Consider the following 57,671-nt stretch of genomic DNA (forward strand, 5'->3'; position numbering starts at 1 on the left):
AACGACGCCTCGGTCTTCAAGAAGAAGCCGGTCGTGCACGGCTCGATCTTCCGCTTCGAGGGCCAGGTGACGACGTTCATGCCGGGCGTCGGCCCCTGCTACCGGTGCCTCTACCCCGAGCCGCCGCCCGCCCACCTCGCGCCGAGCTGCCAGGAAGCGGGCGTGCTCGGGATCCTGCCGGGGACGATCGGCATGATCCAGGCGACCGAGGCGGTGAAGCTGATCCTCGGCAAGGGGGCGCCCCTCATCGGCCGGCTCCTCACCTACGACTCGCTGCGGATGAAGTTCGGCGAGCTCAAGCTGCGCCGCGACAAGAACTGCCCCGTCTGCGGCGAGTCGCCGACCATCACGAGCTACATCGACTACGAAGGCTTCTGCACGCTCGGCTGAGCGGACACGCCACGCGCGGCGCGCTCGACGACGAGCGCCCGCGCGGCGGGGCGCGCACGACGACGACCAGGACCACGTCCACGACGACGAGCGCCCGCGCCGCGCGGCCGGGCGCTCCGCTGTGTCACGAGGGGTACTGGAGCACCGTGGCCTTCTCGGGCCGCTCGATCGCCTCCACGCGGCTCGTCACGATCTGCCGCTCCATCCCGTCGTGATCCATCTGGGTGAAATAGATGGGGCTGCCGACGCGCGCGTTCTGCGGCTCCGGGATCACGACGCCGTTCGGGTTGATCCGAACCGCGCCCTGGAGCTTCAGGTGCAGCGCGAGGTGGGCTGGCCTGAACTTGCGCGCGGCCCGATCGCGGACCGCGACGCAGATGTCGTCGCGGACGTGATACTCCGTGTTGCGGGTGATGAAGACCCGGTGCTTGCGGCGCTCCGTGCCGGTGTAGTCCATGCTCGCTCCTTCGCGCCCTTCGGCGCGGCACGCATCGTGGCAAGGCGCGCCGCGCGTGGCCAAATTCGTCGCGGCCGCGCGGCCCCGACGTCCCGCACGAAATCAGGTGCCGCAGCAACTTTGTGCGAATCTCCGCGCGCTTTTGGGACGCAGCGCGCAGCGGTGCCACGATCGCGATCGCCATGTCGCGCAGCGAGCGTCTACCCGGTCCCGGTCTGGCGAAGGTCCAGCGTCCACCGCTCCTCCAGCGGAGGCACATCGAGCTCGTGACCTGCTCGACGGGGCCCCTCCACGCGCTGTTCGACAGCGCCGACGTGCTGAGCGAGGGCAGCACCCGCGACGAGGGGGGCGCGCTCGTCTACTACGGGTCGACCAGCGTGCACGTCGCGCTGCCGCCGGACGCGCCGCTGGCGGCGCTGCTCGATCGGGCGCTCGCGCTCGACCCTCACCTCAGGCTGCGGGCGCTGCGCGTGGCGCACCGAGAAGCCGCCGCGCGCGCGGGGGGCCCGCTCGGGCCGATGCAGGCCGAGATCCGCTGCGGCTTCGCGCCGCGCGCCGCGGCGGTCTCGTTCGCGCTGACCGTGGACGTCACGGCGCGCGTGCTGATAACGACGGACAGGACGGCGCGCGCGTGATGGCGATGCAAGGACCTTCCCGACGAGACCGCGACCGCGGGCCGCGCCCCCTTGACGCGCGTGTCCACGTGGAGAACGGGAGCACTCCGGCGCGAGGCGGGGTACGCTCCCCACGACGCGCTCTGCCTCCGCCGATCGTCGGCGCGGAGCCGGTGACGCTGCGATGAGCAACAAGGACCGTTCCGCCTCCGGAAATTCCGACAAGGTGATCCACGTCGTGTTCGGCCCTGGTGGGGGGCGGGTGTCGCAGCCCCCGCCCGCGCCGCAGGCGGGCGCGACGGAGGCGCCGCTCCCTGCGCCGGGCGCCCGCGAGCCGGTCACCGACATGTTCACCGGCACCGAGGTCGCGCGGCTGCTCGGCATCTCGCCCGGGCGACTGCGCTCGCTCGATCGCGCCGGCATCGCGGCGCCGAGCGGCCGGCGGCGGGGGCGGCGCGCGTACACCTTCTCGGACCTGATCGCGCTGCGCGCCGCGCGCGACCTGATCGCCCGCAAGGTGCGCCTGCGCGACGTCGCGCGGGCGATCGACAACATCCGGACCGCGCTCCCCAAGGTGACGCGCCCCCTCGCCGAGCTCCGCGTCGCCTTCGACGGCAAGGCGGTCGTGGTCCGGGGCGCGTCGGGCGCGTTCGAGCCGCTCACGGGGCAGATGGTGCTCGACTTCGAGGTGAAGGAGCTGCGCGACGACGTCGTGCGGGTGCTCCGCCCGAAGGTGGGTCGGGAGCGCGCGCGCACGGCCTACGAGCTCTACATGCAGGCCAGCCAGCTCGATGAGGATCCGGCGACGATGGACGAGGCCGAGGCGCTCTACCGTCGCGCGCTCGAGATCGACCCGTGGCTGGCCATCGCCTACACGAACCTCGGCAACATCTGCTTCCGGCGCAACGCCGAGGAGCAGGCGGAGGCGCTCTACATGAAGGCGCTCGATCTCGACGCGGCCCAGCCGGAGGCGCAGTACAACCTCGGCTACGTGATGCTCGAGCGCGGCCAGGCGGCCGACGCCATCCGCTATTTTCAGGGCGCGATCGCGAGCGATCCGCGCTTCGCGGACGCCTATTACAACCTCGCGATGGCCTACGAGCAGATCGGCGATCCGACGAAGGCGCGCCCGTGCTGGCGCAGGTACCTCGAGATCGAGCCGACCGGCACGTGGGCCGAGATCGCGCGCAGGCACCTCTGAGGCGGGCGCCGCGGGCGTCGCCGACGCGCCCGCGACGTGGCAGGTCTTGGCGGTCGGAACCAGCGAGTGAGCGCGAGAGGTTGCCAGACCGCGCTCCCATTCAGGAGAGGTGAACGAGATGAGCGACGTGGGATCGGCCCGGCGGGCCAAGGACGAGCTCAAGGCCAAGATCAGCGGCGAGCCGTGGTGTGTCGGCATCGGGGTCGAGCGGGAGGACGGGGTCGGCTTCATCGTCCGCGTCAGCATCCGGTCCGGAGGAGCCGACGCAGCGCGCGCGGTCATCCCGGAGCGCATCGGCGGCGTGCTGATCAAGGTGATCGAGAACGACCCCTGAGTACGGCCGATCCGCGGTCTTCAAATATCGCCAGGCCGCGCAAACCGTGTAAGCTGCGCGCCTCGTGAACGAGCGCAATCTCTCCCGCCGACTTTCCACGAGCATCGTTGACGCGTTGAAGGCGCACGGGCACATCCTCGTGGCCAGGGGCGGCGCGACGGCGCTCGCGCGCGAGCTGGAGGACAAGATGGCTGCGGACATCGCGGCCATCACGCCTCGGCTCGAGCCGTGGGCCCTCGTCGACGGAGAGCCCACCACGACGTTCGGCACCGACGAGATCGACGACCAGGTCGAGGAGCTCGTGGCGAGCCTCACGAGCACGTTGATGGAGTCCGAGCACGTCGAGGACATCTTCACCGAGGACAACGTGATCAAGCGGGATGTCTTCCGCGTGATGCGCGACGCGCTGCTCGGGCCGCGGCCCGAGCTCGGCCTCGAGGACGACGGCCCTGTGCACGTGCGCCTGGACACGCTCGGGTACGTCGCCTCGACGGTCGGCAAGCGCGCGCCGGCGCAGGTGCTGCACGAGTCGCTGACGCGCGCGGCCCAGAGCGCCGGCGGCAAGCTGACGGGCTACGATCCCGAGCTCCGCGAGGCGATATTCTCGCTCGAGAGCAGCGACCCCGACGCGCGGCTCGAGATCGAGGAGGCGGTGGCCGACGAGCTCTCCGATCTCGTCGAGGCGAAGGTGGTGACGCTCCCGATGATGGAGCGCCGCTTCGAGCTGCAGCGCAAGATCGAGGCCGGGGCGCGCGGCGGTCTGCGCCAGCGGATCGACTCCATCGCCTCGAGGATGCTGCGCGAGGGCGGCTGTGCCGCGTCGTGGGAGCTCGCGGGCGATCGGGTCCTCAAGCTCAAGCTCACGCCGCTGTCCGAGCAGGATGCGCTCGAGGTCGACAGCCACATGACCGACTTCAAGCGTGAGATCGCGGTGGTGCTCGGCGACCCGCTCGACGAGCTCGACGTTGCCCGGAAGCCGGCCGCCGCTCCCCTGCGCAACGACGCGCCGCCGTCACGACGCCGCGAGCCTGCTCCGGTGGCGGTGGTGGCGGACGAAGACCTCGACGAGGAGGACGAGGGCGAGGACCTCGACGAGGAGGACGAAGACCTCGACGAAGGGGAGGACGAGGACCTCGACGAAGAGGAGGACGAGGACCTCGACCAGGAGGACGAGGACGAGGACCTCGACGAGGAGGAGGACGAGGACCTCGACGAAGAGGAGGACGAGGACCTCGAGGAGGCGCCCTCCAAGAAGGCCGCTCCGCGTGAGAAGCCCCGCAAGCCGGCCGAGCCGGCGACGGAGCAGCCCGCGGCGAGCAAGCCCAGGGCCGTGGCGGTCCGAGGCGCGAAGAAGGAGCCGGCGAAGAAGCCGGCGGCCGCGACCAAGAAGGCGAGCGCGCCGGCAGAGAAGGCGGCGACCGGGAAGGCCGCGGCGCCGGCCTCCGTGAAGAAGGCGGCGAAGGCGCCCGCCAAGAAGGCGGCGAAGGCGCCCGCCAAGAAGGCGGCGAAGGCGCCCGCCAAGAAGGCGGCGGCGAAGAAGCGCTGATCGCGCTCAGCGGGCGCGGTTGCGGTAGACCAGGATCACCGGGACGCCATCGGGTCCGGCGATGTGATCCGGGCTCGTGGTCCCGAACGCGACCCACGCCTGGTACGCCTGCCCCAGCATGTGCTTCTCGTGGTGGTAGAGGGCGAAGTCCGCGCCCGCGACCGCCCCCACGCCGCGGATGTCCTCTCGCAGGCGCCCGTCGCGCAGCAACATCTCCCACGCCGGGCCAGCGGTGTCGTGGATGTACACAGTCCCTCGGGGCGGGACGTGCTCGTTGAGGTACGCGACGACCGCGCCCGTGGTGTACCCCCAGAACGTGCGGTTCAGCCCGAGGTTCGCCGCGCCGGGCGCGCCGCCGACCAGCGGCGTGTAGCTCGAGAGCGCCCACGGGTGCGCGTGCAGCGTCTCGGCGATGGGCGCCGCGACCACCGCCGCCCCGAGCAGCGCCGGGACCAGCGGGCCGCGAGGGAGCGCGGCCGCGCGCGCGGTGTTCGCGCCGGCCCGCGCGCGGGATCCGCGCGCGCGCCGGGAAAGCAGCAGCGCGCGTAGACCGGCGCGCGCGCGCCGCACGGCGCCGGAGAACGCGGAGCCGGCGAACAGGGCGATGAACGGGTAGGCCGTCATCCAGTGCTTCGTGCCGCCGAAGATCGGCGTGCTCGGGGAGAGCCAGGCGCCGTACACCGCGGCGATGGCGAGGAACCAGAGGAGCGCCGTGCCGCCAGGGTCGTCCGCGGGCGGACGCAGCCGCGCGGCGAGCGCCCGCTCCGCGGCGAGCGCGAGCCGCCCGCCTCCCGGGGCGAGCCGCGCCGCCGCGCACGCGAGCGGATAGAGGAGGCGCTCGCGCGCTGCCGCGCAGAGCCCGGCGACGAAGAGGACCAGCGTCACGACGGGCACCGTCGCCGCCGTCATCACGGGCGCGTAGGTCCTCGGCATCGGAGGCGTCCAGTAGTTCCGGCCGAGGAACTCCATGTTGTAGTACTCGTGGTTCAGGTGAAACGACGCGTACTCGCGGAGGCGCGGGAGCGTGTCGCGCCAGATCCACGGCCAGAGCGCGTAGAAGACGAGAGGGCCGATCGTCGCCATCGCGGCGAGCGCGGCCAGAGGTCGCCGGACGCCTCCGGGCCGCGCAGGCGACGCCGCGGCGACGGCCGCGGGCGCCGCCCTCGCCGCGATCGCGCGCGCGACGATCCGGTCCCTGAGCTCCATGCCGACAGCGTGCGAGACGCAGACGATCGGCAAGAACCAGGAGTTGTGCTTCGTGTCGAGCGCGAGGCCGAAGGCGACGCCGGTGAGCACGGGCCACAGCGCCCCGCCGTCCCGCAGCGAGCGCCAGTAGGCGTAGGCGCACAGCGCCCAGACGGTCACGATCGGCGCGTCGAAGCACGCGAGGTGCGCCTGGTAGAAGTACCGCGGCAGCATCGCGAAGAGCACGGCCGCGGACGCGCCGGCGAGCCGATCGCGCGCCTGTGTGCCCCAGAGGTACACGAGCGCCACCCCCACGCCCGACAGGACCATCGCGGGGAACCTGTAGCTCGTGCCCTCCATGGCGAAGAGCCCGAGCCGCTTGTGCAGGACGAGGTTGGAGAGCGCGAAGAGCGACTTGATGAGGCCGGGGTGCTCGTGGTTCACCGACCAGGCGGCGTCGACGCTCCGCGGATCGAGCGCCGCGCGCGGCGCCTCGAGGAGCGCCTGGAACCACGCGCCGTAGCGGTCCGCGGCGAAGAAGTAGAAGCCCTCGTCGCGCGCGTAGCCGAGATCGCCCGCGGTCGCGAGCAGCAGGGCGACGTACGCCGCCGCGAACGCGAGCGCGATCAGGCCGTCGGCGGGCGCGAGGGGCGCCGAGCGCTTCATCGGGTGTCCGCCTCGAAGCAGTAGTGGCGGTGCGTGTAGTCGGCGGATCTCACGGCGAACTCCACCTCGGCCCCGGCCGCGCCCGCGTGGGCGGCGAGCGGGAACTCGAACGCTGCCCACCCGTCGCCGTCGGCGTGCGTCGCCTCGCCCACGGTCTCGCCGTTCACGCGCACGGACAGCGTGACCGGCGCGCCCCGCCGCTCCCGCTCGATGATCCAGTACATGCCCGCGTGCCCTCGGATCACCGAGCCGAGCGGGACGCCGCGGAAGCGCGTGACGATCTCGCCGTCCCTCGGCGGGTGCGACCAGATGCACCGGCGAGGGCGGAACTCCTCGTCCGCGATCACCGTGACGCCCACGTTGAAGAACGGGCCGCCGGGACACTCGAAGCGCTCGGCGGGGAACGTCGGGTTCCCGCCGAGCCCGCCGGCGGCGATCCGCGCGCGCGGGTTCCAGCGGCACGCGGCCGGAGGATCCGTGACGCGCACGTCGGCCGACGCCGGCGCGACGTTGTCGACGAAGTCGTAGGCGACGCGCGCGGGCGACGGGTTCACGAGGCGCCGGAGCACGAAGGGGCCGCGCTCCTGCCGCGCCTCCTCGCGGAAGCCCGCGAGCTCCTCGGCGCGCTGGCCGAGGACGCTGATCTCGACCGCGGCCGCGTAGCGGCTCTCGTCGGGCCGGGCGGCGTCGCGCAATGGCATCAGCTCGTCCCCGAGCGCGCGGCGCGCGGCTGGATCGGCCCATCCAGGCGCGACGACCACGAGGTCCCCCGGCTGCTTCATCGCCGCGAGGGGCGCCCCCACCTCGCGCCAGGCGTCGAAATCCGGAGCGCTCTCGCCGAAGTACACGTGCGCCACGAGCTCCCCGAGGCCGAGCGCCGGCAGGCCGAGGAGGGCGAGCAGGCCGAGGGCGCGGCGCCGGCCGCGCGCGCTCGCCGCCTCGCCCGCGGGCGAGGCCGTCTCATGGAGCTGCGCCGAGGTCACGCCGTCCTCCGGGCGATCCGATCGGCGCGTGCCGCCGGCAAGAGCAGCGCGGAGACGGCGATCACCGGCTCGGGCCTGTAGCACGACGGTGCGAGCGCGGCGCGGCGGATGAGATCCATCCCGTCGGTAGCCCTACACGATGGAAATCATGGAGGAAACGCGACGGATGGCGCCTGCCCCGCGGCCGGTTTTCTGGCGGTGTGGAGCTTCAACGTCCCTGGCGCCGGCCTTATGTTGATTGCCCCACAAAACCATGTCGTACCGTTCCCGCCAGCCCGCCGAGGTCGGCCATCTCGACCCCTCCCCCCCACCGCGCGCCGCCCGTGGACCGAACTCCCGAGCCCCGACGCCGGCGGATGTCCAGGCGCGGCTGCGCACGGTGCTCACCCATGCGCCGCTCGCGCTCTTCTCCTTCGACGAGCGCGGGATCATCACCCTCTTCGAGGGGCGCGGGCTCGAAGCCCTGGGACTGAAGCCTTGCGAGCGCGTGGGCCGCTCCGTGTTCCAGGTGTTCGCCGCCTACCCGTGCGTCACCGAGAACGCGCGCCATGCCCTCGAGGGACGAGCGGTGACGACCGTCGGGCAGATGCCGGAAGGCTGGTTGGAGGCTCGCTACATCCCGCTGCGGGACCCGGCCGGCAAGGTCACTGGCGCCCTCGCCACGTGCATCGATATCACCGCACGACAGCGGGCGCTGGACGCGCTCGACCAGCAACAAGCGGTGCTGAAATACGTCATCGCCAATGTCCCGCACGCGATCTTCTGGAAAGATCGCCACGGTCGGTTTCTCGGAGGAAACCAGAACTTCCTCAACGACACCCACACAAGGGTCCTGGAGAACCTGGTGGGCAAGACCGATTTCGACGTCTGGGGCACGGGGGAGGACGCGGCCGCTTTCGTGAAGATCGACCGCGAGGTCATGGAGCGGGGCGTCCCGATGCTCGACATCGAGGAGCCCCTGCTCCGCCCTGACGGCCAGCGGCGGGTCCTGCTCACCAGCAAGGTGCCCATCCGCGACGAGAGCGGCCAGGTGACGGGGCTGCTCGGGATCTACGCCGACATCACCGAGCGCAAGGAGATGGAGCTCGACCTGCACAAGGCCAAGGAGGCCGCGGACGCCGCTGCCAGCGCCAAGGGAGAGTTCCTCACGATGATGAGCCACGAGCTGCGAACGCCGCTGTCGCTGATCCTCGGGCCGCTCGAGTCGCTGCTGTCGAGCCCGGACGAGCCGCTGTCGCCGAAGGTGCGGACGCACCTGGAGCGCATTCAGCGCAGCGGGCGGCGGCTGCACCGGCTTGTCGACGACGTGCTCGACTACCAGAAGATCGAGGCCGGCAAGATGCTGCTCGACTGGGAGGCGGTCGACGTGACGACGCTCGTCGCCGACATGGTTGAAGAAGCTCGGCCAGCGGCGGAGCGGGGCCGCCTGCAGCTCGCGCTAGAGGTCGGCCCCGCGCTGGGCAAGGTCCCCCTCGATCGGCGCAAATTCGAGAAGATCGCGCTCAACCTGCTGGGCAACGCGCTCAAGTTCACCCCGCCGGGCGGTCGGGTCACGGTCAGGTTGAGGCCGCGCGACGGCGTAGTCGAGCTCTGCGTCGAGGACACCGGTCCGGGCATCCCGTCGGACAAGATGCACCTCTTGTTCCAGAGATTTCAGCAGATCGACGCGTCGATGACGCGCAAGCACGAAGGGACCGGGATCGGGCTGTCGCTGGTCAAAGAGCTCACGGAGCTGATGGGCGGCACCCTCGGCGTGGAGAGCGAGCCCGGCGTTGGCTCTCACTTCTTCGTGCGGCTGCCGCGCGCTGCGGCCCCTCGGATCGCGCCGCCGCCCCTCGGATCGCCGGTGCGGACGAGCGCGAATGGAACGCGCGCCGGCGCGGGCGATTTCGCCCAGCCCGAGCTGCGCGCCGCGGGCGCGAGCGGCGCCGGGGTGCGGCGGACCGAGCCCGCGCCGCGCCTGCTCGTGGTGGAAGACAACCCGGACATGCGGTCCTACATCGAGGACATCTTGCTGGCCGAGTACGAGATCGCGCTGGCGACCAACGGCCGCGAGGCGCTCGAAGCGGTCAAGGCGAGCCGGCCCGACGTCATCGTATCGGACGTGATGATGCCGGAAATGGACGGCTTCGAGCTGGTCCGGCGGCTCAAGCGGGAGCCCGACCTCCGCTCTATCCCGATCATCCTCCTGACGGCCAAGGCGAGCCGCGCCGAAACGGTGGGGGGGCTGGAGGTCGGCGCCGATGACTACCTGGTCAAGCCGTTCGATCCGCTGGAGCTCAAGGCGCGGGTCCGCGCGGCCGAGCGCCTGCACCGCGCCTACCAGGAGCTCGAGGCGAAGAACATCGAGCTCGCGACGGCCCTGAAGAGGCTCTCGGAGACGCAGGAAGAGCTCGTCCAGGCCGGCAAGATGGCGGCGATCGGGACCCTGGTCGCCGGGCTGTCGCACGAGCTGAACAACCCGGTCGCCATCATCCTGATGAACGCCCAGCTCGTCCTCAAGCGGCAGCGCGACGGCCATGGGATGCCCGATGAGCGCCTGCTGCTCAAGGTCCTGCGCACCATCGAGCAGCAGGCCCACCGCTGCTCCGACCTCACGCGAGCGCTGCTCGATTACTCGCGCGGCAAGACGATCGGCCGGGAGACGTGCGACATGGGCACCGCGCTCCGCCGCGCGTACGAGCTCTCCACGCCGCGGGCGCGCGGGCGCGCCGTCCACCTCAAGGTGAACAGCTCCACCGCGGCGCCGCTGCCCACCGTGCTCGTGAATCCGGCGCAGCTGGACTCCGCCTTGCTCAACGTGATCGGCAATGCGATCGACGCGACCCCGCGCGGCGGCACCGTCGAGGTCGAGGCTCACCCCCTCCGCCACAGGGACATCGAGGGCGTGCAGATCGAGGTGCACGACACCGGCTCTGGTATCCGCCCCGAACACCTGGACCGCCTCTTCGAGCCCTTCTTCACCACCAAGCCGCCGGGAAAGGGGACCGGCCTCGGGCTCTCGCTGACGCATCGGTTCATCCAGGAAAACGGCGGCGACATCCGCGTCGAGAGCGAGCTCGGCGCGGGGACGACGATCCGCATGTGGCTGCCCGCATCTCACGTGCAAGGCCGCGACGGGGACACGCCGTGAACAACCAGCTGAGCGAGCCCCAGGGCAACAGGCCGCGGGTCCTGGTGATCGACGATGAGCCAGACATCCGAGAGACGCTGGATACGTTCCTGTCCTTCGAAGGGTACGAGGTCGCCACCGCAGCGACCGGCGAAGCGGCGGTCGAGCAGGTCCAGGGCGAGCCGTTCGATCTGGTGATCACCGACCTGCGGATGCCAGGCATGGGCGGCGATGAGACCCTGGCCGCCCTGAAGCGGCTCCACCCGAACCTGCCGGTCATCGTGGTGACGGCGCACGCTTCCGACACGGCCGCCGCGCGCTGCATGAAGGAGGGAGCGCTCTGGATCGTCCGCAAGCCCGTCGATCTCGACGATCTGCTTCGGCTGGTCAGGGCTGCGGTCCGCTGAGCGCGCGGCAGGCAGCGCGCGGCTCGGCATGGATGCCAGGGCGGAGCCCAGGGGGACGAGCCGCTACAGCTCGATCGCGTAGACGACGCTGCCGAGCGGCATGCGCTGCATGCGCTCCTCGATCACGCCGCGGAGCGCCTTCCAGGCGCCGGCCTTCTCGACGTACGTCTCGCGGAGGCGCAGCGCGCCGGCCTTGTCGCCGCGCGCCTTGATCCCGAGCACCGTCCTCGCGAGCGCCTCCGCCGCGGCGGGCATCTTGTCCGACTGGATCGAGAAGCACCCCTTGTCCGCGCCGTTCGCCGCGGTCTCGCCGCGGTAGAAGCCGATCGCTCCTGCGTCGAGCAGGCTGCCGAGCTGGATCGCGGCGAGCTGGCCGTAAGGACGCGCCTCGCCGCCCGCTGTGTACATGCCCTGCCCCGCCTGCCCGAGCGCCCAGATCACGTCCCTCACCTCGGACATGCGGGCGAGCGCCGGGTCGAGGACGCCCTTCTGCGCGAGCCAGCCGGTGAAGAAGAGCGCGCCGGTCTGGGCCTTGAGCTCCTCGAGCATCACGGCGAGCGGCCCGCCGAAGAGCTCGTCGTCGGTCTTGCCCTGCACCTTGTAGCCCTGCGCCGGGCCCAGGTTGTGGGCCGCCTCGTGCAGCACCGTCCCGAGCGCGGCCACGGGGCGCTCGAGGGAGACGCTCTCCATCGTGGTCTTGCAGAGGAGCGACGCGGCGGCCTCCCGGAGCGCGGCGCGGCTGTCGTCGTCCTGCAGGAGGTTCACCATGACCACGGTGCGGCCGCGGCCTTCGGTCGCGACAGGCCCCCAGTTCGGCAGGCTCTGCCCTGACGTCCCGCCGGTCGCGGCGCGCGACTCGCCGGCGTTCAGGAGGACGTCGATGAAGTCGGGCAGGTGGAAAGCGACCTTGCGCGCCCTGTACGGCGCGCCCGCGAGGCCCGCGAAGGCCGTCTCCATGTCGGACTTCACCGGATCGAGCTTCTTCTGCCAGGTCAGCGACTCCTGGTTGATCCGCGCGAAGCTCACGTGGAAGCCCGCCTTGCGGCTGCACGGCTCCCAGTAGGTCTCGTCCGGCCCCACGCGCAGGTACCACGCCGAGTTCTCGGCGTTCATCTTCGCCCAGGGCTCGTCCGCGGCCTCCCAGCGGTTGTCGAGGAACGCCTGCGACGCCGCGAGCAGGTAGGCCTTGAAGGCGGCCTCGCTCGGGCTCTGGATCGCCTCGGCCGCCGCCTTGAGCTCCCGGCTCACCGCCTCCATCTCGGGCTTGTAGGCCTCGCTGTAAGGCACGGCCTTGAGGGCGCCGCGCTCCTCGACCACCACGGTGAAGGGAGAGAGGAGCGCCTTCTGATCCGGGCGCGCCTCGAGCGCGGCGCAGAACTTCTTGTCCTGCTGGAGGCGCGCCGGATAGACGCCCGTGACGCGGGGCGGCCTGCTCGGCAGCGCGCTGCAGCTCGGATCGTCGCGCGTCCTGGGTTGCTGACACCAGGGCCCCTGGTTGCGCCAGAACAACGCCCGGCTGGCGGGGTCGTCGGCCGGGATCTTGTCGGCCATGCCGGCGGAGCCGAGCTGCTTCGCGTGGATCTGCTCGATGAGCTCGGCCACCTTGAGCAGGTGGCCGACGATGGCGCGATCCTCGGCCGGCGCGCCGCGGAAGTCGGACCGGAGGAGCGAGGGGCGGCCGGCCGCGAGCTCCGCGAGGACGGCATCGCGGCGGCGCACCTCGGCCTCGTCGAGGCCAGCGCGCAGGTGGCCCTCGGCCTTGACCTTGGTCATCGCGGCATACGCCGACGTGAACGCCGGGGTGAAGGTCCCTGAGGCGACCCAGGCCGGCGCCGGGGTGTGGCGCCAGAGGGCGGAGACCTCGTCGGGGTCGACGGCGCCCGAGCCGTTGCGATCGGCGATCCAGAACAGCGGGAGATCGAGCTCCACGGCGATGCGGTTGAGCTCGATCCGGGGGATCTGATCGAAGCGCGGGGCCTGGGGCGCGGCCTGGGTGGGCGTGGGCGCAGGGGGCGCGACCGGCGGCGGCTCGGGCGGCAGAGGCGGGTGCGGAGCCGAGCAGGCGGCGCCCGCGGCGAGGGCGGCGAGCCCGGCGAGGGCGGCGAGCGGGGCGCGGCGGGACGGCGGGATCGGAAGGGAGATCTTCATGGCTGGAGCTCCGAGGGGCCCTTGACCTGCGATGCGCGCGGGGCGGCCGGGAGGCCAGCGAGAGCGAGGAGGCGCGCCGCGAGAGCGCCCGGCACCCTGGTCGCGCCGCGAGAACGCCTCCCCGCGCGATCGGCCGCCGGACTGCCAGACGCGCAGGAGCGTAGATCAAGGACGCCCGGAGAGGGGGTGTTTCTACGCGCGGGCAGGAAGGAGCGTTGTCCGGCGGCCCGGGAGCGGCCTCATGAGGAGGGACGGACGCCCGCCGCCCTGGGCAGCCGCTGCCCGAAGACGCCTGCCAGGAGCTCCCCTGCCCCGTAGTAACAGAGATAGCCGGCCAGCACGAACTTGAGAGGCACCGCCGACGCGGGCAAGAGCAGCAGGACGAGGCCGGCGAGCGTCGAGCCAGCGCCCACGACGAAGAGCCACCTCGACTCCACCATTCCCTTGAGCACGATCGACGCCGCGACGCGCAGCGCGCCGGAGATGAACGCAAAGAACCCCACGAGGACCACGAACATCTCGACCACGTAACCGCGACGAAGCACGACGAGGCCCAGAAGGAGGCTCGCCACGCCGCGCACGCGGGAGAGGAGGCGTCGGATGGGCGGCTCCCGCAACGCGCCGACGAGCGACAGGGCGCCATCGACGAGCGCGTAGGCAGCGAAGGCCAGGACGAGCAGGCGCCACCCCGCGGAGGAACCCTGACCGACGGAGATCGTCAGCGCGCCGGCGCCCACCGAGAGCGCGAGGGCGCCTTGCGCGATGAGGATCCACCGGGAGCGCTCCGGGCGCGTCGGCTTCGGGAAGATCGTCCTCGCGGCGGAGAGGGCCGCGGCGACCGGGCTCTTCGTCGCCGGACGTGCGCGATCGGGCTTCGCGTCCGGGAGCACGAGGGGCATCCCGCGCTCGACGGCGCGACCGTCTTTCCACTCCAGATAGCGGACATGTCCGTCCGGAGAGATGCGAAGGAACGAGTTGAGAGGCCCGGCCCATGAACCGCTGTTGAAATACCAGTCACCGATAGCGCCTGCCTTGTGGGTGTGCCCGAGGACAGCCACGTCGTAGGCGCCCGTGTCGAGCTCCGCGCGGACCCCGACCACGTGCTCGCCGAGCCGGTCCGGGTTCTGCGCCGGCGTCAATGCCCCGGGGGGGGACGGGTCCCCCTCGGTCGCGCGCTGGCTCATCGTCGCCAGGGTGCGTTTCCAGATCGTCAGTATCGAGTCGCCGAACTGCTCGAGGACGTCCTCCACGCTCTCGCCGCCCTTGAGGAGAGGAGAGCCGTTCTCGTCCTCGGCGACGCCGGCCAGGATGGAGAACATGCGGCCGAAGCCAGGCTCGTCCCCGGCGTTGAACGGATCGGTCTCGTGCCCATGGCAGAAGCGGAACCGCTTGCCGCCGAGCGCTCGGGTGAACGGCGCGCGCATGCACGCGAAGAAGGGGTGCTTGAGGAGGTCCGTGTCGATGAAGTGCACGAGATCGACGTCATGGTTGCCGGGTACGTAGACGAGCCTCAGCGCGGCGAGCTGGTCGAGGAGCGCTCGCCGCTTCACGAACAGGAGGCTGAGGTTCATCTGCCAGAGCTCGAAGAGGTCGCCGAGGATGAAGAGCTCGCCTCCTTCGCTGCCCACGTGGTCGAGGAATGCACGCAGCTGCGACGTCTTCTTGCCTGCCTCGAAGTTGTCGCGCGCGCCGCCGTCGCCGATGTGCAGATCGCTGATGACGAAGATATCCCTGGCTGCGACATCCAGCATTGCCCTGCTCCAGGGTCGAGCGATCCCGCCATGAGAGGCGGCCGCGTCCCCCACCCCACGCGCGTCGCAAGCCGCGTGCCGTGACGGTTCGCAGGCGGGCGAGCGCCGGTCGAGCGGATGGCTCAGCCGGCAGCGACTCGCCCGCCGGCTCGCGGCCGCTCGGCGTGCGCGAGCGCCCCCGGGCGGTCACTCGCAGAGGGCGGTATCGACGAGGTCGAGGACGTCCATGTACGCCTGCTCGGCGCCCTCTTCGCCGAACACGAAGTACGGGAGAACGGTGATCGCCACGGTGACGACGCGGCCGCCCTCGGTGACGCCGCCGCGGGTGTGGTAGCCCGGGATGTCGCCGCCGTGGCCCCAGACGAGGCCGCCGCAGCTCAGCGGGGTGCTGATCACGCCGAGCCCGTACCGGGCGCCGGGCCACATGGCGGGGGCGTCGACCGTGGTGCGGAGCTCCTCGAGCTGCGCGGGCTCGAGGAGATCGCCGCCGAAGAGGGCGGTGTAGAAGCGGTTGAGATCGCTCGGGGTCGCGATCACCTGGCCGGCGGCCCATCCCCATCCCGGGTCGAGCTCGGTGATATCTTGCAGCGGCTCGCCGGGCACGTCCGTGTGGTAGCCCTTTGGATGGCACCCGCGGATGCCCTGCTCGCCGACGCCCGGGAGGTAGGTGTTGCGCAGCCCGATGCGCTCGATGATCCGGCGCGTGATCTCCTCGTTCAGAGGGCGGCCGGTGACCTTCTCGATGATCATGCCGGCAAGAACGTAGTTGGTGTTGCTGTACGCCCATTCGCTGCCGGGCGTCTTCCCCGGCTGCGCGAGCCCCATGTCGAGCAGCGCGTGGGGATCGAGGTAGGTGTGCTGGAGCTTGAAGACGCCCTCGGCCAGGAGCACATCGTCGTAGTCGGGCAGCCCGCTCGTGTGCTGCAGCAGCTGCCGCACGGTGATCTCGCGGCCGTCGATGCCGTCGCCGCGCACGAGGTCCGGCAGGTAGGTCTCGATCGGCGCGTCGAGGTCGACATCGCCCTCGCCGACGAGCTGCAGGACGACCACGGCGGTGAAGGTCTTGCTGCTGCTGCCGATGCGCAGTTGCCCGTCGACAGGCACCTTCGCCTCGGTCTCCAGATCGCCGACACCTGAGGTGTAGTGACGGGTCTGCCCGTCGCGATCTCCGACGGCGACCAGGACGGCGGGGAACTTGAGGTCGCCCACCAGATGATCGGCGCCTTGCTGCACCGGATCGTCGGGATCGGTGTTGGCGCCGCTCGTGGAACCATCGGTGCACTCGCCCGACGGATCACCTCCGCCGCCGCTGCCGGCGTCCTGGCCGCCGCTGCCGGCGTCCTCGCCGCCGCTGCCGGAATCCTCGCCGCCGCTGCCGGAATCCTCGCCGCCGCTGCCGGCGTCTTGGCCCCCGCTGCCGGCGTCTCCACCCACACCGGCACCGCCGCCCGTGTTCTCCGGCGTCCCACCGGCGTCGGAGCAGCCCGCGAGCAGGGCCGAGGACCCGAGCAGCGCCGAGACGAGGACCATCGAGAAGACGTTTCGCAAGCTCACCTCTGCTGCGCTGGCAGCCCGGGTTCTCGGAGAAGTGAAATGACGGTGCAGAGATCTCATGATCGGCTCCTGGTCGCGTGCGGGCGCCCTCGGTTCACCGCCGCGAGCCGGCGGCTTGCGCCGCCGGGCATCGCCGCGTTCATCGGACAGCGCCGCTCTTTTTCGTAACGCTGTTCCCGGACTCGTGAGGTTCGTTCATGCCTCCTGCGAGTCTGTCGCAAGAACTCATTCTCTGGATCGTGCCGACGCGGCGGTCGTGACCACCGGCGCGGGGGCGCGCCCGGGGCTCACTCGCACAGCGCGGCGTCGGCGAGCGCGAGGACGTTGGCGTACGCGGCGTAGGCCTCCTCGCGGGTGTGGACGCTCGGCACGGCCGAGGGCAGCGCCGTGACGGCGACGGTGACGGCGCGGCCGTCCTCGGTGACGCCGCCGCTGGTCTCGTAGCCGAAGATGTCGCCGCCGTGACCCCAGAGGACGCCGCCGCAGCGCAGCGGGCTGCTGCTCAGGCCGAGCCCGTACCGGTAGCCGGGCCACATGCTGGAAGCGTCGACGGTCGCGCGCATCTCCTCGAGCTGCGCCGCGTCGAGGAGCTCGCCGCCGAGCAGGGCCGAGAAGAAGCGGTTCACGTCGCTCGGCGTGGAGACGATGTTTCCGGCGGCGCCCGCCTGGGACGGGTCGAGCTCGGTGACGTCGCGCAGCGGCTCACCGAGCGCCGCGTGATAGCCCTTCGGGTGGCACCCCCGGATGCCCTGCTCGCCGACGTCGGGGATATACGTGTTGCGCAGCCCGATGCGATCGATGACCCGGCGCGAGATCTCCTCCGCCAGAGGGCGGCCGGTGACCTTCTCGACGATCAAGCCGGCGACGATGTAGTTGGTGTTGCTGTACGCCCATTCGGCGCCAGGGGTCTTCCCCGGCTGCGTCAGCGCCAGGTCGAGCAGGGCGCGGGGCTGGAAGTAGGTGTGCAGGACCTCGAAGACGTCGTCGCCCAGGGCCAGCCCGACGTAATCGGGCAGGCCGCTCGTGTGCTGCAGCAGCTGCCGCACCGTGATCTCGCGGCCGTCGATGCCATCGCCGCGGACGAGATCCGGCAGGTACGTCTCGATCGGCGCGTCGAGGTCGACCTTGCCCTCGCCGACGAGCTGCAGGACGACCACCGCGGTGAAGGGTTTGCTGTTGCTCCCGATGCGCACCTGCCCGTCGACAGGCACGCTCGCACCGGTCTCCAGGTCGCCGACACCGGCGGTGTAGTGACGAGTCTGCCCTTCGCGATCACGGACCGCGACCAGGACGGCGGGGAACTTGTCGTCGCGCACCAGGCGGTCCGCGCCCTGCTGCACGACGTCGTCGGGATCCGTGTTGGCGTGGAGGGAGGGATCGCCGGTGCACTCACCTGACGGGTTTCCTCCGCCTCCGTCTCCACCGCTGCCGGCGTCTTCGCCGCCACCGCCGCTCTCGTCTCCACCCGCACCGCCGGCGCCACTGCCGCCCGCGCCGCTCGCGGCGTCCGGCGTCGCCGGCGCCCCGCTGCCGTCGGAGCAGCCCGCGAGCAGGGCTGAAGACCCGAGCAGCGCCGAGACGAGCACCCTCGAGAGCACGCTTCGCAGGCGCATGGCTGCTGCGCGGGCGACCGGTGTTCTCGGGGAAGCGAAGCGATGGTGTGGAAAGTTCATGATCGGCTCCTGGTCGTGTGCCGGCGCCGTCGAATCACCGTCGCGGACCGGCGGCTCACGCCCCCGGGCATCGCCACGTTGCTCGAAGAGCGCCGCTCGATTTCGGAGCTCTGTTCCCGGCCTCGTGAGGTTCGTTCACGTCCGGAGACGAAATTTCTCTTCAGGATGCCGTCGATAGCGGGTGATGGACGTTGGAACGCCCTCCGCGCCATGGCGCATCACCACGGCAGGTTCCCCATCGACCTCGCCGCAGCACAAGGACTTCGGCGGCGCGGCAGGCTGCGCGGCGCGGCAGGCTGCGCGCCGCTTACGGCGACGACGCGCGAGCCCCCTCGGGGGTGAGGGTGTCGAGCAATAACTCGCTCAAGCCGCTCATCCAGCCGATGTAGCGAGACTCATCACGAATACTGGAGTCACCCCTCTGCCTTCGTCGCGACCTGGGCGAACGGGTCTCGGTAAACCTCGTCGACCGACAGAGCGCACCCGATCGCCTCGAGGTGCACGCCCTCTCCAGCGCGGGCCTCCCGGAGCGTCCACGAGTCGTCCTCGTTGCGGTGAAACACCTCGATGCGCTGCTCGTGCCGCGTTACGAGCACGTACTCCCGGAGCGAGGGGATCCGCCGGTAGTGCGCGAACTTCTGCCCACGGTCGTAGGCCTCCGAGCTCTCGGAGAGGACCTCGACCAGGACGATCGGGTTGAGCACTGCGTCGTTGTCCGCGAGATCGCGCTCGAGCCTCCCGCAGACGACGCTGACGTCAGGGTACGTGGCGAGCCCGGTCGCCTGCACGCGGACGCGCAGATCGGCGGAGTAGACCGCGCAGGGCCGCCCGCGGAGCTGCGCCCGGAGCTCCGCGATCACGTTCGCGCACAGGCGCGCGTGCTCCGGCGTCCCGCCGGCCATCGCGAAGATCTCGCCGTTCAGGAACTCGTGCTTCGTCGGGCTCGCCCGCTCCTGCTCGAGATACTCGGCGTATGTCGAGACGATCTTGCGCGCCGGCTCGTTCATGGTCCGGCAGTATGCCACGCCAGCGCGTCACGACCCTATCCTCGGCGCCATGCCCACGATCCAGAGCACCGCCGAGATCGACGCCGCCTCCGACGAGCTCTTCGCGCTGTCCCAGGACTACGATCTCCGGCTCGAGTGGGATCCGTTTCTCCGCGAGATGCGCTACAGCGACGGCGCGACCGAGCCCGCCATCGGCGTGCGGGTGTGGGTGCGGGCGAAGAACGGGCTGTCCATGGAGGCCCGTTACATCACCCTGAACCCGCCGGAGCAGGTGGCCATCACGATGGTCGATGGACCGCGGATCTTCCGCCAGTTCTCGGGCGCATGGCTCTTCAAGGCGCTGTCGCCGCGGCGGACCCGCGTCACCTTCCGCTACAACTTCACCGCGCGCCCGCAGGCCCTCGCCCCGGTGCTGGAGCCGGTGATGGCGGCCGTGCTGAAGCGCGACATCGAGCAGCGCCTCGCCGGGCTCAAGCAGAGCGCCGAGACGACGGACATCCTTCAGCGGCTGCCGAGGCGCGGCCCGGCAGCCGTCTGACGGGCTGCAGGCCGCGCCGCAGGAGCTCAGCGCGAGCCGCGCTCCGTGGAGCCGCTCACCGCGAGGCCGCGCGCGTCCGGCGACGAGCGCCCGCGAGCGCGAGCCCGAGCCCCGCGAGCGCGAAGGCGAGCCCGCCGCCCTGCCGCCCCTCGCCGCCGACCCGGCACCCGCAGCCGCCGTCGTCCTCCGCGTCTGGCCCGGACGCCGCGCCGCCGCTGCCCGCATCCGCGCCGCCACCGCCATCCCCACCCCCGCCGGTCCCGCCGGCGCCCGCGTCGGGGCCGGGCGGCACCGCGCAGGCGTGCGCCTCGAGGTCGCAGGCCTCGCCGTCATCGCAGTCCGCATCGCTCACGCACGCGACGCACGCCGGCGTCCCCTCCACGAGGGCACAGCGCGGCGCCGCCGCGCTGCACGGGCTGCAGGAAGGCCCGCAGAAGGCGTCGACGACGCACGGCGCACACAGCGCGGCGTCGTTGCAGTAGGAGCCCGGCTCGCAGCCGTTGTTTCCGCTCTGGCCGACGAACTCGCGGCCGCACTGCGCACAGGCGTCCTCGTCCGACGCGGAGGCGTCGCCCGCCACGCTCCGATGGAACGCCGCAGGCTCGAGGATCGTGAAGCCGGACCCGGCGAGGTTCGGGCTGCCGACCTGGCCGGCATTGAGCTGAAAATCCTGGAACTCGCCTACCAGGAGCGACACCTCGAGCTCTGAATGCTCGACGATCGCGGCATAGAGGATCTCGACGGGGTACAGGCCCTCCTCGGCGAACGTGACGGTATTCGTCATTCGCCAGCTGGGCGCGCCGAGCGCGGGTGGCTGCACCAGCACCGGATAGGCGGCCTGCGCCGAGTCGTAGATCACGAGGGCCACGGCGTCGTCGGCGTAAATGCCAAAGTGGACAGGCTGCTCGACGTAGTCGGACGGCACGGCCAGGTACCCGCGCAGGCGCATGCCGAACGCCACGTCGGGCTCGTTCGCGACGAAGTCGCACCCTCCTGCCGGGCAGTCGGAGACAGCGTCCAGAAAATCGCCGAAGCTCGCCCCGCTCCCGGCGTCGTACTTGTTCGAGAGATCGAGCGGTGTGCGCACCACGGAGCTCACGAGTTCTTCCTGCCCCGCGTCGAAGAACGTGCTCATCTTCTCGATGAAGTCCGCGCTGTCGCCCGTTGAAACCCAGAAGTCGACATCTGGCTCGGACGATAATCTTTGCGCGCCGCACAGGCCCGTTCCTCCCTCGGCGGGGAGCGGAGCCACAGGACCGCCTTCGATGATCACTGGCTCGGCGTTCGCGGAGACCGGTGCTCCCAGCGCCGTGGAGAGGGCGAGCACGAAAGAGATCGTCAGCTTGGGACGTCGGTGGAACATGGTTGCTCCTGGCAAGGAAAACCGCGCAACTACGCGGCCGCTCGCATGCGACCCGCGGCGCACGGCACGTCACGTCACGTCATCCCGCGCTCGTAACGCGGAGCCCGGAAATCCCCTTTGCGGGCAAGATCCCGACGGCGAGCAGCGGAGTGTCCGCCCTCGCCGTTCCACTCGCCGGCGCGCGCGCCGCGCCCGGCCCTCATCCGCCGAGGTGCGCGAGCGCCTCCCGCGACGCGCCGGCTCCGGGGTGGCGCAGGCGCGCCCGCAGCGCCGCCGCCTCGGCGAGCAGCTCCCGCCCTCGCGCGCGCTCCTCGCCGCGCGCCGCCGCCGCGCGCGCCACGCCCGCCCAGTGCAGCGCGTCCGCCCTCGCCCAGGCGTCCTCACCCGCCCACGCCACCGACGAGTCGGCGAGCGCCGTCGCGGACGCCGCCGCCCCCGCGCCGCGGGCCAGCGCGCACCGCGCGGCGACGACCGCGAGCCGGGCGCGGAACGGGCCGAACCCGCACGCCTCCGCGACATGCAGCCCCTCCAGCGCCTGCCGCGCGCCGTCGTCGAGCCGGCCAGCGGCGAGCGCGATGCGCGCCGCGAGCTCGTGGCACCGCAGCGCGACCTCCACCTCGCCCGTCGCGGCAGCCCAGCGGCGCGCCTCGACGAGGTGCGCCTCGGCCGTCGCGACGTCGCCGTCGCCGCCCTCGCCGCCGTCCAGCAGCGCGAGGCCGAGCAGCGTGTGGCCGTGCGCGACGTGCCCCTCCCATCCCCTCCGCCTGCACTCGGCGATGTTCCGCTCCGTGGCCTCGCGCGCCTCGCCGCGGCGCCCGAGCGCGAGCGCGTGCTCCGCCTCCCAGAGCGCGCGGCGCGCCACCGGCGCGTCGCCCAGCGCCCGCAGGCGCGCGAAGCGCTCGCCCGCCGCGTCGACCTCGCCGAGGTCGTGCAGCACCGCGGCGAGCAGCGCCAGCGCACGCACGGCGTGGACCTGGTCCGCGGCGCGACGGGCGCTCCCCGCGGCGCCGCCGGCGATCTCGGCCGACCGCTCGAGCAGGCGGCGCGCGCCGGTCAGGTCGCCCCGCAGCCGCTCCGTGTACGCGAGCGTGCGCAGGCCGGTCGCGATCGGGGCCGGGTCGGCGAGCGCCCCGGCGATCTCGTTGTGCGCCTCGTAGCAGGCGCAGGCGAACGCGAGATCCCCGAGCGCGCCCGCGTAGAGCCCCGCGTCGTACGCGAGCGACGCGCGCACCCGCGCGGGCAGCGAGGCCGGCATGCCGCGGGGGTCGTCGCCGCCGGCGAACGCGCGCAGGATGCGGGCGCCGCGGGCCATGTCGCCGAGCTTGAGCCCGAGGTGCGCGAAGCCGCCGAGGGCGAGCGCGTAGATCTCGTACGCCTCGCCCGCCCGCCCGGCGCCGAGCAGCTCGGTCAGGATGGCCTCGTACGCGTCGACGGCCTCGCGTTCCCGCGGCGCCCGGCGCGGCGCCTCGTCGAGGCGCGGCGGCGCGGCGCTCCCCGCGGCGTGGACGCGCTCCGGCGGCACGCCGAGCAGCGACTTGAAGTGCTGCCGCACGAAGGGGTGCGTCGAGTAGCAGCGCTCGCCCGGGCGCGCCGCGAACACGAGCCCCAGCCGCTCGAGCCGGGCGAGCCCGCGCGCGAGCTCCGCGGCGCCCCACCCCGCCATGGCGCCCGCGATCTCGCCGCCGGCCCGGATCAGCTGGAGCAGCGCCTCCTCGCCCGCGCCGCCGGGGAACACCGAGAGGCGCGCGAGCAGGTCCCGCTCGCCCGGCGGCAGCGCGCGCGCGTAGGCCGACAGCACCGAGCTCAGGCGGCGGGCGAGGACGTCGTCCTGCTCGGCCTCGGCGAGGTGCGCCGCCTGCGCCGCGGAGAGCCGCCCCGCGTCGCCGCCGAGGAACGCGCCCACGTAGGAGCCGACGACGGCGACCGAGAGCGCGTGCCCTCCCGTCGTCTCGAACAGCGCCCCGAGGGCGCCGTCGTCGCCGCGGATGCCCCAGCGGCGCAGGAGCGACGCGGCGTCGCCCTCGCAGAGCGGCTCGGGCCGGATCGTCGCGAGCCCGCCCTCGGCCCAGGCGGACAGATCCGCGAGCGCGAAGCGCGACGTGACGAGCGCCCGCGCGCCGCCGAGCCCGGACGCGATCGCGCAGAGCAGCCGCCGGAGGAGCGCGTCGTGGAGCTCGCCGTGCGCGCGCCCTGCGCCCCCCTCGGCCTGCACGGTCTCGAGCCCGTCGAGCACGAGCAGGTGCGGCGGCCCCTGCCCCAGCGCCTCCTTCAGCCGCGCGAGCTGCTCTCCGGGCGCCGCCTGAGGCCGCGGCGCCGCCAGGCCCGAGGCGCCCGCGCCCGGCGCGAAGTAGGCCGCCGCCTGGTCGAGGAACGCCTCGCTCCTGGGGTCGTCGTAGAAGCTCCAGACGAGCACCCCGCCAGGCCGCGGGGCGTCGCCGAGCCCCTGGAGGAAGCGCTCGGCGATCGCGGTCTTGCCCGCCCCGCCGACGCCGAGGAGCGCGATCACCCGGGGGCACGGCGGCGAGCCGTCGGCCCACGCGGCGAGCCGATCGACGATCTCGGCGCGCCCGACGAAGTGCCGCGCTCGCTGGAGCGTGTGCGCGTGCAGCGGGCGCCACGCCGGGGCGGCTCCCTGCGACGGCGCGGGCGCGCCGGCGGGCGCCTTCTCGCCTGCCTCCTCGTCGGACGCCCTCCCCGCCCCCGCGAGCGCCCTCTCCTCCCCCGCGAGCGCCTCCCCCGCCTCGTCGGGCGCCTCCACGGCCTGGCTCGCCGCACCCGCTTCCTCTGCGGCGCGATCCGCCGGCGCGGCATCGGCCTCGGCCTCGACGACGAGCAGCTCCGCCTCGGCGAGGCCGAGCTCGGCGCCGAGCCGCTCGATGATGCGCCGCCGGGACGGGCTCCGGACCGAGAAGCCGAGCCGCGGATCGTTGACGGCGCCCGACTCGTAGCGGCGGTAGGTCCGCACGTCGACGCCGATCGACGCGGCGACCTGCTCCTGCGTCAGGTCGAGATCGAGCCGCGCCCGCTGGAGGAGCGTGTGGTTGAAGCGGACCGCGGGCTCCGCGCTGCGGCCCGCCCTGGAGACCCGTGCCATCGGTGCGAGCGCTCGATCATCGGCGATGCGGCGCTCTCCTGTCCACCGCGCTGCCCGGTCCTGCCCGGTCCTGCCCGGGTCCCGCCCTTCCGGATCCGGTCCGCCCGGACCCACGCTTCACGCATGAGCACCCTGCACGCCGAACGGACCGCCCAGTGCACCGACTACACCGACGATCTCCGCATCTTCACGGTGACGAACGTCCTGTCGCCCGAGGAGTGCGAGGGCTTCATCGCGCTCGCCGAGGCGCGAGGCTTCGAGCAGGCGCCGATCGGGGGCGGCGAGGTGATCAACCTCGAGGTGCGCAGGAACGGCCGCGTCATGATCGACGATCCGGGCCTCGCCGCGAGCCTCTGGGAGCGGCTCGCGCCGTGGATGCCGCCGAGCTTCGGCCTCCACCGCGCCGTCGGGCTGAACGAGCGCTTCCGCTACTATCGCTACACCGAGGGCGAATATTTCAACTGGCACGGCGACGGGTCGTTCGTGCGATCCGACGGCGAGCGGAGCCTGTTCACCGCGATGGTCTACCTGAACGACGACTTCGAGGGCGGCACGACCGATTTCTGGGGCGGCCGGAGCATCGCCCCGCGGCGCGGGATGGCGCTCCTGTTCGAGCACCGCCGGCTCCACCGCGGCGCCGCCGTGACTCGGGGGAGCAAGTACGTCCTCCGCAGCGACGTGATGTACCGGCGCGGGTGATGCCAGCGCCGCGCGTGCGCCGGCGCTCGGCGCCTCAGCGCCGCGCCGCGGTCACGCCGGCGCAGAGCGCCTCGGCGAGGCGCGGCAGCACCTCGCCGGCGCGGGCCTCGATCTTCAGCGCGCCGAGCTCCTCGCCGCGCGCGGAGCCGAGGTTGATCATGGCGATCGGGATGCCTCGCTGCGCGGCGCGCAGCACGAAGCGGTAGCCCGAGAAGACCGCCAGCGACGAGCCGACGACGAGGAGCGCGTCCGCCGCGTCCACGAGCGCGAACGCCGCGTCGACGATCGGCCGGGCCACGTTCTCGCCGAAGAAGACGACGCGCGGCTTGAGCGGCCCCTCGCAGCGGAGGCACGGCGGCGCACGGAAGCCCGCCACGTGCTCGGCGGGCAGGTCGGCGTCGCCGTCGGGGGCGACGTCGGCCGCGAGGCGCAGCCAGCCGGGGTTCTGGGCGAGGAGCCGCTCCTGGAGGGCGGCGCGCCGCTCCATCGCGCCGCACGCGAGGCAGGCGACCTCGGAGAGCGTCCCGTGCAGCTCGATGACGCGGCGGCTGCCCGCGGCCTGGTGGAGGCCGTCGACGTTCTGCGTGATGAGGCCATCGAGCTGCCCGCCGTCCTCCAGCCGCGCGAGGGCGCGGTGGGCAGGGTTCGGCTCGGCCCTGGAGAAACGCTCCCAGCCGATCACGGCGCGCGCCCAGTAGCGCTGCCGGATCTCGGCCGAGCGGGAGAACTCCCGCCCCTGGATCGGGTTCCGCGCGCGGCGCCGCGTCTCGGGCCCTCGATAATCGGGGATGCCGGACTCGGTGCTGCACCCCGCGCCCGTCAGCGCCACGATCCTCTTGCCGCGCAGGAGCGCGACGAGGTCGTCGAGCGGATCGGCCGGAAGCGCTTCGCTGAGCGGCATAGGCCCGGGTTGTGGCCCGCCGCAGCGCGCACCGCCAGGCCAGCGTGTGTCGACCGCGCGACCACGCAACCGCGCATGCAACCGAGCAACGGAGCTCCCCCACAACATCTCGCTTGACCGGCTCACTGCACCACCATATGTAGTGCCCGTGTTGGTGCCTCGGGCTTCGGCTCGGGGCTCAAAAGGGAACCCGGTGTGAATCCGGGGCTGCCCCGCAGCGGTAAGCGAGAACGATCTCCACGACGAGCACTGGCCCTCGGGCTGGGAAGCGGTGGACCGTAGGAATCCGGCGAGAGCCGGAGCGCTCGTGAGCCCGAAGACCTGCCAACATCCTGCGCTGGGGAGACATCCGGCGCCGGTTTGACCTGGAAGCCTCGAGGGAGGCGGGTAGGTCCGAGCTGGCGCAGACTCTCGCGCTTGTCCCGGTTCCGACCCCCTCCCGCGCTGTCTTCCTTTCGCCCGCGGGGGCGAGCGGTCGGTCCGAGGGCTCCTCCAAAGAGCCTGGCGCACCCGTGCGCATCGGCTGGCCTCTTCGCTCTCGCGGCATCGACGCGAGCGGTCCGGGACCGCTCGGAACGAGCACGACGAGGAGGATGCCATGCTGAACGAACCGTTGGTGAAGAGCAACGGCGCGGCGCCGTTGCGCGCGCTCCACGCACTCCACGCACCCCAGGCGCCCGCCATGACGAGCGCCGGCGCGGAGGAGGCGCCCCCGCACACGACGATGCGGGTGAAGAAGAGGAACGGGTCGAGCGAGCCCGTGGACGTCAACAAGATCGTCCGGGCGGTGAGCCGCTCGTGCGCGGCCCTGTCCGACGTGGACGCGCTCCGCGTCGCGACAAAGACCATCAGCGGCCTCTACGACGGCGCGACGACGCGCGAGCTCGATCAGCTCTCCATCCAGACGGCGGCGTCGCTCATCGCGGATGAGCCCCAGTACGCGAAGCTCGCGGCGCGCCTGCTCGCCACGTACATCGACAAGGAAGTCCGCAATCAGGAGATCCATGCCTTCTCGCAGTCCATCGCCGTGGGGCGGCGGCTGGGCCTCATCAACGATCGGCTCCACGGCTTCGTGGCGCAGAACGCCCGCAAGCTGAACGACGCCATCGAGCCGAGGCGCGATCACGAGCTCGAGTACTTCGGCCTGCGGACCCTCTACGACCGCTACCTGCTGAAGCACCCCGAGACGCGCCTCGTCATCGAGACGCCGCAGCAGTTCTTCCTGCGCATCGCGTGCGCGCTCTCCGAGACGGCGGCGCAGGCGACCGAGCTCTACCGGCTCTTCTCGTCGCTCGATTACCTGCCGAGCTCACCGACGATGTTCAACTCCGGGACGAGCCACGAGCAGCTCTCGAGCTGCTTTCTGCTCGACTCGCCGGACGATCACCTCGAGACCATCTACCAGCGCTACACCGACGTCGCGATGCTCTCGAAGTTCTCGGGCGGCATCGGGCTCGCCTACCACCGGGTGCGCTCGCGCGGCTCGCTCATCGAGAGCACCAACGGGCACTCCAGCGGGATCGTGCCGTGGCTCAAGACGCTCGACGCGTCCGTCGCGGCCGTGAACCAGGGCGGCAAGCGCAAGGGCGCCTGCTGCGTCTACCTCGAGCCGTGGCACGCCGACGTCGAGGAGTTCCTCTCGCTGCGCGACAACACGGGCGACGAGGCCGCGCGCACGCACAACCTGAACCTCGCGAGCTGGGTCCCGGACCTCTTCATGAAGCGGGTCGAGGCCGACGGCGAATGGAGCCTGTTCGACCCGAAGGACGCGCGCGATCTCCCCGATCTCTACGGTGAGGAGTTCGATCGTCGGTACGTCGAGGCCGAGCGGGCGGGCCTCGCCAAGAAGACGATGAAGGCCCGCGAGCTCTACGCGCGGATGATGCGCACGCTCGCGCAGACCGGCAACGGCTGGATGACGTTCAAGGACAAGTCGAACCGCGCCTGCAACCAGACGGCGCTGCCGGGCCGGATCGTCCACCTCTCGAACCTCTGCACCGAGATCCTGGAGGTGACCTCGAACGAGGAGTCGGCCGTCTGCAACCTGGGCTCGATCAACCTCGCTCGCCACACGGTCACGCTGGCGGACGGCGCGATTGCGTTCGACTTCGAGAAGCTCGCGCGCACGGTGCGGACCGCGGTCCGCCAGCTCGACCGCGTCATCGACCTCAACTACTACCCCATCCCCTCGACGAGGCGATCGAACCTCCGCTGGCGGCCTGTCGGGCTCGGGCTCATGGGCCTTCAGGACGTGTTCTTCCAGATGCGCCTGCCCTTCGACGCCCCGGCGGCGCGGGAGCTCTCCAGGCGGATCTCGGAGGAGGTGTATTACCACGCGCTCACGACGTCCGCGGACCTCGCGGCGGAGAAGGGGCGGCACCCGGCGTTCGACGAGACGCGCGCCGCGCGCGGAGAGCTCCAGTTCGACGCGTGGAACGTCGTCCCGGAGGACGCGGCGCGCTGGGAGGCGCTCCGCGCGCGCGTCCAGGCCGAGGGGCTCAGGAACTCGCTGCTCGTCGCCATCGCGCCGACGGCCACCATCGCGTCGATCGCGGGCTGCTACGAGTGCATCGAGCCGCAGGTGTCCAACCTCTTCAAGCGCGAGACGCTCTCGGGGGACTTCCTGCAGATGAACCGCTACCTGGTCGCGGAGCTCAAGCGGCTCGGCGCCTGGAACGACGCGGTGCGCGCCCGGCTCAAGCTCGCGGAGGGCTCGGTCCAGGGCATGGACGAGCTGCCCGAGGAGCTCCGCGCCGTGTACCGGACGGCGTGGGAGATCCCGATGCGCTCGCTCATCGACATGGCCGCGGATCGCGGGGCCTTCATCGATCAGAGCCAGTCGCTGAACCTCTTCATCGAGAACCCCACCATCGGTCAGCTCTCAAGCATGTACTTCCACGCATGGAAGAAGGGGCTCAAGACGACGTACTACCTACGATCGCGCCCCGCGACGCGCATCACCAAGGCCACGGTGGAGGCGCCGCCGGAGCGGACGCCCGGGGATGACGCCGCGCCGCGCGGCGAGGGCGGCTGGGTGTCCGCGCCGCCTGCGAAGGCGGCCGCGGACGTGGCGTGCGCGCTCGAGAACCCCGAGGCCTGCGAGGCCTGCCAGTGAGCCGCGTCAGCCGTCCCGCGCGCCTCCTCGATCCGGGCCAGTGCCTCACCCTGCGCCCGATGGCCTATCCGGCCTTCTTCGAGATGTACCGCTCCGCCATCAAGAACACGTGGACCGTGGAGGAGGTCGACTTCTCCACGGACGTGGGCGACCTGCGGAAGATGACCGACGCGGAGCGGCACCTCGTGCAGCGCCTCGTCGCGTTCTTCGCCACGGGGGACTCCATCGTGGCGAACAACCTCGTGCTCAACCTGTACAGGCACATCAACGCCCCGGAGGCGCGGATGTACCTGTCACGACAGCTCTACGAAGAGGCGCTCCACGTCCAGTTCTATCTGACGCTCCTCGACACGTACATCCCCGATCCCGAGGACCGTCACCGCGCCTTCGCGGCCGTCGAGAACATCCCCTCGATCCGCCAGAAGGCCGATTTCTGCATGCGGTGGCTCGATTCCGTCGAGTCGCTCGGGCGGCTGGAGTCGCGCGCCGAGCGGCGGCGGTTCCTCCTGAACCTCATCTGCTTCGCCGCGTGCGTCGAGGGGCTCTTCTTCTTCGGCGCGTTCGCGTACGTGTACTTCCTGCGCTCGCGCGGCCTGCTCCACGGGCTCGCTGCGGGAACGAGCTGGGTCTTCCGCGACGAGAGCGCGCACATGCGCTTCGCCTTCGAGGTCGTGAGCACGGCGCGGCGCGAGGAGCCCGAGCTCTTCGACGCCGGGCTCTCGCGGTCGATCCTCGACATGATGGATGAGGCGATCGCCTGCGAGGCCCGGTTCGCCGAGGATCTCCTCGGCGCCGGCGTGGCGGGCATGTCGGCGCGCGACGTGCGCAGCTACCTGGAGTTCTGCGCCGACCAGCGGCTCGCCACGCTCGGCATGCCGAAGCGCTACGGGGCGAAGAACCCGTTCTCGTTCATGGATCTGCAAGACGTCCAGGAGGTCACGAACTTCTTCGAGCGCCGCGTCTCCGCGTACCAGGTCGGCGTCTCCGGGGAGGTCGTCCTCGACGCCGCGTTCTGACGCCGATCGACCGACGCACCGCCCGCGGGGCCGATCAGAGCCCGCCGATCCCTCGCGGCGGGAGCCCGATCTCGGTGTCGACGGTCGCGTCCTCCAGCGGCTCGAGCGCGCCGCTCGCCGCCACCTTCCAGCGGCGGAGCTTGCTCCTCTCCGCGTCGCTCAGCAGGCAGACATCGCCGCAGCCGGGCGAGCAGTGGACGCCGCCGAAGGCATAGGACTGGGTCGCCAGGGCGAGCGTCGTGACCTCGCCCGTGGTGATGCTCACGGAGAATGCGCGGTCCCCGGCGGACGCGCTGCCCGCGTAGGCCGTCCCGAGAAGCACGTCCTCGGAGGCGAACGCGAGCGTGGGCTGGACCGCGGCGCCGAGCGCCCTGGCCACGCCGAGCCGCTTCATCTCCGCCGGGGGCGAGGTGCGAGCGTCGTAGATCACGACGTCGCTCGTCGCCGGGTCGTACTCCATCGTCGCGGCGTTGAAGCGGCTCGAGCAGGCGACCGCCAGCCGCTCTCCCGAGGGCGACACGGCGAGGCGCCCGCAGCCGTAGAGCCCCTGCACGTCGACCGTCCATATGACAGCGGCCTCCGCCGGCGAGACGCCAACGAAGCGCCCTTCACCCACGGTCGAGAGGTCCGCGGCGAGCCGGCCGAGGGCCACGACAACGTCGTCACCGACGCGCGCCATCCCCGACGGGCGCGGCAGGAGCCCCTCTTCCTCCTCCGGCAGGGCGATGCGCCCCGCGATGGAGTACTCCTTCGTGTCGATGATCAGGACATCGCCGCCCTCGTCGAACGGCTCCACGCCCGGGCTCGGGTTGCTCCCGTAGCGCGACACGAGCGCGCGGTCCGCCCCCACCTCGATGTAGTCCTGAGGGTTCGACTCGAACCCCTGCCCGACCGGGAGCTGCGCGAGGACCTCGGCGGTCTCGAGATCCATCCAGGTGATCACGTTCGTGCCGAACCGATCGAGCAGGACCACGCGGCCGGACGGCGGCGCCGCCCTCGGGACGTCGACGTCGCCGGACAGCGCGAGGCTGAGCCCCGGCTTCGCCGCGCCGCTCGACACGAAGGAGGGCGACAGGGTGGTCCCGTCGAGCTCCGACACAGCGATGTTCGTCGACTGGTAGTCGCTCGTCACGATGACCACGCCGCTCTCACACCCGTCGCCGTCGCCGCCGCCGTGGACGCCGCCCGTCGACGGCGGCGGCGAATCCACGTTGCACCCGAGGATCGGAATCGAGATCGCGAACGCAAACAGACTGATCTTCACCATGTTGACTCCAGTGTGAAAAACACGCTCCGCCCCGGGAGCGGAAACCCGACGACATCCGTGCGCCGCGCGTCCAGGAGGTCCGCGACGCGACCTCTCACCGCGAGGTGCCCGCCGAGCCACCTCGCCTCCGCGTCGAGGTCGAGGGTCGCTTGCTCCGCGATCACGCCGAGCCCGGCGGGATCGGCGTACCGGCTCGACTGGTACACGGCCCGGATCTCGCCCGACGCGCCCGAGAACACGCCGCCGCCCGGGCGCTTCCACTCGGCGTGCAGGCGCGGCGCGACGACGAGGCGCGAGCGGAACGGGAGGAGGTCGTTCCTCGTCGTCCGCCCCGCCGTCGTGTCCCGCGGATCGAGCAGCGTCGCCGCGATCTCGGCGCGGAGGAACGGGGTCACCTCGACCCCGGCCAGGAGCTCCGCGCCCACGACGCGGGCGCGGCCGACGTTGTACGGGCTCACGTAGCCCTGGCCGGACTTCTCGTACGCGACGAGCCCGGAGACCGCGCTCCCGAACGCGAACACGTCGATGAAGGCGCCGCGCAGCACGGCGCCGCGCCCCGTCTGCGCCCGGATCCCGGCCTCGATCGTGGCGCCCGACTCCGGCTCGAGCTCCGCGTTGCCGTGGACGACGCCGGAGACGCCGTACACCTCGCCGAGCGTCGGGACGCGGACGTAGCGGCCCACGGTCGCGAGGAGCCGGAGCCTGTCGCTCCCCGCCTCCACGCCGACCCGCCCGGTCGGGACGAGCACGTCGCAAGGGCGCTCGCGGTCGGCCCCGGTGGCGTGGCACTCCCCGCTCGCGAGGGCGTGCAGCGCGAGCCCCTCGCCGAGGCGCGCCTCCGCGCTGACGGCGCCGCGCGCGAACGAGCGCCGCGTCCGCGCGAGCGGTACGTCGTCCGGCGCGCGTGAGATGCCCTCGCGCGCGACCGAGAGCACGGGCCGCACACGGAGCCGGTCGGCGAAGGAGAGCGTCGCCCCGAGCGTCTGCTCCAGGCGGCGGCCGGCGAGCCGGAGCTCAGGCGTCTGCAGCGCGAGCTCGAAGAGGGGGTCGTGGACCTCCGACCGCGCCTCGATGAACGAGGTGCGCGCCTCGAGCGTGTGCTGCGCCTCTCCGCCGAACGGCACCCGCGCCGCGACGGACGCCAGCGCGCGCCGCGACTCCCCCCGCGCCTCGCGGGACGGCAGGAGCGCGAGCCTCGGCACGCCCTGCTCGCGGCCTGTGCCGTTCGCGATCACGTCGACGATCGCGCCGCCGCCGAGCTCGACGCGCGCGAGCGCCCACGCGTCGATCGTGCGCACGTCGGCGTTCTGCCGGCGCTCCACGGTGTCGTCGCTCTCGTCGAAGAGCGTCCCGCCATCGTTGACGAACGCGTAGCGGTTCTCCGCGGCCTCCGCGCTCACCCCGACGATCGCGCTCACCGGGCCCGCGCTGGCGCCAGCGAACGCCCACCCGCGCCGCGCGCCGAGCGAGCCCGCCATGGCGCCCACGCCGGCCGTCGTCCGGGAAGGCCGCCGCGGCTCGAAGAAGATCGCGCCGCCCGGGCCGAGGCGGTCGGCCTCGATGGGCGCGTGGCCGCGGTAGATCTCGATGCGCTCGATGAGCCAGAGGGGCACGAGGGAGAGATCCGCCGTCCCCACGACGTCGTCGTTCAGGCGGACGCCGGCGAGGTACACCGGCGTCTGCGTGGCGGTCGCCCCCCGGAGGGCCGCTGTCGCCGGCCCGCCGAAGCCGCCCGACTCGATGATGAGCACGCCCGGCTGCGTGCGGAGCACGTCCGCCGCCCCGAGCCCCGCGCCGGTGAGGCGCTCGCGGCCCAGCACCGACCCCGCGACGGACCTGTCCTTGGGCGGCGCGGGCGCGCGCATGTGATCCCCCTCGACGCGCACCTCCAGCGGGTCTGCACCCGGCGGAGCGGCAGCGGGATCACCCCCCTGCTCGCCCGCAGGCCGGCGCGGATCGTCGGCGCGGGCGGCAGGCGAGGCTGCCACGGCGCTGCAGGCGGCGAGCGAGAGCCAGCGCGCCACGCCGGCGCTCCGGCGCCGACGCGACCGACGATCAGAGGAATCAACCATTCACGCGCCGCCTGCCCGCGTCGACCCAGCGCTGCTCCGGGTGAGCTGAGAGCCGAAGCGAGGGGGCTGCGTGACGGGCCACGGCACCGCGCGCGAGCGAGGTGGTCGAGAGCCTGGGCGCCTTCCCCTCGAAGGCTCAGGTCAGCGCGCGCCAGCGCACCGGCGCGCGCACCTTCGGCAGGTCTTCGGACTCACGGGCGCTGCGGCCGTCGCCGGTCGCTCTCCTACACATCACCGCTTCCCAGGCTGCTCTGGTGCATGCCCAGTGCTTCTTGGTGATGGTCGTTCCCGTTCACCGCTGCGGGGGCAGTCCCGGATTCTCACCGGGTTCCCTTTTCAGCTCGCCAGGGGATGGCCGGACGAGCACCGATGGCGGGGCGACTCGTCGCACCCGTCACGCAGGATGTCAACGCTGAAGCGAAGGCCCGGAGCGCCCCGTCCGCGAGCCCACCGGCGACGCACACCCGAGACAGAATCGGGAGTCCCTTGACAGTCTTGCACGCGCGTGCCATGAGTTACTTGAAACTGATTTTCTTTATCAGTTGTCAGAGACGAGCGGCCCGAGACCTGACGTCCAGCGCCCGATGACCTGAGCCCACGTGGCTCTCGACGCCCATCGGAGCTGAATGTGACGAGTTCCATCTCGATACCGGCCTCTGTCGGGCTGCCCGCGGTGAACGCAGGGCAGCTGTTGAAGCAATACACCCCTGAGTCGGCGTTCTTCTTCGCGTCGCCGACACGCACGCTCCTCGCGCAGGGCGTACACGACATGATCCTCGAGCCGAACGGCGCGGATCAGGGCGATCGCCTCGCGGACCGCGTCACGAGGGTGCTCGCGTCGGCGTCGAGGGCCGGCGCCGGCCAGGGCTTCCCCATGGTGGTCGGCGCGGTGCCGTTCAACAGCACGTCGCCGGCGCACCTCATCGTGCCGAGGGCGATCCAGAGCGCGGGCCCGCTCAATTACACGTCGGAATCGCCGCGGTCGCACCTGCCGATCACCATCCAGGAGCTGCGCCAGGTCCCCGAGCCCCGCGACTACGTGCGCGGCGTCGAGACGGCGGTGGGCCTGATGCGGTCCGAGGCGCTGAGCAAGGTGGTCCTCTCCAGGATGCTGGAGATGGTCCTGCGAGAGCCGGTCGATCTCCGCCTCGTCCTCCAGCGCCTCTCGCAGCAGAACCGGAACGGCTACACCTTCGCCGCCAACCTCTCGGATCCCACGGCGGGGCTCTCCAGCTCCGAGCGCGGCGTCTCGACCTCGCGCGCGCGGACGCTCATCGGCGCGAGCCCGGAGCTGCTCCTGTCCCGCTCCGGGCTCCGGGTGATCGCCAATCCGCTCGCCGGCTCCGCGGTCCGCAGCCCCGACCCCGACGAGGACCGCCGGCGGGCGATCGCCCTGCTCGCGTCCGAGAAGGACCGGCACGAGCACGCGATCGTCGTCGACGCCGTCGCCGCCGCGCTCCGGCCGTTCTGCCGGCGCCTGAGCGTCCCCGACGAGCCCTCGCTCACGCAGACCCCCACGCTGTGGCACCTGTCGAGCCGGCTCACCGGGGAGCTGCGCGATCTCTCGATCTCCTCGATGAAGCTGGCCACCGCGCTGCACCCGACCCCCGCCGTGTGCGGATACCCCACGGACCGCGCCCGCGAGGCCATCGGGGCGATCGAGCGGTTCGATCGCGGGTTCTTCACGGGGCTCGTGGGCTGGTCCGACGCGAGCGGCGACGGCGAGTGGGCGGTCGTCATCCGCTGCGCCGACGTCGCCGGCCGGGCGCTCCGCCTCTATGCCGGGGCCGGGATCGTCATCGGCTCGAACGGCGAGCACGAGCTCGCCGAGACCACCGCCAAGCTCGGGACCATGCTGAACGCGCTCGGCCTCAACCAGGCGCCGGAGAGGGCATGATCGCTCCTGAGGAGAGCCGGCAGGCGCCCGCGGAGGCGCGACCGCAGGCGCTCGACGGCTGGACTCCGTGGCCGGCCGAGATGGCCGCTCTCTACCGGCGCGCCGGCTACTGGCGCGGCGAGACCTTCGGGCGCCTGCTCCGCGAGCGGGCCGCGCGACACCCGGATCGGATCGCGCTCGTCAGCGGCGATCGCCGGCTGAGCTACGGGGAGCTCGATCGGCGCGCCGATCGCCTCGCCGCGGGCCTGCTGCACCTCGGGCTCCGGCCGGGGGATCGCGTCGTGGTCCAGCTCCCGAACATCGCGGAGTTCTTCGAGGTGTGCTTCGCGCTGTTCCGGCTCGGGGCGCTCCCCGTGCTGGCCCTGCCCGCGCACCGGCGCGCCGAGATCGCGTACTTCTGCGAGCACACCGAGGCGGTCGCGTACGTCATCGCCGACCGGGACGGCGGGTTCGATTACCGCGCGCTGGCGAGCCAGATCCGGCGCGACGTCAGGACCCTGCGGCACGTGCTCGTGGCCGGCGAGCCGGGCGAGCACACAGCGCTCTCCGCCCTGGATCGGGAGCCCGTGGAGCTCCCGGAGCCCGCCGCGGGGGACGTCGCCTTCTTCCAGCTGTCCGGCGGGAGCACCGGCGTACCGAAGCTCATCCCGCGGACGCACGACGACTACCTCTACAGCGTGCGGGCCAGCGCGGAGATCTGCGGGCTCGACGAGGGCAGCGTCTACCTCGCCGTCCTCCCCGTCGCGCACAACTTCACGCTCAGCTCGCCCGGGAGCCTGGGCGTGCTCCACGCCGGCGGCCGCGTTGTGCTCTGCCGCCGCCCCAGCCCGGACGAGGCGTTCCCGTGGATCGAGCGGGAGCGGGTCACGCTGACCGCGCTCGTGCCGCCGCTGGCCTCGGTCTGGGTGGAGTCGGCCCGGACGGCGCGGCACGACCTGTCGAGCTTGAAGGTGCTCCAGGTGGGCGGCGCCAGGCTCCCCGCGGAGGTCGCGCGCCGCGTGGGGCCGACCCTGGGCTGCAAGGTGCAGCAGGTGTTCGGGATGGCGGAGGGGCTCGTCAACTACACCCGCCTCGACGACCCCGACGCGATCGCGCTCGAGACGCAGGGGCGGCCCATCTCGCCCCACGACGAGGTCCGCGTCGTGGACGACGACGACCGCGACGTCGAGCCCGGGCAGGTCGGTCATCTGCTCACGCGGGGGCCCTACACGATCCGCGGCTATTACAGGGCCGACGCGCACAACGAGAAGGCGTTCACGCGCGACGGCTTCTACCGCACGGGCGATCTCGTGCGGCGGACCCGAGAGGGCTGCCTCGTCGTGGAGGGCCGCGCGAAGGATCAGATCAACCGCGGCGGCGAGAAGATCGCGGCCGAGGAGGTCGAGAACCACGTCCTCGCGCACCCGGCGGTGCGCGACGCGGCGCTCGTCGCCATGCCGGACGCCCACCTCGGCGAGCGTTCGTGCGCGTTCCTCGTGGCCCGCGGGCAACCGCCGCCGGCGAGGGAGATCAACGCCTTCCTGCGCGAGCGCGGCGTCGCCCAGTTCAAGGTGCCCGATCGCATCGAGTGGCTCGACGCCCTCCCGACGACGAGCGTCGGCAAGGTGGACAAGAAGGCGCTCCGCCGGTGGATCGCCGACAGGCTCGCGCAGGGCGCGCGCGCCTGAGAGGACAGCGCGGGCCCAGGCGGCGCAGCGACGCCCGCGGCCCGTTCCATCGACAGGAGCGCTGCGACCAGAAGAGAGAGAAGAGAGGAACGACCATGGCCATCCCCCGCATCCAGACCTATCGCATGCCACGAGCCGAGGAGCTCCCGGAGAGCCGGGTGTCATGGCGGCCGGACCCGGGGCGCTCCGTCCTCTTGATCCACGATATGCAGGAGTATTTCCTCGGCTTCTACGACGCGAGCGCGTCCCCGATGGTCGAGCTGATCGCCCATGCCCGCCTGCTCCGGGAGCGGTGCGCGGCGAGCGGGATCCCGGTCGTCTACACGAAGCAGCCCGCCGAGCAGACGAGGGCCCAGCGCGGTCTGCTGACGGATCTCTGGGGGCCCGGGCTGACGCAGCAGCCCGACAAACACGAGATCGTGCGCGAGCTCGCGCCGGGAAGCGCCGACACCGTGCTCACCAAGTGGCGCTACAGCGCCTTCCAGCGAACGGAGCTGCTGGATCTCATGCGCCGGTGGGGCCGCGATCAGCTGATCGTGTGCGGCGTGTACGCGCACATCGGGTGCCTGCTGACCGCGTGCGAGGCGTTCATGAACGACGTCCAGCCGTTCCTCGTGACCGACGGGACCGCCGATTTCTCCCGGCAGCAGCACGACATGGCCATCGCCTACGTGGCGCAGCGGTGCGGCGTCGCGCTGCCGACGAGCGACGTCCTGGCCGCGCTCGCGCCCCGCGAGCGGACGAGCGCCCCGCAGCGCGACGCGGCGGCGCCGGCGCAGGCGCCCGCACCGCTCGGGGCGACGCAGGACCGGGCGCCGTGGGTCGAGCGCCTGCGCGGCGACGTGGCCGAGGTCCTCGACCAGCTCCCCTCGGCGATCTCCGATCGCGACAACATCCTCGATCTGGGGCTCGACTCGATACGGCTCATGACGCTCGTCGAGCAGTGGCGCGCCGCGGGGATCGACGTCGCGTTCGTGGATCTCGCCGAGCTGCCGACGCTCGGGCACTGGTGGGAGCTCCTGTCGACCCGGCTGCCGCGCGAGGCGAGGCCAGCGCCCCGGCACCGCGCGGAGGCGCCCCTCCAGGAAGCCGCCCGCTGACCGGCCGAGCTTGCCCCACGACGGCTTCCCCATGGCACAGGTCACCATGAATCAGGTCGCGACATCCCCACCCAGGACGGTGGCGCGCACCCCGCCGCGCCTCCTCGAGGTGCTGCGCACGACCGCGATCTCCCCCCGCATGCGGCGGATCACGCTGGGCGGCGAGGCGATCGCGGGGTTCCCCGCGCGCTCCGGCGGCGCGCACATCAAGGTCTTCTTCCCGCGCGGCGACCAGGCGGCGCCGGAGCTGCCCACGCTGGGCCCGGACGGCCCCGTCTGGCCTCCGGTGCCGCGGCGGCCGATCACGCGCACGTACTCGGTGCGCAGGTACGACGCGCAGGCCGGCGAGCTGGACGTGGACTTCGTCCTGCACGGGGACGACGGCCCCGCGTCGCGGTGGGCGCACCACGCCAGGCCGGGCGATCGCATCGGCATCGCCGGGCCGGGCGGCCCCGATCCGATGCTCGGCCCCGCGGACTGGTACCTCCTGGCCGGCGATCTCTCCGCGCTGCCGGCGATCGGCGCGCTGCTCGAGGCCCTGCCGACGACGGCGCGCGGCCACGCCATCGTCGCTGTCCCCGACGCGGCGGACGTGCAGGAGATCGATCGCCCGCCGCACGTCGCGCTGACCTGGATCTACCTGCAGGGCGAGCACGCCCCGGGCCCCCGGCTCGAGGCGGCCGTCCGCGCCCTGGCGTGGCCAGAGGGCCGCGTCTTCGCCTGGGTCGCGGGCGAGTCGTCGTCCGTCGTGGCGATCCGCGATCACCTGCTCGACGAGCGCGGGCTCGGTCGCGAGGCGCTGTACGCGATCCCCTACTGGAAGGCCAGCCAGTCCGAGGAGGCGTACCACGCGGAGCGGCACCGGATCATGGACGGGCTCGACAGGGCCTGACGGGAGCGATCGATGGACTTCAAGCACAGGGCGGCGCTCGTCACAGGCGCGGCCCAGGGGATCGGCGAGGCTGTCTCCCGGAGGCTCGCCGCGCGGGGCGCCGCGGTGGCGGCGGTGGACGCGAACCGGGAGCGCCTGGGCGCCGTCGTCGCCGATCTCCAGGCGAGCGGCCATCGCGCCGCGGCGTTCGCGGTGGACGTGGCCGACGGCGAGGCGGTCGAGGGCGCGGTGGAGCGGATCGAGCGCGAGCTCGGCCCCCTCGAGATGCTTGTCAACGTGGCCGGCGTGCTGCGCGTGGGCGGCGCGCTCTCGCTGACGAGCGACGACTGGGAGCGCACCTTCGCGGTCAACACCCGGGGGGTGTTCAACGTGAGCCGGGCCGTGGCGCGCCGCATGGTGCCGCGCCGATCGGGATCGATCGTGACGATCGGGTCCAACGCCGCGCGCACGCCGCGGATGAACATGGGCGCTTACGCGGCGTCGAAGGCCGCCGCGGCCCAGTGGACGAAGTGCCTCGGCCTGGAGCTCGCGCAGCACGACATCCGGTGCAACGTGGTGTCCCCTGGCTCGACGGACACGCCGATGCAGCGCGCGCTCTGGGCGGATGATCGCGGCGCTCAGGCGGTCATCGCCGGCGCGCCCGAGGCGTTCCGGCTGGGCATCCCGCTGAACCGGATCGCCACGACGGACGACGTCGCCAGCGCGGTGCTGTTCCTGCTCTCGGACGAGGCGCGGCACATCACGATGCACGACCTATGCATCGACGGAGGCGCCACGCTGGGCGCCTGATCCTCGTCTGGCTTCGTTCGAGAGAGGAATGAGCCGCCAAGGCGCCAAGGACGCCAAGATTTTAAATTCGTTGTCTGCTTGGCGTCTTGGTGTCTTGGCGGTTCATTCTCTGGTTTCCGAGCTGATCGGTGTTCTAGGGGCCTTCCTTTGCGACGTTTCCGAACAGCGCGTCCGACGCCGCACCAACCATCACCACCGCGGCGAGCGCCACGGCGGCGGCGATCGCGAGGGCGCCGAGGACCCGCGAGGGCTTCATCTGCCACCACATGGCGAGGCCGCTGAGCGCCCACACGACCAGCGTGATTCCGGTGATGTCCGCGAAGAGCGCCCAGAGCCACGCCACGCCGCCGTGCACGGGGAAGTGATGCGTCTTGTGGAGCGTCTCGAGCACCTCGACGAAGCGAGGCCACCCCCGCGCGCCGGCCGGCCGCCCGTCGAGCCGCCCCGTACCCAGGTTGTACGTGACGTTCCAGGCGCGGCCGTCCGCGTCCCGCATGCCAAAGCGCAGCTCGGGGCTGATCTTCGGGTGGGCGCGCAGCGGCGCCGCGGCGTCGACGCCAATCTTGGGCAGGAGATCTTTTATCTGCTCCTGCACGGCCGCCATCCTGTATCCAGGCAGGTCGATCGCGACGCCGGCGAACGGGGGCGCGGGGGCCTCGGGCTCGGGAGGGTGGCTGGAGACCGTCGCGCTGCCGTCGTCGAGGCGCAGGATCACCACCTCGCGCCCCCCGTCGGCGCGCGGCGCCGCGAGCAGGGGCCACCCGGAGAACGCGCCCGGGGTCCCCGGATCGAGCGTGTAGCGCGAGGGCGAGCCGGCGTTGAGCTGCTCGACGACCTGGCGCGCGAGCTCGCCGGGATCCCAGGGCTGGAACCCGGTGAGCGCCGACAGCCGCTCTCCCGAGAGCGACCGGCTGTCGATGTCTCGCCCGATCTGCGGGTGATTGAACAGCGTGCCGCTGATCCCGAACAGCAGTATCCAGGGGAACAGCAGCAAGCCCAGGTACATGTGCACGCGCCGCACGACCTTCATGATCGCGCCGTAACGCGGCCGCCCGCGGGGGCCCCGCGGCGAACGGGGCCCTCGCGCGGCGTCGTCCCTCATCGCTCCTTCGTGATCGGGCGCGAGCATCATCGGATCTTCGCGACGGAGAAGGTGAGCCCAGGCGCGCTCACGCCCGCCTCGCCGGGCCCGTCCTCGCCGATCTCGCGGAGCGTCGTCGACTCCTGGCCCTCGAACTCCAGCAGGAAGGTGCGGTCGCCGAGCGCGACGCTCAGGACGCTGCCGCCGCCGGGCGCGGCGTCGAGCACCGTGGCGGTCGGCGTATCGCCGAGCGTCACGCTGGCCCACCGCCACGCCGCGGCGCTCGCCAGCACGCGCGGGTGGGTGTCGTCCGCGATCGCGAAGAGGCTCTCATCGAGCACCCGCAGGAACGCCTTGCCGTCCGGACCGCCGAAGAGCGAGCCGGCGGCGTCGCCGTCGAACAGCGTGCTCAGCTCGACGTGGAACTCGGGGTCGAACTGCCTCGTCTCCGGATCGAAGCGCAGCATGCACGGGGCGGCCGCGTTCTCGGCGTTGAGCCGGTGCACCGCCGCGCCGTACGCCTCGGTGGCCACGTAGATCATGCCGTCGGGCCCCTCGACCCCATCGCGCACGTAGCCGCAGCGCTCGTCGGTGACGACGGTCGCCTCGTCCGTCGCGCTGTCCACGACGACGACCGCGGCCACGCTCGGGACCTCCGCGCCGATCCGCCAGCCGCCGAAGGTGATCACGTCGTCGCCCTGGACCAGCGGCGACGACGAGGAGTACGTGAGGGTGGCGTCCGGGATCACGAGATCCTCGAGCGGGATGTCGCCGGTGACCGTCATTTCCTGAGGGTTCCAGACGACCACCTGGGCGGTGGGGCCATCGAAGAAGTACGCCTTGGTCTCCGAGACGAAGTGGAACTGGGTGCCGTACTCGCCGAGCTTCGCGAGGCCCTTGCCCTGGAAGCTCACGGTGTCGCCTTCCTCGAGGCTGCCGTCGTCCTGCAGGTCGTAGCGGGTCACGGTCGCCGCGGCGTCGCTCGCGACGAACACCGCGCCTCCGTCGTCCAGCCCGACGCCGAGGGCGCGCCCCTGCACCTCGATGGCGTCGTCCAGCGACAGCGTCTCATCGGAGTCGATGTCGTCCGTCACGATGACGTAGCTCTGGGTGTCGCCGCCGTCCGGCCCGAACACCTGGACCGTGAGGGCGTACGCCGGCCCAACGTTGGGCGTCCCCCCCGTGCCGCTGGTGGGTCCGCCGGCGCCGGTGCCTTCACCGCCGGCGCCCCCCGCGCCGCCGGTTCCGCCGCTCGTCGCGCCGCTGCTCGTGGCATCGCTCGTGTCGTCGCCGCAGGCGACGAAGCACGGGAGGAGCAGGGTCAAGAGGAGGGCATTCGCGTAGCGCGCACGAAATAACATGAAGGATCTCCTTGGTTCGGATTACAACTGATGTCGCACGAACATCGGCTCACAGGCTCAAGGCGAGCTTGGCGTACGCCGCTCGCCCCGGGCGCTGGACGCCGTAGAAGCTGAAGGCCTTCTCGTCGGTGAGGTTCTGCACCTCGACGGTCGAGCTCACCGTCCATCCGCCGCGCTCGACCAGGTACGTGAGCGCGAGCGTGTGCACGAGCTGGGACGGAATCTCCGCCTTGGAGTCGGCCGCGCCGCGGCCTTCCGGGCCGACGAAGAAGGCGTGTACGTAATCGGCATGCCAGGTCAGCGACAGGGCATCACGCCTCGCCGCGATCTCGGGCCACCGCGCGCGCGCCGCGACCCCGCCGAAGAGGTACGGCTGGTTCTGGATGCGAACGCCGGTCGAGCCGTCCCGGAAGTCCTGCCATGTGACGTGACCGTCGACCGACAGCCAGTCGCCCGGAGAGGTCCACCCGGCTGTCGACTCGATACCGACGGATCGCGCCGACAGCGTGTTTCCGTACTCCGAGTAGCCCAGGTGCCTTCGCAGCGTGATCAGATCCTCGGTGAAGCGACCGAAGCCGTTGGCGCTGAACCGGAGCTGTCCCGCGCCCGTCTCCGCGCGCTCCAGGGTCACGCCGAGGTTGACGTTGTGGCTCGCCTCCGGCTCCAGGTGGACATTCCAGACGATGAGCCCTCCGTCGCCGAACAGCTCCTCCGGCGTCGGCAGGCGGGTGGCGAACTCATACGAGGCCTTGGCGTAGAGGGCGTCGGTGAAGCGGAAGCGCAGGCTGTCCCCTGCCCCCACCCGGTGGGTCGCTCGGTCGACGTCGCCGATCCGGCCGCTCGGCAGGTGCTCCCGGGTGCGGACGCCGTGCAGGTAGAGCTTGGCGAAGGCGATGTTCGCGAGCCGGCCTTCGAGGGGCCTGGCCTCGTACTCGACGCCTGCCACGGCGCTCCACAGCGCCCGCTCCGCGGTCAGCGGATCCTTCTCGGGGTCGGCCACGACAAGGTTCCTCCCTGTGCGCGTCACGTGGCTCGGCGAGAGCCCGAAGCGCAGCAGGTGCTCGGTCGCAGGGTGCCAGGCCAGGTTGACGCGAGCGAAGGCGGTGTGCTGGCGGACTTGCTGGTCGTTCGCGTCTTCCCCGACCTCGCCCCGATACGGGCGCTCCACGCAGCCGCCCGACCAGTCGTAGGTGCACGTGGCCACGTCGAGGAAGGTGGTGCGCGCATACGAGTACCCCGCGAGGGCGTCGAGCCGCGCCCTCCCGGAGAACGGCTGCGCATACCGCAGCAGCGCGCCGCCGGTCTGCCTGCCGAAGGTGACCTCTCCGAAGGGCGGCGACTTGACCCTGCCGTCGAGCATGTCGACGAGCAGGCCGTGCTGCACCTCCTTGTCGTGCGAGGTGAAGAAGGCGCGGAGGAGCAGGCGGTCGGCCCACGGCCGCCGGGCGACCCCCACCTCGGCTGCGCCGCCGGCCGCGACGTAGCCGTCGTGGAACCGCCGGGCGCGCGCGGGCGACATGCGCCCGCTCTCGTCGAACGCCATGACGTCGATCGGGGTGTCGTTCCGCGCGCGATCGACGAACCCGCTCGCGCGGGCGAAGAGGCCGCTCGGCGCGTGCGCGTGGCGCGCGCCAAGGGTCAGCCGGTACGTGCCGAAGGAGCCGACCTGATAGGACGCCGACGCGCCCGTGCCGCGCGTGTCCTGATCGGTCACCAGGTTCACCGCGCCGCCGAGCGCGTCCGTGCCGAAGCGCAGCGGGACGACGCCGCGGTAGATCTCGGCGCGCTCGACGAGGTTGACCGGCACGTTGGCGACCCCGAAGGAGTGCCCGGCGAGGTCGAGTGGCACGCCGTCGAGGAAGAAGCGGATCCGGTCGTCGGTGAGGCCGTTCAGCGAGAAGCGCGCGTCGGAGCCGAGCCCGCCGAGGCGGCGCACGCTCACGCCCTCGGCGCGCGCCAGCACCTGGCCGAGATCCGCGGCCTGCCGCCTGGCCTCGACGGTCTCGATCACCTGGACCGCCTGCGCGGAGGTCCGGAGCCGCTCGGCCTCGGAGGCCCCCCGCACGCTCACCTCGATCGCGGGCAGCGCTGGCCCTGCGGCGCCGGCGACCGGCGCGGCACCGGCGGCGCCTGTGACGGGCGCGGCACCGGCGGCGCCCGCGATGGGCGCGGCACCGGCGGCGCCCGCGATGGGCGCGGCCGCGGGAGCGGGCGCAGGCAGCCGGAAGTCGTGGCGGTAGAGGATGCGCGACGCGACGCTCCGGTCGCCTCGCCGGGCCGGCGTGAAGCGGAAGCGCAGCGCCGCTTGCCGCGCGGCCTCGTCGAACCCGTGGCCCGCGGGCTCGGCGATCTCTGCGCTGGTGACACGCCCTTCCGCGTCGATCGTCAGCCGCAGCACGACGCTCCCCTCCACCCCCGCCTCGCGCGCCGCCTGGGGATACGCCGCCTCGACCGCGCCCTTGAGCTCGGGCGGGCGCACCGCGAGCGCGACGCCATCGCCCGGGGCGCGCGCCGCCGGCGCTGCCTCGGCCCCGGGTACCGCTCCCTCGCCGACCTCTCCGGCAGGGGCCTCTTCGCTCGCCCGCGCGTCCGCCGCGAAGGCCAACAGGGCACCGGAGGGGGCGAGGACCAGAGTCCCGGCCAGCGCGGCGCAACGCAAGGGACTGGTCCAATTTGAACAGGGAGGCGGGGAGGCAGGGAGAAAGAACCTAGTGAATATCCCTGTCTCCCCGTCTCCCTGTGATCTTTCTCGGGCGAAGTTGACCACCACCCAACGCAAGGGCTGCAATCGAATCATGAGATCACCGGGCATGCTCACCGGAGCGTGACGAAGCGGCGCTCTGGCCGGCTCTGCGCAAGCTGGTTGTCGTGGCGTCTCGCTCGCCGGCTCTTCAGGCCTCTCCGGGTGGCGCAAACCGCGCTGGCCAGGGGTCGCCGCCGCGAGCTGTCATGTCAGCGCCCTGGGAGATTCAACCGCTCACGTCCTCCGCCGCCGCCGGGACCGGGACGACGACGACGCGCTTGCACCGCCGGCACTTCAGCTCGACGCCGCCGGGCACATACCGGGCGAGGAGGCTGCCGCAGCCGCAGCGCACGGAATTGGGCTCGGCACGTCCAGCAACGCCGCAGTGATCACACCGGCTGTCGAGCGGAGCAGTCGCCTTCGACATCAGGTTGTCCATCGTGGAACCCCACTTTCAATAATGAAAGTCACTTTCATTTTCAATCCGAAACCTGCCATGCTACCAACAGTGTTGTCAAGCGAAAGCGGTCGGAGAGCGTCCACGAGGCGTCGCGACGTCCGAAGGTCCGAGCAGCGCGAGATCGCGGCCGAAACGGCGCGATCTCGCGCTCGCTCGGGTCGCCGGCGCCATGCCTCGCTGACGCGGACAGGCCAGCACGGGACGGTGGCCCGCGGCGGGAGTCCCAACGAATTCGCTTGACAATGCCCACCCTACCTCACCATAAACGAACTTGAAAGTAGTTTTCATTTTCATTCGCTCGTCGGCGCCGAGATGGTCACGCCCATCGCGGCGTCATCGAGCTGGGTGCGCTGTCGGGGCGATGTCCGGCGCCCCTGCCCTGCGTGCTCTCGGGGCTCGGGCCCCGCTGCGCCGGCGGGCTCCGCTTTCGTTCCAACAGCGCTGGCTCGGGCGTCACGGCCGCCTCTGCGCCGTCGTCGCGGGCCGCGGATCGCCTGCCGCGAGCGTGCCTCTGGCGGCGGTCCCGTCGAGCGCCGGTTGAACCAGGAGGGTTGTCGTCATGGTCGCTCCTCAGGACGCGCGCTGGCCGCTGTCGGCCGCGCAGCACGGTATCTGGCTAGGCCAGCAGCTCGACCCCGCGAGCCCCGTGTACAACGCGGGCGAGTGCGTCGAGATCTGCGGGGCCATCGATCTCGCGACCCTCGAGGCCGCGATACGCCAGGCCGCCTCGGAGGCAGAGACGCTGCACGTGCGCTTCACGAGCGAGGCGGGTGGGCCGCGCCAGCGCCTCGACCTGTCCCCTGACTTCCCTGTACACCGCGTCGACGTCAGCGCGGCGCCGGACGCGTTCGCCGCGGCCGAGGCGTGGATGCGCGAGGATCTCGCGAGGCCGGTGGATCTCGCGCGCGGGCCCCTCTTCACGGAGGCGCTGTTCACGGCGGGACCCGACCGCCTCTTCTGGTACCAGCGCGCGCACCACATCGCGCTGGACGGCTACGGCTTCTCGCTGATCGCGCGGCGGGTGGCCGAGATCTACACAGCGCGCGTCGAGGGCCGATCGAGCGAAGGCGGCGCCTTCGGGTCGCTGCGCCGGGTCGTCGACGAGGATCTGGCCTACCGCGCCTCCCCCGATCTGGAGCGCGATCGCGCCTTCTGGACGCAGCGCTTCGCCGACCGGCCCGAGCCGGTGAGCCTCGGCGACGAGCCGGCGCCCGCGTCGCGCGCCTGCCTGCGCCGGACGGCGTCGCTCGCGCCGTCCACCGTCGACCAGCTGAAGGACGTGGCGCGCCAGGCGAAGGCGACCTGGCCTGACGTCGTGGTCGCCGCGACCGCGGCGTACGCGCACCGGCTCACGGGCGCGCCCGAGATCGTCCTGGGGCTGCCCGTGATGGGGCGCCTCGGCTCGGTGTCGCTGCGCATCCCGGGCATGGTCATGAACATCGTCCCGCTGCGGGTGCCGGTCGCGGAGGGCGCGAGCCTCGTCGATGTCACCCGGCAGGTCGCGGCCGAGCTCGCGGCCATCCGGCCGCACCTGCGGTATCGCTACGAGCAGCTCCGCCGGGATCTCAAGCTGATCGGCGGCGGCCGCCGGCTGTTCGGCCCGGTGGTCAACATCATGCCGTTCGATTACGACCTGCGCTTCGCGGGGCATCGCGGCGTCGCGCACAACATCTCCGCCGGCCCGGTCGAGGATCTGTCGTTCGGCGTCTACGCGAGGTCGGACGGGCGCGGGCCGCGGCTCGACCTCGACGCCAACCCGGCCTGCTACGGCGACGAGGATCTCTCGGCGCACCAGCGGCGCTTCCTCGCGTTCCTGGAGGCGGTCGCCGCCGCCCCCGAGCAGGCCATCGATCGCGCCGAGATCGACCTCCCCCGGGCCGCGGCGCGCGCGCCCGGCGCGCAGGCGGCCGGGCAGCCCGGCGCGCTGCTCGACGGGGGCCCGCTGCCCGCGCCGGCGCGCCCCGTCGTCGAGCAGATCGCCCTGCGCGCGCGCGAGCGGCCGGACGCGACCGCCGTCCATCACGGCCTCGAGCGCGTGACCTACGGCGAGCTCGACCTCGCCGCCCGGCGGCTCGCCGCCCGGCTCGCCGCGCTCGGCGCCGGGCCGGACACGCTTGTCGCGGTGCTCCTTCCGCGCAGCGTCGGCGCCATCACCGCGATCCTCGGCGCGCTCTACGCTGGCGCAGGCTACCTCCCGCTCGATCCGGACGGGCCGCAATCGAGGACCACGGCGATCCTCGACGACGCCAGGCCGGCGATCGTCGTCACGACGTCGCAGCACGCCGCGAAGGTGGGGAGCGATCGCGAGGCGCGCCTCGTGCTCCTGGACGAGGCCATCCACGGCGCGCCGGCGCGGGCGCCGGTCCAGGGCGCGGAGGAGCACCTGGCGTACGTCATCTACACGTCCGGCTCCACCGGCCGCCCGAACGGCGTCATGATCGAGCGCGGCGCGCTGGCCCATTTCGTGGCGGCTGCGACCCACCGCTACGACCTGCGCCGCGACGACCGGGTGCTGCAGTTCGCGCCGCTGCACTTCGACGCCAGCGTCGAGGAGATCTTCCTGACCCTCTGCGCGGGCGCCGCCCTGGTGCTGCGCACGGACGAGATGCTGCAATCCGTGCCGCGGCTGCTCGACGCCTGCGAAAGGCACCGGATCACCGTCCTCGATCTGCCGACCGCGTTCTGGCACGAGCTCGCCTACGGCCTCTCGACCGACGCGGCGTCGCTCCCCGAGGGCGTCCGCACCGTCATCATCGGCGGCGAGGCGGCGCTGCCCGAGCGCGTCGAGCGCTTCCGCCGCGCCGTCGGTCGGCGCGCGCGGCTGCTCAACACCTACGGCCCCACCGAGGCGACCGTCGTCGCCTCGGCCGCCACGCTGAGCGGCGGCGACGCGCCGGACGAGGCTGGAGACGAGGCGCCGATCGGCACGCCGCTTCCCGGGGTCCGCGCGGCCATCGTCGACACGCAGCGCCGGCTGGTCCCGCGGGGCGCCGTGGGCGAGCTCCACCTCATCGGGCCCGGGCTGGCGAGGGGGTACCTCGGGCGGCCGGACCTCGACGCCGCGCGCTTCGTCGTGCTCGACCAGCTGGAGGGCCGCCCGCGCGCGTACCGCACCGGCGATCTCGTCCTCCAGCGGGCGGACGGGCAGATGGTCTTCGTCGGGCGCGTCGACGACGAGCTCAAGATCAGCGGCCACCGCGTCGATCCGCTCGAGATCGAGGCCGCGCTCCTGCGCCACCCTTCCGTGCGGGAGGCGGCCGTCATCGGGCACGCCTCGGCCGGCGGCGGCAAGCGCCTGTCCGCGTTCCTCGTCGCCGAGGACCCCGCCCCGTCGCCGGCCGAGCTCCGCCGGCACGCGCGCTCGCTGCTCCCCGCGGCCGCCATCCCCTCGGCCTTCGTGCTCACCGATCGGCTGCCGAGGACGAGCTCCGGCAAGATCGACCGCAAGGCGCTGCGGGAGGCGCCGATCGCCGCGGCGGCGGAGGCGCCTGCCGCCGCGACGGCGCTCGAGCGGCAGCTGCTGCAGGTCTGGGAGCAGGTGCTCGGCGTGAGCGGCCTGTCGGCGCACGACGATTTCTTCGAGCGCGGCGGCCAGTCGCTGCAGACCATCCAGGTCGCCAACCGGCTCAGCGTCGCTCTCGGGCGCGAGATCCCCGTCGCGATGGTCTTCCGCCACCCGACCGTCGCGGCGCTCGCGCGCGCCCTCGACGAGGCGCAGGGCGCGGCGGCGGCGGCGCCGACGAGCGGCGAGACCCCCGGCGCCATGCTGGCCGACGCCGAGCTCCCCGAGGACGTCGTCCCCCGATCGCTCGCGTGGTCCGGCGGCGGCGGTCGCCCGCGGCAGGTCGTGCTCACCGGCGCGAGCGGCTTCGTCGGCGCGCACCTGCTCCACGAGCTCCTGACGCAGACGGACGCGACCGTTGTCTGCCTGGTGCGCGCCGAGAGCGAGGCGCACGCGGCGGAGCGGATCCGGCAGGCGCTCTCGAAGCAGCGCCTGCCGGTGGACGGCATCGATGCGCGGGTGCTCGCCGTGCCCGCCGACCTGACGCAGCCCCGCCTCGGGCTGAGCGCCGCGCGGTTCGGTCAGCTCGCCGCGGAGTGCGACGCCATCTACCACAACGCCGCGGTGGTGAGCCTCGTGCGCGACTACCGCAGCCTGCGCGCCGCCAACGTGATCGGCACGCGCGAGGCGCTCCGCCTGGCCGCGGCGGTGCGCCCCAAGCCGCTGCACCACGTGTCGACGCTCGCCGTGGCCCCGGGCATCGCGGCGAGCCCCGAGGTCGCGGAGGCGTTCGTGCCGCCGCACCCCGGCCTACGCGACGGCTACCAGCAGAGCAAGTGGGCGGCCGAGCGCCTTGTGCAGCAGGCCGCGGAGCGCGGGCTGCCGGTCGCCGTGTACCGCCTGGGCCGCGTCGTCGGCGCGCCCGACACCGGCGTCGTCAACGAGCAGGATCTGGTCTTCCGGCTGCTGCGGGCCGGCATCCCCGCCGGCGTCCTGCCCGATCTCGACGTGAGGGAGGTGTGGACGCCCGTCGACTACGTGGGGCGCGCGATCGTGCGTCTCTCCCTCAGCGCGCAGCCAACGGGCGCCGTGGTCAACGTCGCCCCTGCGCCCGAGGTCCGGCTGACGGAGCTCTTCGACTGGGCGCGCGACTACGGCTACCCGGTCGAGCGACGCCCTGTCGCGGCGTGGCGCGCGCGGCTGAAGGACGGCGCCGACGCCGCGGACAGCGCCACGCTCGCGTTCTTCGATCTCCAGTCGGCCCCGGCCGACGGAGAGGCGACCTTCGGCATCGGGCGCGTGCGCTGCGACAACCTGGAGCGCGGCCTGGCCGGCACCGGCATCACGTGCCCGCCGATCGATCGCGCGCTCTTCTACCGCTACCTCGATCGCTGCGTCGAGGAAGGTCTCCTGCCGCCCCCTTCCAGCGCGGCGCGGCGAGCGCCGCGCCCCGCATGACACCGGCTCACGGACGAGAACCTCCAGCCAGAGAGAACGACAACGATGACCACACAGACGATCGACCCACGGGACAGGAAGCAGGGAGGCGGCGCGCCGCAAGGCGCCGCGGAGGGGCTCCGGCTCGACCGCTCGAACGCGCTGCTCGCCGAGGCGCGCCGGCTCATCCCCGGCGTCACGCAGTCGCTCATGAAGCGGCCGGAGATGTTCGCGCTCGGCTCGTTCCCCGTGTACCTCGAGGGCGGCGAGGGCGCGCTGGTGCGCGACGTCGATGGCAACCAGTACATCGACTACATCTGCGGGCTCGGGGCGAACACGCTGGGGCACAACCACCCCGCGGTCGTCGACGCCATCCGGCGGCGGCTCGACAGGGGCATCCTTCACTCGCTGCCGACGGAGGTCGAGGTCACCGCCACGCAGGACCTCGTCGCGCTGACCCCGGGCGCCGAGATGGCCCGCTTCTTCAAGACCGGCGCGGACGCGACGTCGGCGGCCATCCGGCTCGCCCGCCACGTGACCGGCAGGGAGAAGGTCGTCACCATCGGCTACAACGGCTGGCACGACCACTTCATGTTCGACACCCCCGGCGTCCCGGCGGTGCTGCGCGAGTACACCCACCGCATGCCGCTCATGGCCGAGGCCGACGAGCAGCCGCTGCTCGATCTCATCGCCAGCAAGGGCCCGGAGCTCGCCCTCGTGCTGCTCTCGCTGCCCTACAAGCGGTGCGTCTCGGCGGAGTACCTGCGCGAGGTGCGCGAGGCGTGCCGCGCCCAGGGCGTGCTGTTCGTCCTCGACGAGGTCGTCACGGGCTTCCGGCTCGCCCGCGGCGGCGCGCAGGAGTACTACCAGATCGAGGCCGATTTCGTGTGCCTCTCCAAGGGCATCGCCGCGGGCATGCCGCTGTCGGCGATCGCCGGCCCGCGCCAGGTGATGAGCCGGCTCTCGGAGCTCCAGGTGTCGACGACGTTCGGCGGCGAGATGCTCTCGCTCGAGGTCTGCAGGGCGGCGCTGCGCGAGTACCGCGAGACCGACTACATCGCGAAGGTCGCCGCGCTCGGGAAGCGGCTCCGCGAGGGCATCAACCGGCGCGCGGAGCAGGGCGGCTTCCCGCTGCGCGTCGTGGGGTACGACGCGATCCCCTTCTTCCTCATGGCCGAGGATCTGGCCGTCCACACGAAGCGCATGGAGCCGTTCGTCGGCGCGATGGCGAGGCGCGGCGTCCTGCTGCGGCGCGACGTCAACTTCCTCTGCGGCGCCCACACCGAGGCGCAGATCGATCACACGATCGACGCGGCGCACGACGCGCTGCTCGAGCTGGCGAGCCGCGGCGTGATCGAGCGCGGCGCGGGCGCGAAGGCCCGGAGCTGAGCCCACGGTCGTGCAGAACGCTCGCTCCGAACGGACGCTCCTGTTCCTCATCGCCGCGGTCCAGTTCGTCAACCTGCTCGACTTCATGGTCGTCATGCCGCTCGGGCCGGACTTCGCTGTCGCGCTCGGCATCCCGATGTCCGACATCGGCCTGATCGGCGGCAGCTACACCGCGGCGGCGGCGGTCTCGGGGGTCGCCGGCGCGTTCTTCCTGGACCGCTTCGACCGGCGCAGCGCGCTGGCCGTCGCGATGCTCGGCCTCGTCCTCGGCACGGCCGCTGGCGGCCTCGCCACCGGCCTGCCGAGCCTCCTCGCGGCGCGCGTGCTCGCCGGGGCCTTCGGGGGGCCCGCGACCTCGATCGCGTTCTCCATCGTCGCGGACGCGATCCCGCCGGAGCGGCGCGGCAAGGCGATGGGCGTCGTGATGGGCGCCTACTCCCTGGCCGCGGTGCTCGGGGTGCCGGCCGGCCTCGAGCTCGCGCGGCGCGGCGGCTTCCAGGCTCCGTTCTTCGCCGTCGCGGCGCTCGGGCTCACCGTCGCGGCGCTCGCGCTGCTGCTGCTCCCCTCGATGCGCGGCCACCTCGCCGGGGCGCGGGCGCGCGCCGAGGAAAACGCCCTGCGCGAGCTCCGCGCGCTCGTCGGCCGCCCGCTCGTGCTGCTCTCGTACGCGACGACGGCGGTCATGACGATGGCGTCGTTCCTCGTCATCCCGAACATCTCGGCTTACGTGCAGAACAACCTCGGCTATCCGCGCGAGCGGCTCGGCCTGCTCTACCTCGTGGGCGGCGCGCTCACCTTCGTCGTGATGCGCACCGCGGGCGCGCTGATCGATCGCGTCGGCGCGTTCCGCACGAGCCTGGTCGGGGCGGCGATGCTCGTGGCCGTCCTCTATGCCGGGTTCCACTCGTACGTGCCGGGGCTGCCCGTGCTCGTCGTCTTCGTCGCCTTCATGACCGGGACGGCGATCCGCAACATCTCCCACGGCACGCTCGCCTCGAAGGTGCCGCTCCCCTCCGAGCGGGCGCGCTTCGGATCCATCCAGTCGGCCGTGGATCACCTCTCGTCGGCGCTCGCCGCGTTCCTCGCGGCAAGGATGCTGCACGAGCTCCCCGACCAGCGCCTCGACGGCATGGGCACCGTGGCCGCGCTGGCGATCGCCTTCACGCTCGCGTCGTCGTGCTTGATCTTCGTGATCGAGCGACACGTCGCCCTCGGCGCGTCGAGCGGCGCCGGCGCCGCGCGCGCGCTGGAGGGCCGGGGCTAGTCGACGAGCGCGAGAGTCCAGAGAGCGCGCCTCCAGCCGGGCGCCGCTCACCTGACTGACCTGGTTTCCATCTCTGATTCTCCCCTGTGGGAACAACACCCCATCGGGGGCACCTCCCCTTCTGATGCTGGAGAAAAGCTCCAGGGTCGGCTTGCACGGCCGCTCCTCGCATGCTCTTTGTCGGTGACCTCATCCATGGTGTTTCCGTCTGTCGTCCCGCGCCTCGCGGGATGCCTTGGCTGCCTCGTCGCGGCCCTCGTCCCACGCATCGTCGTCGCCGTCATCCCGGCCGAAGCCTCGCCTCCTCCGGCGGCGGCGGTCGCGCCGATCACCGAGGTTTCACCCCTCGCGAAGGGCGCGCCTGAGCCCCTCATCGACGGCGCCGCGCGCTCCGTCGTCGCCGTGGCCGTATCGCACCGCGATCCCCGGGGCGGCGAGCGACGCGTGAGCCTGTGCAGCGGCGCGCTCGTCGAGCCGAACCTCGTCTTGACCGCGCGTCACTGCATCTCGCGCAACCTGACGGCGGCCCCTCGCTGCGATCGCTCGGGCAAGTCGCACAACGGCGATCACATCGGCGGAGACATCGATCCTTCCGAGATCGCCATTTACACCGGCGACCATATCGATGTCTCCCGCGACGCCGCGCGGGCGCGCGCCGTGGCCACGCTGCACGGGAAAGAGCGCGTCCTCTGCGACGCGGACATCGCCTATCTGGTGCTCGACCGGCCCCTCACCGACGTGGCGCCCCTGCGGGTGCGCGAGGTCGGGGCGCTCGATCCAGGCGACAGCGTGGTCGCCGTCGGGTACGGCGGCGGAGCATCCAACCGGCTCGGCGTCCGCGCCGCGCGCGGTCCGCGCCTCGTCGCCGCCGTCGGGCCCCGCGCCGATCCGGCGACGGGCAAGGTCCTCGGTCCGCGCGAGTTCGAGATCGAGGGGGCGACCTGCGCCGGCGACTCGGGAGGTCCGGTGATCGACGCCGACCGCGGCGACGTGGTGGGCATCACGTCGCGAGGCGCGGGGTGCACCGCGGCTGGCAACCACGTGTATACGCGCACGGACGCCTTCGCCGCGCTGACGGCCGAGGCCCGCACGGCCGCGCTCGCACGACGCTGAGCGCCGCGCGCCATCGCCGCCGGCTCGCCTCGCCGAGCGCGAGGGGCAGGACGCGGCAGGTGCAGGCCGTGTGCACCCGCGGCACAGCGCGCGATGCGCGGGCGTGCCGGCACGTCGCTCGCATCGCGCGGAGTCAGCGGAAGACAGGCACGGCATCGACGCTCATGCGGACAGGGTCGCGTGCGCGATGACGCTGCCTCGCCCGCGCCGATGACCACTTCCCGGAGGGATCGGAACCATGTCGTTGCTGGACACAACCAGGGGCTTCTTGACGCCCGAGCTCATCTCGGTCGCAACGAAGGGGCTGGGCCTGAGCGATGAATCGCCGACGAACGTGCGCGGCGCCGCGGAGAGCTCGGTGCCGACGCTGCTCGCCGGAATGGCTCAGGTCGCCTCTTCGGAGAGCGGCGCAGCGCAGCTGTTCAGGATGATCACCGAGCGGGACTACGAAGGTCTGCTCGGGAGAGCAGGGCCCCTCCACGCCGAGCAGGCCGAGGAGCTCTCGCAGCATGGGCAGTCGATGATCGCCCGCCTGTTCGGCGACCGCGCGAGCGGGATGATCGATCTCATCTCCCGCTCCTCCGGCGCGGAGCAGCGGTGCTCGACCGCGATGCTCGGCCTGGTCGCTCCGATCGTCGCGTGCGTGCTCGGCCGCGAGGTGAGGTCGAGAGGGCTGACCGCGCGAGGGCTCGCTGATCTGCTCTCTCACCACAAGCAAGCCTTCAAGGACGATCCGCGCGCCCCCGCGGGCCTCGCTGGGTTCCTCGCTCCCTCCATGGCGGCGAGCGCTCCTTTCGTCGCGGCGGCGGCGCGCGAACGGCCGCATGACGCGGTATCGCCCGTCCCGTCCCGAACGACGGAGTCTTCAACCCCGCTTCCCTCGCGTGAAGGGCCTGCCCGTCAACGTCAGACGCGAGATTGGCTGCTCCCGACCTTGCTGGCAGCGGCGGTGCTCGGAGGCCTCTGGGCGTTCGCCCGCGAACGCAGGGCGGAGCGCACCGCCGCCGAGCCCACGCACGAAGCCCCGATCGCGGCGGCTCCGAGGGAGGACCTCGCTCAGCCTGCCGCGCCGCCGCAGGTCGAGGCGCCGCGCGTCGAGGCGCCCGCGGCCGCCGCGCCCGGCGAAGCGCCCACGGCCGCCGCGCCCAGCGAAACACCCCCCAACGGGCCGGAGATCGTCGAGCAGCTCAGGATCACGGCCGGAGAGATGACGCTCCCGGGCGGCAAGGTCCTCTCCGTCGACGAGCACGGCTCCGAGGCGGAGATCGCGCGGTACCTCGACGCCGGAGCCGCGGATGGCCCCAAGCGCTTCTCGATGGAAGGCGTGAGCTTCCGCTTCGGGACCACGGAGTTGACCGAAGCTTCGCGGCCGAAGCTCGAAGCGCTGGCCGTCATCCTCGACGCCTATCCCTCCGCGCGGGTGCGCATCGAAGGGCACACCGACGCCGTGGGCGGCGCCGAGGGGAACAGATCGCTGTCGCTGGCGCGAGCCCAGGCGGTGCGCAACGAGCTCACCGCGCGACAGATCGCTCCCGATCGCATCGAGGTGGCCGGGATGGGCGCCGAGCAACCGGTGGCGTCGAACGACACCGCTGGCGGACGCGCGCAGAACCGCCGGATCGACGTCATGGTCCTGAGCCTCTGAAGCGGCGACTCACCCCCTCCACGGAAGGAGCAAGGTACCGGCGCCGGCCTGCGGAAGCAGGGTACCGGCGCCGTCAGAAGGTCGGCGCATGCCCGGCCGGCGCCTACGTGTGCACTCTCGGGAGGACTTGCTCGAGGACGCCGACGCCGCCGTTGTCCTTCTCCACGTGGAAGCGGACCACCAGGTTGTTGTTCTTGTCCCAGTCGTCTGCGCCGTCGCTCGGATCGAGGATCGCAAAGTTGCGATGCGTGACGCAGTACCTGTGATCGGCCCCCGAGATCTCCCGGAGGAATCCCTTGATGTCGCCGTTGAACAGGTTCTGACTGCCGCCGTTCGTCAGCAGCGAGAGGATGATGCGGGACATCCCCTTGGGGGCAGGGCGCGCGATGCCGGATGCGGTCACCTGATAGAGGCGCGGTCGCGAGCGCGGCTTCCCGAATCCGAGGACCGTGTCGATGTGCGCCATCGTGCCGACGTGGATGTCGCCGCCCATGAGCGTCACCTGGGTGCGAGGGCTGAAGCCGGCGAAATTCATGAGAGACATGAGAAAACGCCTGCATTCGTTCTGGTTGTTGGAGGCAGCCCAGCCGTCCCGGATGTCGTCGATGGAGGCCATGTTGAACGTGTTCGTGAGGGCCTCGGCCGCCGCGAGCGGCAGGTAGACGACGGGCGTGCCGACCACGACGAAGAGGTGCCTGAGATCGAGCGCCGCGAGCTCGTTGAGCCTGAGCTCGAGGTCGTCGAGCTGTTGCTTGCCCAGGATCGCCCCGTTCTTCCACGAGCGCTGCGACCGCCCATCGACCGCGAGGATGGCGATGTCGCCGTGCTTCGCGATCCAGCCGAACCCCGAGCTGCTCAAGCGGTCCCTCGGGCTCAGCGCCGCCTGAAACTCCTTGAACGCCTGCTCCGCGGCCCTGTAGCGCTCCACGGCCTGCGGGGTGCCGTCGTTGTTGTTCGACCCCCACCCATCGTAGATCTCGTGGTCGTCCCACATCATGACGTTCGGGCAGCTCCCGAGCACCGCCGCCACGTCAGGGTGCGACCACGTCTGCACGTAGTGCCTGCGGTACGCGGCGGTGCGCCCCTCCGAGGCCGACCAGCCCGTGGGATCACCGTCGCCGTAGATCTGGTCACCGGCGTGAACCAGGAGGTTCACCTTCCCTTCGTCCACGAGGGCCTTGAGCGCCCGCCACATCGCCCCGCGCCGCTCCTTGGGAAACTCGTGGTTGTCGATGTCGTTGCAGCTCACGAGACCGATTCGAATCGGCCCGTTCGTGACGGTGCGGAAGGCGGAGCCGTTGATGCTCAGGTTGTCGGCGGGTGTGGGGAGCGGATCTCCTGCGTCGTGCTCCACGATGCCATAACGAACCCTCTCGCCGCTCAGCCCGCTCAGCTCGAACGTGGCGAGCCCGAAGGGCGGCGCGCTGTTGATCGGCACGTCGAGCGTGCGAACGCCGTTGTCGTCCGCGAACGCCAGCCTCGCCCTCGCCTTGGGCCTCTCGAAGACGGCCAAGATCCTGCTGGTTGTCTGCGTCGTGTGTCCGATGACTGCGCTTTTGAACGCCATGGTCGGCCTCTCTGGCGAGAGCTCGTCAGGCTGAGGGAAGAGGCGTCGTGGTCCTGGCGGGCACTCTCCCCTATGTTTCGTCGCGGGCGGCCGGACGCAAGTTTTTCGGCTCGCTCGAGGCGCTCGCGAGAGGGGCGGGGCGTCGGGCCAGAGGAGATCCGCGCTCGCGCTCACCGCGTGGGGGGCGGGAGCGCGGCGTCGGCTGGCGCGACGCCGGCGGCGACCACGGGGTAGCCCTGGCCCTGGCGCGTCCCGGCCGCCTGCGTGACGAAGAGCAGCGAGAACCCGGGGTAGACCGCCGCCGAGAGCGCGCGCGGCGAGAGCGCGGACGAGGCGCCGAACACCGGCGCCACCACGCGCTGGAGGGCGCCGGATCGAGCGCAGGAGCGCCGCTGGCGCGCTCCCTGACGAGGCCGTCGTCGCTGCGCGCCTCGCCGGCGACCTGGTAGAACATGCGCAGCGAGCCGTCGGGCAGGCGGACCACGCCGGGGCTCCTCGGGACCGCGCCGCGCTCCCAGCCGCCACCGTTGGCGCTCGGCGCGAGCACGGGCGCCGGCTCGCGCGTGAAGGGAGCCCATCGGCGCTGCGCGCGAGCCCGATGCCGCCCGCCGCCGCGTAGTAGAGCCAGATCTCGCCGCGTATGAGCAGCGCCGACGGGGCCGCCACCGTGC

The 57,671-nt window shown here is 72.3% G+C and carries 41 protein-coding genes and 2 riboswitches (1 of these 43 cut by a window edge); of the genes, 21 read left to right on the forward strand and 20 right to left on the reverse strand.

What is annotated here, in order from left to right; genetic code table 11:
- On the forward strand, positions 1 to 390 hold the 3' portion of the coding sequence (gene moeB / locus WME97_RS21165) for a molybdopterin-synthase adenylyltransferase MoeB (protein ID WP_437554352.1). It extends 774 nt beyond the left edge of the window; only the last 390 of its 1,164 coding nucleotides appear in the window; the start codon falls outside the window, past its left edge; the stop codon is at positions 388 to 390.
- A 124-nt stretch (positions 391 to 514) separates the two neighbouring features.
- On the opposite strand, the gene WME97_RS21170 is transcribed toward moeB, so the two are convergent.
- Positions 515 to 847, reverse strand: coding sequence for a hypothetical protein (locus WME97_RS21170; RefSeq protein ID WP_437554354.1), 333 nt, complete (start codon positions 845 to 847; stop codon positions 515 to 517).
- A gap of 182 nt (positions 848 to 1,029) precedes the next feature.
- Here WME97_RS21170 and WME97_RS21175 point away from each other — a divergent pair, with 182 nt between their 5' ends.
- The 4 genes from WME97_RS21175 (at position 1,030) to WME97_RS21190 (ending at position 4,542) form a co-directional block, all read left to right on the forward strand.
- Entirely contained in the window at positions 1,030 to 1,482 is a 453-nt protein-coding gene (locus WME97_RS21175) for a hypothetical protein (RefSeq protein ID WP_437554356.1), read from the forward strand.
- A gap of 163 nt (positions 1,483 to 1,645) precedes the next feature.
- Entirely contained in the window at positions 1,646 to 2,662 is a 1,017-nt protein-coding gene (locus tag WME97_RS21180; protein WP_437554358.1) for a tetratricopeptide repeat protein, read from the forward strand.
- Between the two features lie 118 nt (positions 2,663 to 2,780).
- Positions 2,781 to 2,996 carry a hypothetical protein gene (locus WME97_RS21185; RefSeq protein ID WP_272099673.1) on the forward strand — a complete coding sequence of 72 codons (216 nt, stop codon included), beginning with the start codon at positions 2,781 to 2,783 and terminating at the stop codon, positions 2,994 to 2,996.
- Between the two features lie 64 nt (positions 2,997 to 3,060).
- Positions 3,061 to 4,542: a hypothetical protein gene (locus tag WME97_RS21190; RefSeq protein ID WP_437554360.1), complete on the forward strand. Its 1,482-nt coding sequence runs from the start codon at positions 3,061 to 3,063 to the stop codon at positions 4,540 to 4,542.
- A 6-nt stretch (positions 4,543 to 4,548) separates the two neighbouring features.
- Here the strand turns inward: WME97_RS21190 and WME97_RS21195 are convergent, their stop codons facing one another.
- The 3 genes from WME97_RS21195 to WME97_RS21205 are packed head-to-tail and all read right to left on the reverse strand — an operon-like array spanning position 4,549 to position 7,495.
- Positions 4,549 to 6,393 (reverse strand): ArnT family glycosyltransferase, encoded by a 1,845-nt coding sequence (locus WME97_RS21195; protein WP_437554362.1) that lies wholly within the window; start codon positions 6,391 to 6,393, stop codon positions 4,549 to 4,551.
- Positions 6,390 to 7,376: a hypothetical protein gene (locus tag WME97_RS21200; protein WP_437554364.1), complete on the reverse strand. Its 987-nt coding sequence runs from the start codon at positions 7,374 to 7,376 to the stop codon at positions 6,390 to 6,392. The genes WME97_RS21195 and WME97_RS21200 overlap by 4 nt, the downstream gene beginning before the upstream one ends.
- Positions 7,373 to 7,495, reverse strand: a complete 123-nt coding sequence (locus tag WME97_RS21205; RefSeq protein ID WP_437554366.1) for a hypothetical protein — start codon at positions 7,493 to 7,495, stop codon at positions 7,373 to 7,375. The genes WME97_RS21200 and WME97_RS21205 overlap by 4 nt, the downstream gene beginning before the upstream one ends.
- A 134-nt stretch (positions 7,496 to 7,629) precedes the next feature.
- On the opposite strand from WME97_RS21205, the gene WME97_RS21210 reads away from it, so the two are divergent.
- The gene (locus tag WME97_RS21210) at positions 7,630 to 10,509 is read left to right on the forward strand and encodes an ATP-binding protein (protein ID WP_437554368.1); all 2,880 of its coding nucleotides are present in this window, start codon (positions 7,630 to 7,632) and stop codon (positions 10,507 to 10,509) included.
- Positions 10,506 to 10,895, forward strand: coding sequence for a response regulator (locus WME97_RS21215; RefSeq protein WP_437554370.1), 390 nt, complete (start codon positions 10,506 to 10,508; stop codon positions 10,893 to 10,895). Before WME97_RS21210 ends, WME97_RS21215 begins: the two co-directional genes overlap by 4 nt.
- Positions 10,896 to 10,958: 63 nt before the next feature.
- Here the strand turns inward: WME97_RS21215 and WME97_RS21220 are convergent, their stop codons facing one another.
- From WME97_RS21220 to WME97_RS21240, 5 genes are all read right to left on the reverse strand, one after another.
- Entirely contained in the window at positions 10,959 to 13,043 is a 2,085-nt protein-coding gene (locus WME97_RS21220) for a hypothetical protein (protein ID WP_437554372.1), read from the reverse strand.
- A 239-nt stretch (positions 13,044 to 13,282) separates the two neighbouring features.
- A complete protein-coding gene (locus WME97_RS21225; RefSeq protein WP_437554374.1) occupies positions 13,283 to 14,794 on the reverse strand; it encodes a metallophosphoesterase in 1,512 nt (503 codons plus the stop codon).
- A gap of 186 nt (positions 14,795 to 14,980) precedes the next feature.
- Positions 14,981 to 16,408 carry a serine hydrolase domain-containing protein gene (locus WME97_RS21230; protein WP_437554375.1) on the reverse strand — a complete coding sequence of 476 codons (1,428 nt, stop codon included), beginning with the start codon at positions 16,406 to 16,408 and terminating at the stop codon, positions 14,981 to 14,983.
- 227 nt (positions 16,409 to 16,635) lie between these two features.
- The gene (locus WME97_RS21235) at positions 16,636 to 17,961 is read right to left on the reverse strand and encodes a serine hydrolase domain-containing protein (RefSeq protein ID WP_437554377.1); all 1,326 of its coding nucleotides are present in this window, start codon (positions 17,959 to 17,961) and stop codon (positions 16,636 to 16,638) included.
- A 473-nt stretch (positions 17,962 to 18,434) separates the two neighbouring features.
- Entirely contained in the window at positions 18,435 to 19,028 is a 594-nt protein-coding gene (locus WME97_RS21240; RefSeq protein WP_437554379.1) for a Uma2 family endonuclease, read from the reverse strand.
- 49 nt (positions 19,029 to 19,077) lie between these two features.
- Between WME97_RS21240 and WME97_RS21245 the strand changes: the two genes are divergently transcribed.
- Positions 19,078 to 19,566 (forward strand): type II toxin-antitoxin system RatA family toxin, encoded by a 489-nt coding sequence (locus WME97_RS21245; protein ID WP_437554381.1) that lies wholly within the window; start codon positions 19,078 to 19,080, stop codon positions 19,564 to 19,566.
- 55 nt (positions 19,567 to 19,621) lie between these two features.
- Here WME97_RS21245 and traA read toward each other — a convergent pair whose 3' ends face one another.
- Positions 19,622 to 20,929 carry an outer membrane exchange protein TraA family protein gene (traA, locus tag WME97_RS21250; RefSeq protein ID WP_437554383.1) on the reverse strand — a complete coding sequence of 436 codons (1,308 nt, stop codon included), beginning with the start codon at positions 20,927 to 20,929 and terminating at the stop codon, positions 19,622 to 19,624.
- A gap of 199 nt (positions 20,930 to 21,128) precedes the next feature.
- On the reverse strand, positions 21,129 to 24,023 hold the full coding sequence (locus WME97_RS21255; protein WP_437554385.1) for a helix-turn-helix domain-containing protein: 2,895 nt from the start codon (positions 24,021 to 24,023) through the stop codon (positions 21,129 to 21,131).
- A 123-nt stretch (positions 24,024 to 24,146) separates the two neighbouring features.
- On the opposite strand from WME97_RS21255, the gene WME97_RS21260 reads away from it, so the two are divergent.
- Complete coding sequence (locus tag WME97_RS21260; protein WP_437554387.1) at positions 24,147 to 24,722, forward strand: prolyl hydroxylase family protein; 576 nt, start codon at positions 24,147 to 24,149, stop codon at positions 24,720 to 24,722.
- Positions 24,723 to 24,756: 34 nt separating this feature from the next.
- On the opposite strand, the gene WME97_RS21265 is transcribed toward WME97_RS21260, so the two are convergent.
- Positions 24,757 to 25,623, reverse strand: coding sequence for an NAD-dependent protein deacetylase (locus WME97_RS21265; protein ID WP_437554388.1), 867 nt, complete (start codon positions 25,621 to 25,623; stop codon positions 24,757 to 24,759).
- 135 nt (positions 25,624 to 25,758) lie between these two features.
- Positions 25,759 to 25,966, forward strand: a riboswitch (cobalamin riboswitch).
- Between the two features lie 255 nt (positions 25,967 to 26,221).
- On the opposite strand from WME97_RS21265, the gene WME97_RS21270 reads away from it, so the two are divergent.
- On the forward strand, positions 26,222 to 28,738 hold the full coding sequence (locus WME97_RS21270) for a ribonucleoside-diphosphate reductase subunit alpha (protein ID WP_437554390.1): 2,517 nt from the start codon (positions 26,222 to 26,224) through the stop codon (positions 28,736 to 28,738).
- A 59-nt stretch (positions 28,739 to 28,797) separates the two neighbouring features.
- The gene (locus tag WME97_RS21275) at positions 28,798 to 29,754 is read left to right on the forward strand and encodes a ribonucleotide-diphosphate reductase subunit beta (RefSeq protein WP_437555444.1); all 957 of its coding nucleotides are present in this window, start codon (positions 28,798 to 28,800) and stop codon (positions 29,752 to 29,754) included.
- 34 nt (positions 29,755 to 29,788) lie between these two features.
- On the opposite strand, the gene WME97_RS21280 is transcribed toward WME97_RS21275, so the two are convergent.
- Together WME97_RS21280 and WME97_RS21285 are read right to left on the reverse strand one after the other, a co-directional pair.
- Positions 29,789 to 31,021 carry a hypothetical protein gene (locus WME97_RS21280; RefSeq protein ID WP_437554392.1) on the reverse strand — a complete coding sequence of 411 codons (1,233 nt, stop codon included), beginning with the start codon at positions 31,019 to 31,021 and terminating at the stop codon, positions 29,789 to 29,791.
- Complete coding sequence (locus WME97_RS21285) at positions 31,015 to 33,045, reverse strand: TonB-dependent receptor (RefSeq protein WP_437554394.1); 2,031 nt, start codon at positions 33,043 to 33,045, stop codon at positions 31,015 to 31,017. The genes WME97_RS21280 and WME97_RS21285 overlap by 7 nt, the downstream gene beginning before the upstream one ends.
- Before the next feature lie 207 nt (positions 33,046 to 33,252).
- A riboswitch (cobalamin riboswitch) is annotated at positions 33,253 to 33,479 on the reverse strand.
- A gap of 242 nt (positions 33,480 to 33,721) precedes the next feature.
- On the opposite strand from WME97_RS21285, the gene dhbC reads away from it, so the two are divergent.
- The 5 genes from dhbC (at position 33,722) to WME97_RS21310 (ending at position 39,438) form a co-directional block, all read left to right on the forward strand.
- Positions 33,722 to 34,990, forward strand: coding sequence for an isochorismate synthase DhbC (dhbC, locus tag WME97_RS21290; RefSeq protein WP_437554396.1), 1,269 nt, complete (start codon positions 33,722 to 33,724; stop codon positions 34,988 to 34,990).
- Positions 34,987 to 36,657 carry a (2,3-dihydroxybenzoyl)adenylate synthase gene (locus WME97_RS21295; protein WP_437554398.1) on the forward strand — a complete coding sequence of 557 codons (1,671 nt, stop codon included), beginning with the start codon at positions 34,987 to 34,989 and terminating at the stop codon, positions 36,655 to 36,657. The genes dhbC and WME97_RS21295 overlap by 4 nt, the downstream gene beginning before the upstream one ends.
- A 95-nt stretch (positions 36,658 to 36,752) precedes the next feature.
- The gene (locus WME97_RS21300; RefSeq protein WP_437554400.1) at positions 36,753 to 37,757 is read left to right on the forward strand and encodes an isochorismatase family protein; all 1,005 of its coding nucleotides are present in this window, start codon (positions 36,753 to 36,755) and stop codon (positions 37,755 to 37,757) included.
- A gap of 46 nt (positions 37,758 to 37,803) precedes the next feature.
- Positions 37,804 to 38,649 (forward strand): siderophore-interacting protein, encoded by an 846-nt coding sequence (locus WME97_RS21305; RefSeq protein WP_437555446.1) that lies wholly within the window; start codon positions 37,804 to 37,806, stop codon positions 38,647 to 38,649.
- Between the two features lie 12 nt (positions 38,650 to 38,661).
- Positions 38,662 to 39,438, forward strand: a complete 777-nt coding sequence (locus WME97_RS21310) for a 2,3-dihydro-2,3-dihydroxybenzoate dehydrogenase (RefSeq protein ID WP_437554402.1) — start codon at positions 38,662 to 38,664, stop codon at positions 39,436 to 39,438.
- A gap of 133 nt (positions 39,439 to 39,571) precedes the next feature.
- Here the strand turns inward: WME97_RS21310 and WME97_RS21315 are convergent, their stop codons facing one another.
- The 4 genes from WME97_RS21315 to WME97_RS21330 form a co-directional block, all read right to left on the reverse strand.
- Positions 39,572 to 40,468, reverse strand: a complete 897-nt coding sequence (locus tag WME97_RS21315; RefSeq protein ID WP_437554404.1) for a PepSY domain-containing protein — start codon at positions 40,466 to 40,468, stop codon at positions 39,572 to 39,574.
- A gap of 98 nt (positions 40,469 to 40,566) precedes the next feature.
- Complete coding sequence (locus WME97_RS21320; RefSeq protein WP_437554406.1) at positions 40,567 to 41,880, reverse strand: hypothetical protein; 1,314 nt, start codon at positions 41,878 to 41,880, stop codon at positions 40,567 to 40,569.
- 49 nt (positions 41,881 to 41,929) lie between these two features.
- The gene (mxcH, locus tag WME97_RS21325; protein ID WP_437554408.1) at positions 41,930 to 44,485 is read right to left on the reverse strand and encodes a TonB-dependent siderophore myxochelin receptor MxcH; all 2,556 of its coding nucleotides are present in this window, start codon (positions 44,483 to 44,485) and stop codon (positions 41,930 to 41,932) included.
- Between the two features lie 364 nt (positions 44,486 to 44,849).
- On the reverse strand, positions 44,850 to 45,050 hold the full coding sequence (locus tag WME97_RS21330; protein WP_437554410.1) for a hypothetical protein: 201 nt from the start codon (positions 45,048 to 45,050) through the stop codon (positions 44,850 to 44,852).
- A 592-nt stretch (positions 45,051 to 45,642) separates the two neighbouring features.
- Here WME97_RS21330 and mxcG point away from each other — a divergent pair.
- The 5 genes from mxcG to WME97_RS21355 all read left to right on the forward strand — a co-directional run bounded on the left by mxcG (position 45,643) and on the right by WME97_RS21355 (position 55,433).
- Entirely contained in the window at positions 45,643 to 50,043 is a 4,401-nt protein-coding gene (mxcG, locus tag WME97_RS21335; RefSeq protein ID WP_437554412.1) for a myxochelin non-ribosomal peptide synthetase MxcG, read from the forward strand.
- A 45-nt stretch (positions 50,044 to 50,088) separates the two neighbouring features.
- A complete protein-coding gene (locus WME97_RS21340) occupies positions 50,089 to 51,411 on the forward strand; it encodes an aminotransferase class III-fold pyridoxal phosphate-dependent enzyme (RefSeq protein WP_437554414.1) in 1,323 nt (440 codons plus the stop codon).
- 10 nt (positions 51,412 to 51,421) lie between these two features.
- Positions 51,422 to 52,675 carry an MFS transporter gene (locus WME97_RS21345; RefSeq protein WP_437554416.1) on the forward strand — a complete coding sequence of 418 codons (1,254 nt, stop codon included), beginning with the start codon at positions 51,422 to 51,424 and terminating at the stop codon, positions 52,673 to 52,675.
- A gap of 195 nt (positions 52,676 to 52,870) precedes the next feature.
- Entirely contained in the window at positions 52,871 to 53,788 is a 918-nt protein-coding gene (locus WME97_RS21350) for a trypsin-like serine protease (protein WP_437554418.1), read from the forward strand.
- Between the two features lie 238 nt (positions 53,789 to 54,026).
- The gene (locus tag WME97_RS21355; RefSeq protein WP_437554420.1) at positions 54,027 to 55,433 is read left to right on the forward strand and encodes an OmpA family protein; all 1,407 of its coding nucleotides are present in this window, start codon (positions 54,027 to 54,029) and stop codon (positions 55,431 to 55,433) included.
- Positions 55,434 to 55,536: 103 nt separating this feature from the next.
- Here the strand turns inward: WME97_RS21355 and WME97_RS21360 are convergent, their stop codons facing one another.
- Both WME97_RS21360 and WME97_RS21365 read right to left on the reverse strand, forming a co-directional pair.
- Positions 55,537 to 57,000: an alkaline phosphatase D family protein gene (locus WME97_RS21360; RefSeq protein WP_437554422.1), complete on the reverse strand. Its 1,464-nt coding sequence runs from the start codon at positions 56,998 to 57,000 to the stop codon at positions 55,537 to 55,539.
- Positions 57,001 to 57,170: 170 nt separating this feature from the next.
- Positions 57,171 to 57,353 carry a hypothetical protein gene (locus WME97_RS21365; RefSeq protein WP_437554424.1) on the reverse strand — a complete coding sequence of 61 codons (183 nt, stop codon included), beginning with the start codon at positions 57,351 to 57,353 and terminating at the stop codon, positions 57,171 to 57,173.
- Between the last annotated feature and the right edge of the window lie 318 nt (positions 57,354 to 57,671).

Origin of the sequence: Sorangium sp. So ce367 (assembly GCF_051520455.1) — a bacterium.
GTDB classification, from domain to species: Bacteria; Myxococcota_A; Polyangia; order Polyangiales; family Polyangiaceae; genus Sorangium; species Sorangium cellulosum_B.

Excerpts from the sequence above, each read along its gene's own strand:
- WME97_RS21170 (WP_437554354.1), bottom strand. The coding sequence starts at position 847 with ATGGACTACACCGGCACGGAGCGCCGCAAGCACCGGGTCTTCATCACC.
- WME97_RS21175 (WP_437554356.1), top strand. The coding sequence starts at position 1,030 with ATGTCGCGCAGCGAGCGTCTACCCGGTCCCGGTCTGGCGAAGGTCCAG.
- WME97_RS21180 (WP_437554358.1), top strand. The coding sequence starts at position 1,646 with ATGAGCAACAAGGACCGTTCCGCCTCCGGAAATTCCGACAAGGTGATC.
- WME97_RS21185 (WP_272099673.1), top strand. The coding sequence starts at position 2,781 with ATGAGCGACGTGGGATCGGCCCGGCGGGCCAAGGACGAGCTCAAGGCC.
- WME97_RS21195 (WP_437554362.1), bottom strand. The coding sequence starts at position 6,393 with ATGAAGCGCTCGGCGCCCCTCGCGCCCGCCGACGGCCTGATCGCGCTC.
- WME97_RS21205 (WP_437554366.1), bottom strand. The coding sequence starts at position 7,495 with ATGGATCTCATCCGCCGCGCCGCGCTCGCACCGTCGTGCTACAGGCCC.
- WME97_RS21210 (WP_437554368.1), top strand. The coding sequence starts at position 7,630 with ATGTCGTACCGTTCCCGCCAGCCCGCCGAGGTCGGCCATCTCGACCCC.
- WME97_RS21220 (WP_437554372.1), bottom strand. The coding sequence starts at position 13,043 with ATGAAGATCTCCCTTCCGATCCCGCCGTCCCGCCGCGCCCCGCTCGCC.
- WME97_RS21225 (WP_437554374.1), bottom strand. The coding sequence starts at position 14,794 with ATGCTGGATGTCGCAGCCAGGGATATCTTCGTCATCAGCGATCTGCAC.
- WME97_RS21230 (WP_437554375.1), bottom strand. The coding sequence starts at position 16,408 with ATGAGATCTCTGCACCGTCATTTCACTTCTCCGAGAACCCGGGCTGCC.
- WME97_RS21235 (WP_437554377.1), bottom strand. The coding sequence starts at position 17,961 with ATGCGCCTGCGAAGCGTGCTCTCGAGGGTGCTCGTCTCGGCGCTGCTC.
- WME97_RS21240 (WP_437554379.1), bottom strand. The coding sequence starts at position 19,028 with ATGAACGAGCCGGCGCGCAAGATCGTCTCGACATACGCCGAGTATCTC.
- WME97_RS21245 (WP_437554381.1), top strand. The coding sequence starts at position 19,078 with ATGCCCACGATCCAGAGCACCGCCGAGATCGACGCCGCCTCCGACGAG.
- traA (WP_437554383.1), bottom strand. The coding sequence starts at position 20,929 with ATGTTCCACCGACGTCCCAAGCTGACGATCTCTTTCGTGCTCGCCCTC.
- WME97_RS21255 (WP_437554385.1), bottom strand. The coding sequence starts at position 24,023 with ATGGCACGGGTCTCCAGGGCGGGCCGCAGCGCGGAGCCCGCGGTCCGC.
- WME97_RS21260 (WP_437554387.1), top strand. The coding sequence starts at position 24,147 with ATGAGCACCCTGCACGCCGAACGGACCGCCCAGTGCACCGACTACACC.
- WME97_RS21265 (WP_437554388.1), bottom strand. The coding sequence starts at position 25,623 with ATGCCGCTCAGCGAAGCGCTTCCGGCCGATCCGCTCGACGACCTCGTC.
- WME97_RS21270 (WP_437554390.1), top strand. The coding sequence starts at position 26,222 with ATGCTGAACGAACCGTTGGTGAAGAGCAACGGCGCGGCGCCGTTGCGC.
- WME97_RS21275 (WP_437555444.1), top strand. The coding sequence starts at position 28,798 with ATGGCCTATCCGGCCTTCTTCGAGATGTACCGCTCCGCCATCAAGAAC.
- WME97_RS21280 (WP_437554392.1), bottom strand. The coding sequence starts at position 31,021 with ATGGTGAAGATCAGTCTGTTTGCGTTCGCGATCTCGATTCCGATCCTC.
- WME97_RS21295 (WP_437554398.1), top strand. The coding sequence starts at position 34,987 with ATGATCGCTCCTGAGGAGAGCCGGCAGGCGCCCGCGGAGGCGCGACCG.
- WME97_RS21300 (WP_437554400.1), top strand. The coding sequence starts at position 36,753 with ATGGCCATCCCCCGCATCCAGACCTATCGCATGCCACGAGCCGAGGAG.
- WME97_RS21305 (WP_437555446.1), top strand. The coding sequence starts at position 37,804 with ATGAATCAGGTCGCGACATCCCCACCCAGGACGGTGGCGCGCACCCCG.
- WME97_RS21310 (WP_437554402.1), top strand. The coding sequence starts at position 38,662 with ATGGACTTCAAGCACAGGGCGGCGCTCGTCACAGGCGCGGCCCAGGGG.
- WME97_RS21315 (WP_437554404.1), bottom strand. The coding sequence starts at position 40,468 with ATGAAGGTCGTGCGGCGCGTGCACATGTACCTGGGCTTGCTGCTGTTC.
- WME97_RS21320 (WP_437554406.1), bottom strand. The coding sequence starts at position 41,880 with ATGTTATTTCGTGCGCGCTACGCGAATGCCCTCCTCTTGACCCTGCTC.
- WME97_RS21330 (WP_437554410.1), bottom strand. The coding sequence starts at position 45,050 with ATGTCGAAGGCGACTGCTCCGCTCGACAGCCGGTGTGATCACTGCGGC.
- mxcG (WP_437554412.1), top strand. The coding sequence starts at position 45,643 with ATGGTCGCTCCTCAGGACGCGCGCTGGCCGCTGTCGGCCGCGCAGCAC.
- WME97_RS21340 (WP_437554414.1), top strand. The coding sequence starts at position 50,089 with ATGACCACACAGACGATCGACCCACGGGACAGGAAGCAGGGAGGCGGC.
- WME97_RS21350 (WP_437554418.1), top strand. The coding sequence starts at position 52,871 with ATGGTGTTTCCGTCTGTCGTCCCGCGCCTCGCGGGATGCCTTGGCTGC.
- WME97_RS21355 (WP_437554420.1), top strand. The coding sequence starts at position 54,027 with ATGTCGTTGCTGGACACAACCAGGGGCTTCTTGACGCCCGAGCTCATC.
- WME97_RS21360 (WP_437554422.1), bottom strand. The coding sequence starts at position 57,000 with ATGGCGTTCAAAAGCGCAGTCATCGGACACACGACGCAGACAACCAGC.